The organism is Desulfopila sp. IMCC35006, from assembly GCF_005116645.1.
Classification (GTDB): domain Bacteria; phylum Desulfobacterota; class Desulfobulbia; order Desulfobulbales; family Desulfocapsaceae; genus Desulforhopalus_A.
Genome location: NZ_SWCM01000011.1, coordinates 173,015 through 217,601, shown reverse-complemented (window position 1 = coordinate 217,601; position 44,587 = coordinate 173,015). Strand labels below are relative to the sequence as shown.

The 44,587-nt window shown below is 49.9% G+C and carries 49 protein-coding genes (1 of these 49 only partly in view); 26 read left to right on the top strand and 23 right to left on the bottom strand.

Annotated features, from left to right (window positions below; translation table 11 throughout):
• The 3 genes from FCL47_RS17995 to FCL47_RS17985 form a co-directional block, all read left to right on the top strand.
• On the top strand, positions 1-475 hold a 475-nt coding region (locus FCL47_RS17995; RefSeq protein ID WP_136814963.1), incomplete at its 5' end, for an HDOD domain-containing protein.
• A gap of 627 nt (positions 476-1,102) precedes the next feature.
• Entirely contained in the window at positions 1,103-1,375 is a 273-nt protein-coding gene (locus tag FCL47_RS17990; RefSeq protein WP_136814961.1) for a BrnT family toxin, read from the top strand.
• Positions 1,335-1,637 (top strand): BrnA antitoxin family protein, encoded by a 303-nt coding sequence (locus FCL47_RS17985; protein WP_136814960.1) that lies wholly within the window; start codon positions 1,335-1,337, stop codon positions 1,635-1,637. The genes FCL47_RS17990 and FCL47_RS17985 overlap by 41 nt, the downstream gene beginning before the upstream one ends.
• A gap of 394 nt (positions 1,638-2,031) precedes the next feature.
• Here FCL47_RS17985 and FCL47_RS24440 read toward each other — a convergent pair whose 3' ends face one another.
• Positions 2,032-2,253 (bottom strand): hypothetical protein, encoded by a 222-nt coding sequence (locus FCL47_RS24440; protein WP_153306378.1) that lies wholly within the window; start codon positions 2,251-2,253, stop codon positions 2,032-2,034.
• A 515-nt stretch (positions 2,254-2,768) separates the two neighbouring features.
• Between FCL47_RS24440 and FCL47_RS17975 the strand changes: the two genes are divergently transcribed.
• From FCL47_RS17975 to FCL47_RS17955, 5 genes are all read left to right on the top strand, one after another.
• A complete protein-coding gene (locus tag FCL47_RS17975) occupies positions 2,769-3,908 on the top strand; it encodes a Fic family protein (RefSeq protein WP_136814958.1) in 1,140 nt (379 codons plus the stop codon).
• A 376-nt stretch (positions 3,909-4,284) separates the two neighbouring features.
• Complete coding sequence (locus FCL47_RS17970; protein ID WP_136814955.1) at positions 4,285-4,563, top strand: type II toxin-antitoxin system RelE/ParE family toxin; 279 nt, start codon at positions 4,285-4,287, stop codon at positions 4,561-4,563.
• 8 nt (positions 4,564-4,571) lie between these two features.
• A complete protein-coding gene (locus tag FCL47_RS17965; RefSeq protein ID WP_136814953.1) occupies positions 4,572-4,898 on the top strand; it encodes a HigA family addiction module antitoxin in 327 nt (108 codons plus the stop codon).
• Between the two features lie 331 nt (positions 4,899-5,229).
• The gene (locus tag FCL47_RS17960; protein ID WP_205747359.1) at positions 5,230-5,595 is read left to right on the top strand and encodes a helix-turn-helix transcriptional regulator; all 366 of its coding nucleotides are present in this window, start codon (positions 5,230-5,232) and stop codon (positions 5,593-5,595) included.
• Entirely contained in the window at positions 5,588-6,019 is a 432-nt protein-coding gene (locus FCL47_RS17955) for an SRPBCC domain-containing protein (RefSeq protein ID WP_136814951.1), read from the top strand. The genes FCL47_RS17960 and FCL47_RS17955 overlap by 8 nt, the downstream gene beginning before the upstream one ends.
• Before the next feature lie 301 nt (positions 6,020-6,320).
• Here FCL47_RS17955 and FCL47_RS24435 read toward each other — a convergent pair whose 3' ends face one another.
• Positions 6,321-6,479: a hypothetical protein gene (locus tag FCL47_RS24435; protein WP_153306377.1), complete on the bottom strand. Its 159-nt coding sequence runs from the start codon at positions 6,477-6,479 to the stop codon at positions 6,321-6,323.
• A 230-nt stretch (positions 6,480-6,709) separates the two neighbouring features.
• Between FCL47_RS24435 and FCL47_RS17950 the strand changes: the two genes are divergently transcribed.
• The 11 genes from FCL47_RS17950 (at position 6,710) to FCL47_RS17900 (ending at position 13,359) form a co-directional block, all read left to right on the top strand.
• Complete coding sequence (locus FCL47_RS17950) at positions 6,710-7,972, top strand: RNA polymerase sigma factor (protein ID WP_205747358.1); 1,263 nt, start codon at positions 6,710-6,712, stop codon at positions 7,970-7,972.
• A gap of 124 nt (positions 7,973-8,096) precedes the next feature.
• Positions 8,097-8,447, top strand: a complete 351-nt coding sequence (locus FCL47_RS17945) for a YciI family protein (RefSeq protein WP_136814950.1) — start codon at positions 8,097-8,099, stop codon at positions 8,445-8,447.
• Between the two features lie 12 nt (positions 8,448-8,459).
• Positions 8,460-8,822 (top strand): DUF1428 domain-containing protein, encoded by a 363-nt coding sequence (locus FCL47_RS17940; protein ID WP_136814948.1) that lies wholly within the window; start codon positions 8,460-8,462, stop codon positions 8,820-8,822.
• Between the two features lie 51 nt (positions 8,823-8,873).
• Complete coding sequence (locus FCL47_RS17935; protein WP_136814946.1) at positions 8,874-9,248, top strand: hypothetical protein; 375 nt, start codon at positions 8,874-8,876, stop codon at positions 9,246-9,248.
• A gap of 131 nt (positions 9,249-9,379) precedes the next feature.
• Entirely contained in the window at positions 9,380-9,865 is a 486-nt protein-coding gene (locus FCL47_RS17930; protein WP_136814944.1) for a VOC family protein, read from the top strand.
• Between the two features lie 104 nt (positions 9,866-9,969).
• Complete coding sequence (locus FCL47_RS17925) at positions 9,970-10,377, top strand: VOC family protein (protein ID WP_136814942.1); 408 nt, start codon at positions 9,970-9,972, stop codon at positions 10,375-10,377.
• A gap of 123 nt (positions 10,378-10,500) precedes the next feature.
• Positions 10,501-11,109 carry a dihydrofolate reductase family protein gene (locus tag FCL47_RS17920; protein WP_136814941.1) on the top strand — a complete coding sequence of 203 codons (609 nt, stop codon included), beginning with the start codon at positions 10,501-10,503 and terminating at the stop codon, positions 11,107-11,109.
• Positions 11,110-11,186: 77 nt separating this feature from the next.
• Positions 11,187-11,792, top strand: a complete 606-nt coding sequence (locus tag FCL47_RS17915) for a Tn3 family transposase (protein ID WP_167496550.1) — start codon at positions 11,187-11,189, stop codon at positions 11,790-11,792.
• An 83-nt stretch (positions 11,793-11,875) separates the two neighbouring features.
• Positions 11,876-12,217, top strand: a complete 342-nt coding sequence (locus tag FCL47_RS25715) for a YciI family protein (protein ID WP_136814937.1) — start codon at positions 11,876-11,878, stop codon at positions 12,215-12,217.
• Positions 12,218-12,270: 53 nt separating this feature from the next.
• The gene (locus FCL47_RS17905) at positions 12,271-12,501 is read left to right on the top strand and encodes a hypothetical protein (RefSeq protein ID WP_136814935.1); all 231 of its coding nucleotides are present in this window, start codon (positions 12,271-12,273) and stop codon (positions 12,499-12,501) included.
• 33 nt (positions 12,502-12,534) lie between these two features.
• Positions 12,535-13,359 (top strand): shikimate 5-dehydrogenase, encoded by an 825-nt coding sequence (locus FCL47_RS17900; protein WP_136814934.1) that lies wholly within the window; start codon positions 12,535-12,537, stop codon positions 13,357-13,359.
• 229 nt (positions 13,360-13,588) lie between these two features.
• Here FCL47_RS17900 and FCL47_RS17895 read toward each other — a convergent pair whose 3' ends face one another.
• Both FCL47_RS17895 and ptsP read right to left on the bottom strand, forming a co-directional pair.
• The gene (locus FCL47_RS17895; protein WP_136814932.1) at positions 13,589-15,367 is read right to left on the bottom strand and encodes a PTS fructose-like transporter subunit IIB; all 1,779 of its coding nucleotides are present in this window, start codon (positions 15,365-15,367) and stop codon (positions 13,589-13,591) included.
• A 158-nt stretch (positions 15,368-15,525) separates the two neighbouring features.
• On the bottom strand, positions 15,526-18,009 hold the full coding sequence (ptsP, locus tag FCL47_RS17890; protein ID WP_136814930.1) for a phosphoenolpyruvate--protein phosphotransferase: 2,484 nt from the start codon (positions 18,007-18,009) through the stop codon (positions 15,526-15,528).
• 585 nt (positions 18,010-18,594) lie between these two features.
• Here ptsP and FCL47_RS17885 point away from each other — a divergent pair.
• Positions 18,595-19,596 carry a LacI family DNA-binding transcriptional regulator gene (locus FCL47_RS17885; protein WP_136814928.1) on the top strand — a complete coding sequence of 334 codons (1,002 nt, stop codon included), beginning with the start codon at positions 18,595-18,597 and terminating at the stop codon, positions 19,594-19,596.
• A 265-nt stretch (positions 19,597-19,861) separates the two neighbouring features.
• Here FCL47_RS17885 and queF read toward each other — a convergent pair whose 3' ends face one another.
• Genes queF through FCL47_RS17865 form a run of 4 tightly spaced genes read right to left on the bottom strand, consistent with a single transcriptional unit; the run spans position 19,862 to position 22,382 of the window.
• A complete protein-coding gene (gene queF, locus FCL47_RS17880) occupies positions 19,862-20,680 on the bottom strand; it encodes an NADPH-dependent 7-cyano-7-deazaguanine reductase QueF (RefSeq protein WP_136814926.1) in 819 nt (272 codons plus the stop codon).
• A gap of 15 nt (positions 20,681-20,695) precedes the next feature.
• On the bottom strand, positions 20,696-21,355 hold the full coding sequence (gene queC / locus FCL47_RS17875) for a 7-cyano-7-deazaguanine synthase QueC (protein WP_136814925.1): 660 nt from the start codon (positions 21,353-21,355) through the stop codon (positions 20,696-20,698).
• A gap of 3 nt (positions 21,356-21,358) precedes the next feature.
• Positions 21,359-21,985, bottom strand: a complete 627-nt coding sequence (locus FCL47_RS17870; protein ID WP_240744289.1) for a 7-carboxy-7-deazaguanine synthase QueE — start codon at positions 21,983-21,985, stop codon at positions 21,359-21,361.
• Positions 21,978-22,382 carry a 6-carboxytetrahydropterin synthase gene (locus tag FCL47_RS17865; RefSeq protein ID WP_136814923.1) on the bottom strand — a complete coding sequence of 135 codons (405 nt, stop codon included), beginning with the start codon at positions 22,380-22,382 and terminating at the stop codon, positions 21,978-21,980. Before FCL47_RS17865 ends, FCL47_RS17870 begins: the two co-directional genes overlap by 8 nt.
• A gap of 349 nt (positions 22,383-22,731) precedes the next feature.
• Between FCL47_RS17865 and FCL47_RS17860 the strand changes: the two genes are divergently transcribed.
• The gene (locus FCL47_RS17860; protein WP_136814921.1) at positions 22,732-22,935 is read left to right on the top strand and encodes a hypothetical protein; all 204 of its coding nucleotides are present in this window, start codon (positions 22,732-22,734) and stop codon (positions 22,933-22,935) included.
• Positions 22,936-23,043: 108 nt separating this feature from the next.
• On the opposite strand, the gene FCL47_RS17855 is transcribed toward FCL47_RS17860, so the two are convergent.
• The 8 genes from FCL47_RS17855 to FCL47_RS17820 all read right to left on the bottom strand — a co-directional run bounded on the left by FCL47_RS17855 (position 23,044) and on the right by FCL47_RS17820 (position 30,859).
• Positions 23,044-23,349 carry a hypothetical protein gene (locus FCL47_RS17855; RefSeq protein ID WP_136814919.1) on the bottom strand — a complete coding sequence of 102 codons (306 nt, stop codon included), beginning with the start codon at positions 23,347-23,349 and terminating at the stop codon, positions 23,044-23,046.
• A gap of 198 nt (positions 23,350-23,547) precedes the next feature.
• Positions 23,548-24,258 carry a two-component system response regulator BtsR gene (gene btsR / locus FCL47_RS17850; protein ID WP_136814917.1) on the bottom strand — a complete coding sequence of 237 codons (711 nt, stop codon included), beginning with the start codon at positions 24,256-24,258 and terminating at the stop codon, positions 23,548-23,550.
• Positions 24,255-25,952, bottom strand: coding sequence for a sensor histidine kinase (locus FCL47_RS17845; RefSeq protein WP_205747357.1), 1,698 nt, complete (start codon positions 25,950-25,952; stop codon positions 24,255-24,257). The genes btsR and FCL47_RS17845 overlap by 4 nt, the downstream gene beginning before the upstream one ends.
• Before the next feature lie 195 nt (positions 25,953-26,147).
• Positions 26,148-27,479 (bottom strand): TRAP transporter large permease subunit, encoded by a 1,332-nt coding sequence (locus FCL47_RS17840; RefSeq protein ID WP_136814916.1) that lies wholly within the window; start codon positions 27,477-27,479, stop codon positions 26,148-26,150.
• Positions 27,476-27,979 (bottom strand): TRAP transporter small permease subunit, encoded by a 504-nt coding sequence (locus FCL47_RS17835; RefSeq protein ID WP_136814914.1) that lies wholly within the window; start codon positions 27,977-27,979, stop codon positions 27,476-27,478. The genes FCL47_RS17840 and FCL47_RS17835 overlap by 4 nt, the downstream gene beginning before the upstream one ends.
• Positions 27,980-28,074: 95 nt before the next feature.
• Positions 28,075-29,148, bottom strand: coding sequence for a TRAP transporter substrate-binding protein (locus FCL47_RS17830; RefSeq protein WP_136814912.1), 1,074 nt, complete (start codon positions 29,146-29,148; stop codon positions 28,075-28,077).
• Positions 29,149-29,348: 200 nt separating this feature from the next.
• On the bottom strand, positions 29,349-30,380 hold the full coding sequence (gene fbaA / locus FCL47_RS17825) for a class II fructose-bisphosphate aldolase (RefSeq protein WP_136814910.1): 1,032 nt from the start codon (positions 30,378-30,380) through the stop codon (positions 29,349-29,351).
• Positions 30,381-30,559: 179 nt separating this feature from the next.
• Positions 30,560-30,859 (bottom strand): DUF6172 family protein, encoded by a 300-nt coding sequence (locus FCL47_RS17820; protein WP_136814908.1) that lies wholly within the window; start codon positions 30,857-30,859, stop codon positions 30,560-30,562.
• A gap of 267 nt (positions 30,860-31,126) precedes the next feature.
• On the opposite strand from FCL47_RS17820, the gene FCL47_RS17815 reads away from it, so the two are divergent.
• The 5 genes from FCL47_RS17815 to FCL47_RS17795 all read left to right on the top strand — a co-directional run bounded on the left by FCL47_RS17815 (position 31,127) and on the right by FCL47_RS17795 (position 35,530).
• A complete protein-coding gene (locus FCL47_RS17815) occupies positions 31,127-31,735 on the top strand; it encodes an FmdE family protein (protein WP_136814907.1) in 609 nt (202 codons plus the stop codon).
• 90 nt (positions 31,736-31,825) lie between these two features.
• Complete coding sequence (locus FCL47_RS17810; RefSeq protein ID WP_136814905.1) at positions 31,826-32,296, top strand: HPP family protein; 471 nt, start codon at positions 31,826-31,828, stop codon at positions 32,294-32,296.
• Positions 32,297-32,308: 12 nt separating this feature from the next.
• Positions 32,309-33,202, top strand: coding sequence for a CBS domain-containing protein (locus tag FCL47_RS17805; protein ID WP_136814903.1), 894 nt, complete (start codon positions 32,309-32,311; stop codon positions 33,200-33,202).
• A gap of 128 nt (positions 33,203-33,330) precedes the next feature.
• Positions 33,331-34,749: a nodulation protein NfeD gene (locus FCL47_RS17800; protein ID WP_136814901.1), complete on the top strand. Its 1,419-nt coding sequence runs from the start codon at positions 33,331-33,333 to the stop codon at positions 34,747-34,749.
• A gap of 1 nt (position 34,750) precedes the next feature.
• A complete protein-coding gene (locus tag FCL47_RS17795; RefSeq protein WP_136814899.1) occupies positions 34,751-35,530 on the top strand; it encodes a slipin family protein in 780 nt (259 codons plus the stop codon).
• Positions 35,531-35,559: 29 nt separating this feature from the next.
• Here FCL47_RS17795 and FCL47_RS17790 read toward each other — a convergent pair whose 3' ends face one another.
• The 7 genes from FCL47_RS17790 to FCL47_RS17760 all read right to left on the bottom strand — a co-directional run.
• A complete protein-coding gene (locus tag FCL47_RS17790) occupies positions 35,560-38,382 on the bottom strand; it encodes a caspase family protein (RefSeq protein ID WP_136814898.1) in 2,823 nt (940 codons plus the stop codon).
• A gap of 71 nt (positions 38,383-38,453) precedes the next feature.
• Positions 38,454-39,269 (bottom strand): caspase family protein, encoded by an 816-nt coding sequence (locus FCL47_RS17785; protein ID WP_136814896.1) that lies wholly within the window; start codon positions 39,267-39,269, stop codon positions 38,454-38,456.
• 59 nt (positions 39,270-39,328) lie between these two features.
• Positions 39,329-41,050, bottom strand: a complete 1,722-nt coding sequence (locus FCL47_RS17780) for a PASTA domain-containing protein (RefSeq protein ID WP_136814894.1) — start codon at positions 41,048-41,050, stop codon at positions 39,329-39,331.
• Positions 41,047-43,488 (bottom strand): CHAT domain-containing protein, encoded by a 2,442-nt coding sequence (locus FCL47_RS17775; protein ID WP_136814893.1) that lies wholly within the window; start codon positions 43,486-43,488, stop codon positions 41,047-41,049. Before FCL47_RS17775 ends, FCL47_RS17780 begins: the two co-directional genes overlap by 4 nt.
• 9 nt (positions 43,489-43,497) lie before the next feature.
• Complete coding sequence (locus FCL47_RS17770; protein ID WP_136814891.1) at positions 43,498-43,833, bottom strand: hypothetical protein; 336 nt, start codon at positions 43,831-43,833, stop codon at positions 43,498-43,500.
• Positions 43,830-44,066: a hypothetical protein gene (locus tag FCL47_RS17765; RefSeq protein ID WP_136814890.1), complete on the bottom strand. Its 237-nt coding sequence runs from the start codon at positions 44,064-44,066 to the stop codon at positions 43,830-43,832. Before FCL47_RS17765 ends, FCL47_RS17770 begins: the two co-directional genes overlap by 4 nt.
• Positions 44,067-44,194: 128 nt before the next feature.
• Positions 44,195-44,587 carry the end of a hypothetical protein gene (locus tag FCL47_RS17760; RefSeq protein ID WP_136814888.1) on the bottom strand. It continues 8,163 nt past the right edge of the window, so the window shows 393 of its 8,556 coding nt (coding positions 8,164-8,556); the start codon falls outside the window, past its right edge; its stop codon occupies positions 44,195-44,197.

The window sequence follows — 44,587 nt, the reverse complement described above, 5'->3', positions numbered from 1 at the left end:
GGGATGTGCTCTCGGAGTGCAGTGGCTCTCAAAGCGATGCAAACTGGATGAATTTAAAAGCCACGCATTTTTTGCCGGACTCTTTCATGACGTGGGTAAACTGTTTGTCCTGATGGTGGCTGATCAGATGAAACAAAAGGATAAGAATCTGTCCATTACCAACGAATTAATCATGGAAGCGATGAACCTTTTGCACACAGAACAGGGATACAGCCTCATGAAGCAGTGGAATCTACCCGAAGAATACTGTGTCATTGCAAAAGACCACCACAAAATTGACTTTGACGGAAAGAATCTTCTTCTTCTGCTCGTTCGTCTCAGCAATATGGCTTGCCTCAAACTTGGTATCGGCTTGGCGATAGACCCCACTTTAGAATTGTCAGCAAACGAAGAGGCTCACCTACTCAACCTTTCTGAAATCGATCTTGCCGAACTGGAGATTTTCCTTGAAGATACTGCTATCCTGTCCGGTTGATTAGTCAAATCGCCGCTTTTAGCATTAACCCTAAATTCCCGTGTTATTGTAACGAGTAGAGACGAATGATACTGAATTGTAGTACAAATTATTTGCCCTTTTGCTTTTCTTAGTTAAATAAACTCACATATTCAGTTATATAGACAAAAGATGCGTTATTGTTTTGTCTTGGGTAATTGTCGAATACTACTCCACCTTACCTCGTTACAGCCACATGCAATGTAATGAGCTAAAAATTCAAACAATTGAAGACATTATATTAGCTATCATATATTTACCTCTATCATCTTCACATTATTTCGGGAACTCAGGATTAACGGCGCGTAAAAAAAAGTGACCTCACTGCTTTCCGCCTTAGGGTATTGTACACCTACGATCACCTCTGAACCTGAGGAAGGTTAAAAAGTAGAGCTTCTCCATGAAATTGGTTGAAAACTGAAAAGTTGCTCCATTTAACATCTTTACACTAAAACTGGTTATATTTGCTTGCCGTTCAATCGGCAGCGCTGCTGTTTGTGATTTGGTGTTATTATACCGAATCCATAGAAATTTCCTGGTGCTTCTCAAACTCCACCGTCACTTCATCAGTGATATTGGCTTTAATGTTTTTTGTTACTACAATAATCCATGGAAATAGAATTCGACCAGGACAAGCGCAATAAAACATTGCAGGAACGTGGCCTTGACTTTGCAAGAGCTGGCGAAATCTTTGCTTCGGTCACTGTCACCATTGAGTATATCCGCAGGGATTATGGCGAGACGAGATATATCTCCATCGGTCTGCTTGATCTTCGGGCGGTGGTTCTGGTCTGGCCACCGCGTGGCAAAGCCCGCCGCGTTATTTCAATGAGGTACGCAAATGACCGCGAAAAAGAAAAATATTCCAAGCATCTGGAGTGATCCAGACGACGCCCCGGAGCTGACCGACGAGGATTTTGCCCGCGGCGTATGGGCGATCGGCGAAAAAGTCGTTTCTCGTGATGCAGCACAGAAAACGATCAAAAAGGCCCTGCGTGGCCGACCACCAGGAACAGGGCAGAAGAAATCGACTACCGTCAGGTTTGACAACGACATTCTCGATGCCTTCAAATCCACTGGCAAAGGTTGGCAGAGCCGTATGAATTCCGCTCTTCGCGACTGGTTGAAGGAACATCGACCGTAATGCAACCTGAAGATTTCTTGTTGCATCCCGTCCATCGATAACGCCCGGTGACGCTCGAACTCGACCACCGACTTTTCACTCACCCAGTAAGCGTTACCAACACCTTTATACATCATGTCGTATACTTCAGTGAGGGCACATTGCTCATAAACCACATCCATAGGACGTGCACCATGAAAGTACCACAAGCAGTCGATTTTCATCTGCAGTATCACCAGGCCAATTCGAAAAAAAAAATATCATCAAGACATGTGAATTTGTCCTGCACCGGTTCACGGATCGTTTCGGCACACATGATCTCGCCAGCATATCCCAAGAGGAAGTTTTAGAGTTTCTTCTTTCTTTGACGAAAAATAACAAGCAGGCCACCAAACGGAATCGGTACTCAGTTCTTTCATCTTTCTACAACTTCATAATCAACACCGGACTCCCGGCACTTACCAATCCCTGCAACGGTTCTATCATCAGAAAGATCTTCAAACGCCCAAAGGCTATTCAATGGAATATTATCGATAAAGAGAAAGTTGATGAGATTATCTTTCGAACCACAAACACAAGAAATCGACTCATGCTGGAATTGATGGCGAGAGGCGACATGCCGCAACCTATGCATCAAGGTCTGGAACTCCCACAGAAATCATCAGCAAGGTTATTCTACGACATTCTGACCTGTCAACTACGCAGCGGTATCTTGGAAAAGTAAATGACACCGAGGCCATTCGGTGGATTGAGACGCTTCATGGATAGAAGTACATCTACGGGCGAGTAGCTTTTTCTCCCTCGTTTAAAGCAATAGTGAACTTCCCAGGTTGGAGTGCCGTTGAACTTGTGAGAGTCTTTGGATATCTTTGGGTTGCGGTTGCTCCATTTCTGAACAATTCCTCGGAATTATGCGTCTCTACCCTCTCAGGAACATCTCAACGTAGCCTCTTGATTTACCTCTTAACATTGGCAACACGAACCGTAGTCTTCGGATTCACGAAATAGTGTTGTCAAAAACGTCACGTTGTTCTCCTGAATGGAGACCATTTGCGGCGTTTAATGCCGATATTCGCCGCATTATTTACGGTTTTTGGTGGCCATTGCGGCAATTAGTCGCTATAATCACCGCATGTGATACGGAGATTATGCATGTGGATTTATGAAAAGAAAGAATGGCCAAACTTCATCTGGGACGACAAAGCCCTTGCGTCATTGCTCGTCGAGGCTCGTCACCGGCAGGGTCGCTTACTGGGCAAAATGGAGACGTTAGGTTTCCCGATCCAGCAGGAGGCTAACCTGAATATCCTCACAACTGATGTTGTGACATCGTCGGCAATAGAGGGCGAAAGACTGGATACTGATGAAGTCCGATCTTCTATTGCTCGAAGATTAGGCATTCCTTTACCAAAAGACAAGCCTGTCGGTCGCGATGTTGATGGCATTGTTGAGATGATGCTGGATGCGACGCAAAATTTCGATCAGGTTTTGACTGCGGAACGCTTGTTTGACTGGCATGCGGCTTTGTTTCCGACAGGCCGAAGCGGTATGCACCGCATTACCGTTGGTGCTTGGCGACCAGCGGAAGCGGGCCCGATGCAAGTTGTGTCTGGCCCAATAGGGCATGAAACGGTACATTATGAAGCGCCCGAAGCATCCAGGCTTGATGCGGAAATGCAGAAGTTTTTCTCATGGTTTGGAACCGAGTTGAAGCTTGACCCTGTGCTTAAAGCGGGTATTGCCCATCTATGGTTTGTCACTATTCACCCATTCGAAGATGGGAATGGGCGGATTGCACGTGCAATTGCAGACATGGCTCTGGCAAGGGCAGATGGGACGTCCAATCGCTTCTATTCTATGTCCAGACAGATTGAGCAAGAACGTAAAGCATATTACGCGCAGCTCGAGAGACAGCAAAAAGGCAGTGTGGATATTACATCTTGGCTGTCCTGGTTTTTAAATTGCTTTTTGCGCGCTGTTATTAACGCAGAAGAGACACTGTCCTCGGTTCTCTTTAAAGCGGAACTGTGGAACCGGATTAATCCTGATCCAGTGAATGAGCGACAGCGCCTAATCATTAACCGCATGCTCGACAATTTTAAGGGACACATGACCACATCGAAATATGCCAAGTTTGTCAAATGCTCATCCGACACTGCACTCAGGGATGTGCGGGAACTCGTCGCCCGCCACATTCTGATTCAAAATCCGGGCGGGGGACGAAGTACAAGTTACCGCCTAATTGCAGCAGAAGAACTGGAGCAACTTGGTGATGGGATGGCAAGAAAGTAACGCCAGAGACGATTAGAGCACGTAATGTCCATAATTTCGCTAGCTGTTTAATAGAGATTCTCTAATTACGAGAATTCCATGTTCAGGAAACAGGGACAATATAAGGTCTACGCATTTTCAACAGATTCTTTGGTAAGGTTCACTCCACAGTTGCTCCATTTCTGAACAATTCCAGGGAAGTATGCAGGTCAACATACAGGAGTTACCTTAAGCTGAAATTCCTGACTTTCCCTATGGTTGGCAACACGAACCTTGATCTTTGCAATAATGATCTGGTCGTTTTCAAACAAGCACTTTTGGTTTCAGGAAAACGATTGTCGGGGGATTACAGGTTAAATGTATTGACGCGTTACGTCACACGTAATATCATGAAATCATGATAGCATCCTTCAACTGCAAAGATACAGAGAAACTGTTTAACGATTACGGTGTCAAAAGATTTCACCAAATCGAAAGAAAGGCTCGTATCAAGTTGGAAGTTTTGAATGCCGCTGTATCGCTTGACAGCCTGCGTGTTCCTCCGGGAAATCGATTAGAAGCCCTGAAAGGAGATCGAAAGTGGCAATATTCTATACGCATCAACAATCAGTGGCGAATCTGCTTTGTATGGATTGATGGAAATGCACAGAATGTCGAGATAGTAGATTATCATTGAGGTAAAAAATGGACGAGAAATTAGCTCCCATATCCCCTGGCGAGATCCTGTTCGAAGAGTTCCTAGAGCCTATGGAGATTTCACAGGCTCAATTAGCAAGAGATCTCAATGTGCCCCCGAACCGCATAAATCAGATTGTTCGTGGAAAAAGAGAGATAACAGCTGACACTGCCTTGAGGCTTGGACAATATTTTGGAATTGAACCAGAGTTTTGGCTCAATCTTCAGCTTCGGTACAACATGAAAGTAGCACAAGACAAAGTAGGGATGCAGATAAAGAAAGAAGTCAAGCCTTATCAGGCAACTAAAGGCAGTAGTTTCCACTCCTCAGTATAACCATGCCTATAGTCTCTTTGGCAATCTTTACTTTGCAGTTACTCCATTTCTTATCAATTCTCTAGATTTAGCCTGTTCTACCCTGTCAGGAAGAAGGTTGACATTAAAATTTTTTTGTACACTTAGCCCTGCCATTAGCAACATACAGATAAAGCAATTTTTGCTGCACTGCTTTTTCGCCATTTATAACCCGAGCACATCTGCACTTGTCGAGTCTGTTGCCCTAATAATTTTTCTCCAGGAAAAAAAACATAAACTCCCCTCGTTTTTGCTTTCTCAAGATTTTTTCTATAAATAAATATTCAACCATACGGTTGACGAACAGAGATGCTTGATTATATTCAACTGTATGGTTGAATATAATAACGATAACGATCTTTCTGAAATATTGAAAGCTGTGAGCGATACAACACGTCGCTCTCTCTTAACGCAACTCTGCCAGCAAGGCACAAGTCGTGTCACGGATCTGGCGGAGAGTTATGATATGTCGCTTAATGGAATATCCAAGCACATAAAAGTGTTGGAAAAGACTGGACTAGTTGTCCGCAAAACCATCGGCAGAACCCATTGGATTGAGCCTAAAATTGAACGAGTCAGATTGGTTGAAAACTGGTTTAAAGAGCTTAAATCGATTTGGGAATTGCGTTTGGAAAAACTTGATGAAATCTTGAAAGACGGAGGTAATCAAAATGGCTGATCTCAAAGTGAATATAGAGAAGGTTATCAGTGCACCAATCGAGGTTGTATTCGATGCGTGGTTAAACCCAAAAATTTTGCCGAAGTTTATGATGGGAATGCCTGATATGCCTGAGACCGTTGTGGAAGAACTCGATGTGCATGAAGGTGGCAGTTTTACTTTTATCATGGATTGTCAAGGTGAAAAACTACCGCATTCAGGGAAGTATATAAAAATTAGTCGCCCAGACGAGCTTGTTTTTACGTGGGTGTCTCAAAACTCAGTTGTTGAAAACAGCACGGTGAAGTTACATTTCACAAGGATAGATGGAAACAAGACGAAAATTTCGCTATCTCACGTTAGGTTTATTGATGAAGAATCCCGATCAGGACACGAGGGAGGCTGGGGATGTATCTTGGATAAACTGAATGAAGTCATAGGATAAACCCATACCTGTGCATTGATCCCAGCGCTGATACAATGAATTACTCCATTGTATCAGCTACCCTACCGACTACTCGGGTTGGGATTGCCACGGTCTACCCAGCGAACTGGATGATTTGTGGCACACGCTTGCCTGATCAACGGCAATTATCTTTCTTCTTTGGTGGTGAGAGCGTATCTCATGAATAGTCTAAAGTTAGGAGGTGTACTCACCGATCGCAGATTACCAAGATACATCTCTTCCCCTGGAAAATGGAAACTTTGAAGTGTTTCGAGAATAGGGCTAAAGAATTTTCCAAACATCACCTGAAAAAGCCAACGAGATACTCCCCGTTTTTCATTATCAGCCAATTCTGCGCTGTGTTTCCGCTGGAAACGTGGAATCCCAGTTTCTCATAAAAAGATTTTGAGACATCAAGATCTTTGACAGCTAAACTTACTAAAAATACTTCCAGTGCCATAAGACTATCCAGAGATGTTATTCGTTAAAACCTTAAGGAATACTTCAGGATGAGTTGAAGAGCACTGCCCTGTAGTCGCTTGCCTCTCCCTGTGTGCGGATATACTATAACCGAGTAGCCGGATAATTTTTTTAATCTTACCACCATTGCTGTCGGTCCACTTTTCGCCAAAGACAACAACAGGGAAATTGCACCGATCAGCATCTCAACTCGCCGGAGGATCGTCACTCATGAGCGATATCCCTCTAGAAAGAGTGCATAAGACGGTTGATGATATATACCGTGGCGAATCTCGGCGGGTGCTGGCAACATTGATCCGCCTGCTAGGTGATTTCGAACTCGCCGAACAGGCTTTGCACGATGCGTTCATTGCGGCACTGCAGCAATGGCCGCGGGATGGCATTCCCGCCAAACCTCGCTCGTGGCTGATATCAACCGGCCGTTTCAGAGCCATTGATCATATACGACGACGTTCCCGCTTCAATGATTCGCTGACAACGCTTGCCGAACAGCTGGAATCTGACGTTTCTCAAGAAGAAATTCACAATGACCAAGAAATACAAGATGATATGCTGCGGCTGCTTTTTACCTGCTGCCACCCGGCACTCCCCCCGGACGGACAGGTCGCGCTGACACTCCGAGAGGTGTGCGGGCTGACGACAGAAGCTATCGCCCATGCCTTTCTCATCTCACCCACTACCATCGCCCAACGCATCGTGCGGGCAAAGGCCAAGATCCGGGACGCGAACATTCCCTACGAGGTACCGTCCAGGTACCAACTTTCGGAACGGCTGGACAGCGTCCTGCGGATAATCTATTTAGTCTTCAATGAGGGATATTTTGCATCATCCGGCGGCTCTTTGACCCGGCCAGATCTCTCGGCTGAGGCCATCCGCCTTGGCAGATTGCTGACTCAATTGGTGCCCGACCCCGAAGTACTTGGCCTGCTGGCCCTGATGGTACTCCACGAGTCGCGCCGTGCAGCACGCACCACCCGGGAAGGCGAAGTCGTCCCGCTGGAAGACCAGAACCGGCGGCTATGGAACCGGGGTCAGATCGCCGAAGGGTCAGCATTGGTTCAACAAGCCTTATCGATGGGAAGAGCCGGCCCCTATACGCTGCAGGCAGCCATCATTGCAGTCCATGCCGATGCACAGAGCGCCGATCAAACAGACTGGGAAGAGATCGTCGGCCTGTATGATGTGCTGCTGCAGGTGCAACAATCCTCCATCGTTGAACTCAACCGTGCCGTGGCGGTAGCTATGCGCGACGGTCCGGCGGCGGGTATATGCCTCATCGACACTCTCCTGCAGCAAGGTGAATTAATAGATTACCCGCTCGCACATACAGCACAGGCGGAACTGTATCGGCGACTCGGGCAGGCAGCAGCGGCCCGGGCTGGCTACGAACGAGCCCTCGGGCTCACCCAACAAGAACCCGAGCGACGCCTGCTCAAACGACGACTGGCAGAATTACCGGACAAGAAAACGTAAGAGAATCCATCCTGAAACGAGACATCTCAAAAAAAACACCCCGCCGGAGAAAATGGTGTCGATTTTCCGAGCTGCCAAACGACTATCTATTAAAAGAGCAAATAAGCACACACAGGAGGAAAAAATGAAATATCTCTGTCTGGTCTACTGCAATGAAGAAAAACTCCATAGCCTGCCCGAGAGTCCCGAAGATGCCGAATGTTTGGCCTGTGCCGAGATGCTCAGCAATGACGGATACATGCTTGGCGGAGAAGCTCTGGAACCAGTTCGGACCGCCACCACCGTACGTGTCCGCAACAGCAAGCTGTCCATCACCGACGGCCCTTTCGCCGAAACCAAGGAGCAGTTGGCCGGGTTTTACCTGATCGAGGCCAGGGACCTGAATGAGGCCATTCAGGTCGCGTCCAAAATCCCACCAGCACGGGTGGGCAGTATAGAGGTTCGTCCCGTCAGGGAATTAACACCGCACGCTTAAAGGAGAATTGTCATGGAAAAATATATAGATGGGTTTGTTATCCCGGTACCAGAAGACAAGCTCGATGAATACCGTCGCATTGCCGAAATAGCAGGTGCGATATGGAAGGAGCATGGGGCGCTCGAGTATCGGGAGTGCATCGGTGACGACCTGAATGTGAAAGACATGGTCTCCTTTCCAAGTGCAGCGAAAGCGGAACCCGGAGAGACGGTTGTCTTCGCCTGGATCGTCTACGAATCACGGGAACACCGTGATAAGGTCAACGCCGCAGTCATGAAGGACCCGCGCCTCGCCGACATGATGGAGCCGGGCTCCCAGCCTTTTGACTGTAAACGCATGGTCTATGGCGGATTTAAAACGCTCGTAGAGATATGAATCTCAGGTTTGGATAAATGCTCTAGCATCAGGAATCTTGGAGGAATGTACATGACGAAGCAAGCGACATTCACTGCTGGCCGCAACATCGCAATGAAGGTTCCGCCTCATGTATACGAGGCAACCGTTCAGTTCTATCGAGATGTGCTCAGCCTTAAAGAAATAACGAAACACGCTCCTTCTGTAGGCTTCGATTTCGGCTCAAACAACCTCTGGATAGATCGCGTTCCGGGTATCAGCCACGCTGAAATTTGGTTTGAGGTAGTCACCAATGACATTGCAGCAGCTTCAGAGCATCTCAAAGCGGCTGGCGTTGTTCGCTGTGACGAAATAGAGCCTTTGCCGCAAGGCTTTCAAGCGTTCTGGATATCAAGTCCAGCCTCAATCATTCACCTTGTTTGCAAGGACACTGAGTCATGGGCGTAAGAGTATCTAACATGCGCAAGCAGGCGAAGCAGCAAAGCTGCGCCGCTAATGCAAGGCGTTAGACAGCCAATAACCGACGCGTTGACGCCGCGCGAGGATGGCCTAACCTCAAATCTCAATAGAGTAGCAACATGAAAAAGATCGCCAAGAACACAATTTGCCTCTGGTATGACAAAGACGCCGAAAACGCTGCACGCTTTTACGCTGCGACCTTTCACGACTCTTCAGTCGATGCTGTGCATCGCGCACCGGGGGACTTTCCGTCCGGGAAGAAAGGAGATGTGTTGACGGTCCAGTTTACCGTGTTGGGTATACCGTGCCTCGGAATCAACGGTGGACCCACGTTCAAACAGACTGAAGCATTCTCGTTCCAGATTGCCACCGAAGATCAAGCCGAGACGGATCGCTATTGGAACGCCATCGTCAGCAATGGCGGCCAAGAGAGTGCCTGCGGCTGGTGCAAGGACAAATGGGGATTGTCTTGGCAGATCACGCCGCTGGCCCTGACGGAAGCGATCACCGATCCGGATCCCGCTGCCGCTAAGCGCGCGTTCGATGCGATGATGACGATGCACAAGATCGACATAGCAACGATCGAGACAGCACGCCGTGGCTGAAAAGCCGGTGCAACAACAAACAGTTGCAGCCAAAGCTGCTTCGCGGCGCGTCTAAATATGCTCGTTAGGCGTTATTACTATCAACTCACCAAAGGAAAAACATCATGAAAAGCAATCCCGTTGTCTGGTTTGAAATTTATGTAGAAAATATGGCGCGCGCCAAAGCGTTCTACGAAGCCACACTAGAAGTTAAGCTGGAATTAATGCCTGCTCCGACCGAGGAGATATCTGAAGAAAAGAATATGGAAATGTGGAGCTTTCCTATGGATAAAGATGCCGCCATGACCACACCTGGCGCAAATGGAATGCTGGTAAAAATGGATGGCTACAATCCTGGCGGTGGCGGTACATTAGTCTATTTTGGCTGTGAAGATTGTGCGGTAGTCGCCGCCCGTGCCGCCAAAAACGGTGGCAGTATATTCAGCGAAAAAATGTCTATCGGCGAATATGGGTTTATTGCACTGGTGCACGATACGGAAGGCAATACGATCGGCCTACACTCCATGCAGTAAGCTTTAAACTTCTAGCATTTGTCTATATGCCTAAACACTTCGCTCAAGTGGGACAGTCGCTATCGCGCCCGTCCCTTAGCGACAAGGCAGGCCAACATTAATTAAGCTTAATGAGTTGAAAATATGAGAAAAATTATTGTCGTATTATTTATAACCCTCGACGGCGTGATCCAAGCGCCTGGAGGCCCCGAAGAAGATACTACGGAAGGTTTCAAGTACGGCGGTTGGGTGGGTCCCTACATGGACGAATTTTCGGGCAAGGTGATGAGACAGCAGATGTCGTTAGAACGATCTGAGCTGCTTCTAGGTCGGAAGACTTACGAAATCTTCGCAGGGTACTGGCCGCACCACTCTGTTGATTGGCCCGGCATCAACGAAGTAAAAAAGTATGTTGCGTCTCACGACTCATCGCTCAAGCTTGATTGGGAGAATTCTGTGCTTCTTTCTGGCAACGTTGCCGAAAAGGTGAAGAAACTTAAAAGTGATGGCGGCCCCAACCTGCACGTTTGGGGTAGCTGCAACTTGATACAGACGCTCTTGAAGCACGATTTGGTTGATGAATTGTGGCTCAAAATTTTCCCTATAACGCTCGGCCCAGGCAAACGACTATTTGCCGAAGGTACGATTCCGGCAACTTTAAAATTAATCGACAGCACAATAACGCCACTCGGCGTTATTGTTGCTAATTACAAACGTTCCGGTGAAGTGAAGACAATGTCGCTTGGGGCTTAAATCTTTGTATCTATGCAGCGAATCAACAAACCGCCTAACAACGCCATAAAAGAGGATATCCACCATGAAAATTAATATTGAAACCACCGTTGACGCTCCTGTCGAGCAAGTCTGGAGTGCTTAAATACATCAATGATAAACTGATCAGGGAGCATTGGGATGATCTCCTGCGGCTTGTTGCGACGATCAAACTCAAGAAGACTACGGCCTTAGATATATTCCGACGATTGAATTCCTATTCAAAACAACACAGCTTATACCAAACTCTCAAGGCATTCGGTCAGATCATCAAATCATTTTTCATCTTGCGTTACATAGACGATTTAGAACTCAGGCAAGCCATCGAAAAGCAGCTTAACAAGGTAGAGCTGGCCAACAAGTTTACTCGTGCCGTGGCTGTCGGCAGCCTATATGAGTTCACCCAGGCTGAGAAAGAGGATCAGGAGATTGCTGAGTCCTGTAATCGTTTGATCAAGAATTGCATAATCTGCTGGAATTATTTGTATCTCTCACAAACGCCGGTGAAAACAAAAGATGCACAGAGCCGGGAAAACCTTATTCGATTCATTGAAACCCATTCTCCAGTTGCCTGGACACACGTCAACCTGCTTGGTAGATATGATTTCTCTGATGAAAAACTTAGAAATTCTATAGGAGTTCTTCTCCTGAGATCAGCGGCATAAAATATATGGAAAAACAACAGGCAGAAAACTGACAAAACTTAGGTAATCCAGATGCTGACAAAAATTCTTAGAGGAAGAAGATCATGGCAAAGTATCTAATCTCATTTCCCAGTGCTGCAATGAATGTACCCGACAGTGAGTGGGAGGCGGTGGGTCGAGACGCTCATGCCGTAATACGCGAGGCGAAGGAAGCGGGCTTCTACGTTTTCGGCGGTGGTATTGATGAAACAGTACCGCCCGTTCTAGTTTCGGCTAATGGCTCAGTCGCTGAGGGAGGCTACCCGTGGGCGCCTCCGCTCACTGGTGGATTCACTGTACTTGAGCTGCCTTCAAATAAGGAGGCCATCGCATGGGCCGCACGTTTCGCGAAAGCGTGTCGCTGTGATCAGGAGCTTCGAGTATTCGGGTTTGATCCAGAGTCGTGAGGTCGGAGTGTTGCTGTACATTCTGCTAGGTAAAAATTTTAAGAGATCAGATTTTGAAGGATATTGGTGAAAAGGCGAAAAGTAGCACCATACAACTTAGGACTTGGCATAAAAACGGCACATTCAAAGTGGCAACATTAATCTCAAAACTTGAACTGGAAGCTGTTCCCATCAAAAACTTCTTTCAGTTAATAAGAATGGAAGTGAGATGCGGAGCTACTATTGACGACAACTTCAATCCGTCGTTGATTTTACCCGCGGAATTCAGTTTAATTATCGTTTGACCAACTTTTATCTCGCAAGTACAATCTCTCGTTATGGAATTATACATCAATAAAGACACCCAACTCTGCATGTCTTTATCCGGTCGGCCAGGTAACACAGGGACTCGCTTCCATAACTATCTCTACCGGGAGTTGGGCCTTAATTACGTCTACAAGGCTTTTAGTACGAAAGACCTACCAGGAGTGATCACTGGTATCCGTGCACTCGGGATTCGTGGTTGCGCAGTATCCATGCCTTTCAAGGAGGACTGTATGATGCTGCTCGACGAGATTGATCCCTCGGCTGCTGACATTCAATCGGTCAACACCATCGTCAACACGGACGGCTCTTTAAAGGGTTACAATACAGATTATATCGCTGTCTATTCGCTTTTGAAGTCACACGCAATTACCCCGAAGTTGGAGTTTGCCCTGCGTGGCAGTGGTGGCATGGCCAAGGCCGTTGCCTGTGCCTTGTACAATGCGGGCTTCACCCGGGGGACGATCCTCGCACGCAATGAGAAAGCGGGGACAGCTCTGGCTGCCCATTATGGTTACAATTGGAAACCGGATTTGGCGACAGACGATACACCCGGACTTTTGATTAACGTGACACCAATCGGTATGGCGGGTGGTTCGGAGGCCGAGGTTCTTCCATTTACCGAAGCGGAGGTTCGCGTAGCCAAATGTGTTTTCGATGTTGTGGCACTTCCGCCGGAGACTCCGCTCATTCGTATCGCCCGATCCCTGGGTAAACCAGTCATCAGCGGCGCAGAAGTGATGACACTCCAGGCTGTCGAACAATTCGTGCTTTACACCGGACGGCGTCCGGAACCAGAATCGGTTGAGCGTGCCGCAAAGTTTGCTCGGCAGGCTTGAGGCCGGATTTTTTTGTGCTACATATTTTACTTTGATTACATACAGATTGGAAATACCTTAAAATCAAACTGCTGCAGGGCTCTTGCAAAGGAGTATGAAGTGGTATGAAAAAAGTGTCCATTTTTTCCATACCACTTCATACTCCTCCTAAAACAAGACTCCACATTCCTTGCCAAACGGTCATTTCTCAGCTGTATGCGTTCTTGAGAAATGCCAGTCATCAACTCACTTATACTGAGTCCGATTCCGTGAGCGGTTTTTTAAGAACGAAAAGCATTCCGGTAGCAGCTATGGTGCCAGCAGCAATCGCAATAATGTAATTCAATAAATGAGTAACTGCATTGGGAATCAGCAGAACAAATATTCCACCATGGGGAACAAGCAGATCGACGCCAGAGACCATGGAGATTGCGCCAGTAATGGCCGCTCCCACCATGATTGAGGGGATTACCCGAAACGGGTCACGGGCAGCAAAAGGGATTGCCCCCTCAGTGATAAACGATATTCCCAGTACATAGGCGGCTTTGCTGGCTTCGCGTTCGTCGGTGGTAAAACGGCTTTTGAATAGCGTTGCTGCCAAAGCCAACCCCAGTGGCGGTACCATTCCAGCAGCCATAACCGCCGCCATCGGCATATAGATTTTACTGGCAAGCAGTCCAACTGCGAAGGTGTAGGCAGCTTTATTCACAGGGCCTCCCATATCAAAGGCCATCATGGCACCGAGCAGAAGTCCGAGCATCAAGGCGCTTCCCTGTTGCATGCCTGACAGCCAGGTTTCAAGGGCTGTTAGAGCGATCTTCACTGGAGGGCCGACAAGATAGATCATGAGTAAGCCAATAACCAGGGTGGAGAGAACCGGCAGGATGAGTACCGGCTTAAGGCCCTGGAGGTTATCAGGCAGGTTGATCTTGTCATTGAGGAACTTGGTTAAATAGCCGGCCATAAAACCGGCAAGGATGCCACCTAAAAATCCTGCTCCAAGGGTTGAAGCCAACATACCGCCCACCAGACCGGGGGTGATGCCTGGCCGGTCGGCGATCGAGTAAGCAATAAAACCCGCTAATACAGGAACAAAGAGAGTAAACGCCGTCGCTCCGCCAATCTGCATCAGGGCCCAGCCAAGGCTGCCGTCTTCGTTCCCGGCATAAATACCCCCAAAAGCAAAGGCCAGGGCGATAAGTAAACCACCTGCAACAACCATCGGCAACATATAGGAAACCCCGGTCATCAGGTGCTTGTATGGACCAGTTCGGGTTGTTGAACGTGCTTTCTTCAGTTCCTTGACTTTTCCGATCAGGTCAGCCTTGTCCGGTTCCGGCAGAGCTAAAGCCGCTTCGATTACACCGACCCCGCTGTGCAATGCATCTTTGGTGGAGGTTTCATGAAGACGCTTCCCTGCAAAGCGACTGGTGTCCACATAGGCATCTGCTGCAATAATTACTGCATCCGCCTGCGCAATATCTTCGGGAGTGAGGACACTTTTGGCCCCCACCGAGCCCTGGGTTTCAACCTTAATTTCATAACCCAGCTCCCTGGCACCCTTACGGAGAGCCTCTGCAGCCATAAAGGTATGGGCAATCCCGGTGGGACAGGAAGTTATCCCTACCAGTTTTTTAACACCCACAGGAGTTGCTGCAGCTGCGGCTGACACCTTCTCTTTTGCAGGAGTTTTTTCTTTTACCTCTGCTATCTCAGCCACCTCTGCTATCTCAGCCAATGCATCTTCGATAACCGCCTTGGTTTTACGGATCGCCTCACTGGTGGTAACGGCAATCATTGGTTTACCGACAAAGCGTTTCACATCGACATGTATGTCTGAACTGATAATAACCACATCAGCTGCGATAATGTCTGCGTTTGTCAGGGCACTTTTCACTCCTTCCGCCCCTTGGGTTTCGACTTTTATTTCATGGCCCATAACCGAAGCCGTTTTTTTCAAGGCTTCAGCGGCCATTACGGTATGAGCTATGCCGGTGGGACATCCTGTAACTGCGATTATTTTTGCCATTTTGTTCTCCTTTTTTAGTGCCTTAAAGATTCTTTTCGTTCAAAAATAACAAGAAAAACAATCTGCATAAAACACCTACCCCCTCAGGGGGGGACTGGACTGCGTACCCCTTGTGGGATGTTACTCTGCGATTTGAGTAGTTTTTAATCCACCCTCGATTATGCTATGGACAGCCGTCTGACTTCAGCAGCGTTACGACAGGCCAAGGCTCGCTGGGCCATTGATTTTGCACCGGCTTGCGACAACTTCCGTAACTGAGCTTTTACTGCGGCAACGCTTGGTATACTCACACTCAGCTCTTTGACGCCCAGGCCGGTTAAAATCGCCGCACCCTGCGGATCGGCAGCTATGCCGCCACACACGCCCACCCAGATTCCCGCCTCCTCTGCTGCGGATACGGTAAGGTTAATCATGCGAAGAACCGCCGGGTGCAGGGCATCTGCTTGTCGAGCGAGCAGAGGATGGAGCCGGTCCATGGCCAGGGTGTATTGCGTCAAATCGTTAGTTCCAATGGAAAAGAAATCGACTTCAGCGGCCAATTCCCTTGCAAGCATTACAGCTGAGGGAACCTCAATCATCACCCCAAAAGGCAGTTCAGCAACACCAAGTTCCCTTCGTACTCCCTCGGCCATATCTTTGGCGGCATTGAGATCCTCCAGGGTGGAGATCATTGGAAACATGATTTTAATCGGCCCGTGCTCTGCGGCGCGGTAAATGGCACGAAGCTGGGGGCGAAAAAGCTCAGGTTTTGCCAGACAGAGACGAATACCACGTATTCCCATAAATGAGGCATCTTCGGGTGGCAGCTGTAGATAGGGCAGATTTTTGTCCCCACCAACATCCAGGGTACGAATAATGAGGGGCAGACCACCCAGGGCCTTGGTCATCTGGCTGTAGGCCTGGTATTGCTCTTCCTCTGTTGGCGCTTCAGATCGATCAAGAAAGAGAAATTCCGTTCGCATAAGCCCAACACCTTCCGCCCCGCCGTTTACGGCCTGTTCTGCTTCCGATGCAGTTGCGATATTGGCAACAACTTCCATCCGATGCCCGTCGGTCATTATGGCCGGCTCAAATCGGGTCTGATGTTCACTGTTTCGCTGGTCTGCCAACATGGCTTGAATGTTCTGCGCTGCCTTAATGTCCGATTCATGGGGGTGGATGTAGAGATTACCGGTGGTGCCGTCGAGTATTACCTCTGTACCGTTTTCCTGGTTGAGAAGAGCAGGACCAGCTCCGACGATGGCAGGAATACCCAAAGAACGGGCAATGATTGCCGTGTGGGAAGTTGGCCCTCCGGCTGTCGTACAAAAACCCAATATTTTCCGAGGATCGAGATTGACTGTATCTGATGGCATTAAGTCTTCTGCCACTAATATAACGGGAGTTTCAGCGGTGAAGGGAGTATCTTCCACCACCTCGGCCAAGTGGCGAAGCACTCTGCTGCCCACGTCGTTTATGTCTGTTGCACGACCACGCAAAACCGGATCATCCAGCTGTGCCATATCCTCGACGCGCTCCCCAATAACCTTCTGCCAGGACCAGCCGGCGCTGTGTCCTTTTTTAATAAGAGCATGTGTCTCAGCAATCATTTCTTCATCATTGAGGAACTCGATATGTGCTTTAAAGATGGCCGCCTTACCAGCTCCGGATTGTGCTTTAACTTCCCGGTGGATCTGTTCCAGCTCACTCTGGGCAGTAGCAATTGCTTCGTGCAGCAGATTTTCTTCAATGGCTGGATACTTTGCGGTGGAGGCCACCACAATTTTGCTTTTCTTAAAGTGCCAGAGCGGACCAATGGCCAAGCCCGATGAGGCGCTCAATCCCTGGATAGTAATGGTTGGCTCCGAAGGAGACCAACCATGGTCGGCTGCATCCAGTTGTACTTCGTCGGCTGCTTCCGTTTCATCTTCAAGACCGGCAAGAACCGCAGCTTCTATAGCTTTCAGGGCCTCGTCCTCATCTTCTCCACTTACCATGATACGAAGCGAAGCATTTTCACCGGCGCCAAGTTTTAAGAGCGAAACAAGACTCTTGCCGTCGGCGACGCTCTCTTTATGGCGAACATGGACGGATGCCTTGAACTGCTTGGCCAACTCGACAAAGGCAGTTGCCGGCCGGGCATGCAGGCCATGGGCTCCTTGTATTTTCACTTCGACAGATTTTTCAAAATCCTGAAGAGTCGGACCTCTCTCGGCAGGCGGCTGAGAACCCTCTCTCCTACCGCTCAAACAGGAATAAATATCTTCGGCATCATCCGTTGACGAGAGTTTCTGGATGAGCTTTTCATTATCTAAGATATGGGTCAGGTTGGTCAGAATTTCGATATGTTCATCAGAGCGTGCGGCAATCCCCACTATCAGGAAGACAATCTCACCTGGATTCCACTCCACCCCGGCAGGGATCTGCATAACAGCAATACCGGTACGGATAATGGACTCGCGATCCTTGGGCAGCCCATGAGGGATTGCAATTCCATTGCCCAGAAAGGTATTGGCCACCTTCTCTCTATTCAGCATGCTTTCGATGTAGGCAGGCTTTATATTGCCACTTTCCACCAGCATTTCACCCACCTTGCGAATGGCTTCGATTTTATCCCCCGCCTCGACATGCAATTGAACGTTATTGCTTTCCAGCTTCATCATGATTGGCCTCCTTTAGTCAATAACTTCGGATGAACATTATCTCGTGCATACTGTAATCGTTTACATAATAAATTGTCAATTGTTTTTGCTGTTAATCAAGCCACACAGGAGTATTTCGCCGAATAAACAATACTATATATCTGTATTTAAATGATATATTTTTTTAACGTGCTTTTTGACGACAAGGATTATTTTTAACAAACTCCGGCTTCACCACATATAAAAGTAATCGTTTACATATCGCTGTAGTCATTATAGCAGATAATACCAAAAATCAAGAAATATAGCACAGATTCCTGCGGAAACAAATGTGTGTCCCTGTTTGCGCAGACAGTCATTCTCGACATGAATTTAATGTTATTGCTACAGTATCTAACAGTCCATAATTCTGTGAAATATCTGGTCGCAAACTGAGGTTCGCCCAGAAATAAGAAAATTATAGCATCCCCATACGAGCCGACAAGGCACCACAATTAAACTCCGAGACCGACGCCGAAAAGAATAAATATTTGACTACACTCAGGTAAACGTTTACATTGCAACCGTAAGATCAAAATCCAACCCAAAAAAGAGAGTGATATTTAGATGGTTAAAATTAAAGACGTTGCTGAAGCAGCCGGTGTATCAACTGCTACTGTGTCACGGGTCTTAGCGAACAAGCCCCACGTAAGGCCCGAAGTTCAAAAGCACGTAATGGAAATAGTTAAAAAACTGAATTATCGGCCAAATCGTGTTGCGCAAAACCTGAGATCAAATACATCAAAAATCATAGCCTTAGTCGTGTCTGATATAGAAAACCCGTTTTTTCAACGGGTCAGTCGGGCTGTTGACGATGCAGCCTACGAGCAGGGTTATATTGTGATGCTCTGTAATACAGATGAGAATTCGACAAAAGAAGAGTCATGCCTGAACCTTCTCCGGGACGAAAATGTTGCCGGGGTCATTTTATCTCCGACCCAGCGAACTATCGAAAAATTTTCAGAAATATCAGCTCTTGACATGCCCACGGTTATAATTGACCGACATGCAAAAAATCTGGATGTCGACAATGTCCTCATTGATAATGTGCAATCAGCCTATGCCATTACAAGCCACCTGATCGGGCACGGTTACCAACGAATAGGAGGCGTTTTCGGTGGAGACAGCATCACTGGCAGCCAGCGGCACGAAGGTTTTATTCAAGCCTTGAAAGCTCACAACATTAAGCCTGCTGCCGAACTGATAAAATACGCCAACCCCAGAGAAGAAGATGGTTTTAATACGACCCTGAAATTGCTGGAGATGCCGGACCGGCCGGACGCCATCCTTACCAGCAACAGTCTGTTGGCCGCAGGCGTGCTGCTGGCGATTCGTGAAAAAAAACTGAAAATACCAGGTGATATCGCTTTCGCCAGCTTTGACGATACTACCTGTGCACAGTTGCTTGAACCGGCAATTACAGTTATTGAGCAACCCACATATGAGATTGGTCGTACTGCCACGGAGCTTCTCATCAAGAGAATTCAGGACCCGACGCGTTCAAATCGTGAGGTTGTTCTTAAAACAAAACTCATTATTCGTCAGTCTTGTGGTTGTCAAAAATCATAACCATATGATAATCATCAGTCTGCATACCTACATCTAATCTGACATTGTTCTCGATATTTCTTGACTATTCTCCAGGTATAATATCGAGAAAAAGGTGGTGAAATGGCAACGTCAAAGTCGCCCCATTGCCAAATTCCAAGAAAAAAGATCGCCTCACTTTCCTCATCGGCGGCGTGAGTTTCTCCGCGTCCGTCATTAATACGTCAGAAAAGAGTACACGAACAAATGAAGGAGTGTTTTCTGATTCTGGAAATCCGAGCTCGAGCTACTGCCTGGCACATCTGATATTATTACCTGCAGCACAATCATTGGGCGTTGACCGGAAAGGATTTATATCTATCCCGCCCCGCCGGGTAAAGCGTGCGTAGACCGAAAGCTTTTCAGGCATGCAACGTTCCATCAGGTCCACAAAGATTTCTTCCACACAATTTTCATGAAAACCTGTGTGCTCCCGCAACGAAATGACATAGCGCAAAAGTCCGCTTCGCTGAATCTGTCTTCCGGTATAATTGATAATCAGTGTTGCCCAGTCGGGCTGGCCGGTGACTGGGCAGTTTGTCCGTAGGAGATTGGAATACAGTTGTTCTTCCACCCGGTGGGATCCATGAAAAAGAAAGTCGGGATTGCGGGTATAGCTGTCGGTGTTGAGATCCAGGTCGTCAATACAGAACCCTTCCGGCTCAACAAAGCGTTGTCGGCGGAAATCGTCAGGCAGCAGCAAAGAAACTGTGACAGCCCCCCGGGAAACTTTTTCCAGGTCTTGCTGCATTACCTCCACGACCTTATCCGGCGAGGTAAAGTGCGTTAGATTGAAGGAGTTGCAATAGAGTTTAAGCGATTTGGACTCAATAATGTTGAGGGAATCGAGCGAAAAACGAATCTCAGCCATGGCGACCCGCGGTTTTCCCCCGGTTTCCAGCCATGATATCTCGTAGGCGTTCCAGATGTCGACACCGGTAAAAGGAAGTCTGTCTTTAATACCGATTTTTTCTCGATTGAGTCTTCTCGCCACAGGAAAAAGAAGTTCCGGATTGTATGTGGAAATATAGGTTACTTCTTTTCCCAAGGGGATATTTTTGTCCATAGCCTTCCCCGGTGATCAGTTGCGGTAAACGGTGGGGTCCATTCCCTGGTTTTTTCTGAGGGCGTATTTTCGCTCATTACAGGCGCCACATGTGCCGCAGTGTATATCTTCTCCTTTATAACATGTCCAGGTGGCCAGGAAATCGACGTCCAACCTCCGGCCCAGATCGCCGATATCCCTTTTGTCCAGCATGGAATAGGGGAACTCGATAACTACTTTTGCATCTGTGCCGAGTTTTACCGCCTCGGCAAAGGCCAGGTTGAACTCCGGCCGGCAATCGGGATAGATAAAATGATCCCCAGCGTGGGAACCGAGGAGAACTTTCGCGGCACCGATGGACTCTGCGTATCCGGCGGCAATTGAGAGCATAATCCCGTTTCGGAAAGGAACCACCGTGCTTTTCATCGTCGGTTCATCATAGGCACCATTGGGGATGTCCTCCCCGGATGCAAGAAGAGTCGAGGAAAAGAGTGCATTGATAAATGGCAGGTGAATAATTTTATGATCCACCCCAAGCCTTGCACAGGTTGACTTTGCCAGCGGCAGTTCACACCCGTTATGTTTTGACCCGTAATCAAAACTCACCGCCGCAACTTTTGGGTATCGGCTGATACTATCGATAAGCAGCACCGTGGAGTCCAGTCCACCGGAGAGAACGACAAGACAGTCAAACATTTTTCAAACTCCATTTTTATTGTCAAAGGCGAGGATGTGGAGCCGGGGGGAGAAGGTAAAGCCTCGCTCTACACAGTAGCGCCAGATGGTCTCAAAGTTTTTCAACTGGGCCTCCCGGGTAGCCCCCTGAGGCATTATCCACACCTTTTCGGCCGGGATTTTCCATGCCGCCACAAAATCGTCAACCATCTGAAAGTCATTTTCAACGACAAATTTGAAGGCGTCAACTACCGAACAGTTTGTACCGGCAAAATGCCACATGGCATCAAGGTACTTGGGAGAACAGACGATGAACCCCTTGGACTGTTCTGGCAGACTTACTTTGCCGCTGGTTTCATATTGAACAAAACAGCCTTTGTCCACCAGGGTTTCCTCCAGACATTGCAATCCCGTTGACCATTGGAGAAACGGTTCGCCGCCGGTGATAACGACAAAATTACAGCCATGGCCAATAATCTGCTCAACCAGATCATCCACTTCCATCATTGTACCCGGCTGCCAGGCAAAAGCAGTATCGCACCAGGGGCACAACGGGGGAAGACAGCGGCTTAACCTGACAAAAACAGCAGGTTTTCCGGCAAACGGCCCCTCCCCCTGCAAGGAAGAGAACAGCTCTGTCACCTCAAGCATTGGCGGTTACCGTTGCCCAGGATGTCGGTGTCTCATAGAGGACGACCGCACAGAGGGCAATCTTTTGCGACTCAAGTCTTTTGTCAAGAATCGTAAAGATATGCCCGGCCATAATCTCGGCGGTCGGCGGGGTAATCTGGTATTCAGGCAACTCGTTGAGCATGGTGTGATCATATCTGTCGATCACAAGTTCGCGGACGATGTCTTTCAGCTGTGAAAAATGGATGATCATACCACTTTCATCGATGGATCCGGAAACGGTGATACGCAGAAGATAGGTATGGCCATGGATTTTGCAGCATTTGCCGAAAATCTTCTGGTTTTGTTCTGGTGAAAGGTCTTTTCGATAAAGCCTGTGGGCTGCATCAAAGGTAAATTCTTTGGTAATGGAAATCATAACCACCTGCATCGTAAAAGTGAGGGATAATTTATAAGGCGGGATGCCACTCGTCCGCCAATCGCCATACTCCTCTACACAAAGAATGGCAAATAAACAACAATAATTTCTGCAACAGTTGTTTCTCTGCCACAGGGAATACACTGTTTCACCAGTACATCGGCTTACCTGTTTGGTGAAAATCTTGCTTTTACAGATAGGATGACTTAGCTTTTACTGGGTGTAAAAAACTTTTTCCTGTGAAAAACTTCCTTTTTCTTACTTTCAGATACCTTCAATCTGTGCTGAATATCGCGTGGTGAGTATTCCGCACAGCCACCCAAACAACCAGCTACCAAGGAGGATGGAAATGGATTTCGATCACACTTATGCGGATTATCTCAGTGATAAAGAGGTCAAGGCCATCACTGAACTGGAACAAAAAATTGGCAAAAGACTCCTGGCCTACTACACTCCACCGGCCGCATCCAATCTGGATGAAGCAACACTGGCCGAAATTCAACAGCTGGAGAAAAAGCTTTGCGTCAGGCTTGTCGCCTACGAAACACATTAATATTTCAATGCCTGGCCCCCCTCTCGAATTCGGTGCTGAAAATTCGTGAGGGGGTACATCTCAATGATGTTTTAAACATATTCAGAAGTTGATCCTGGCACTTTTATGCTATTCCATCATCTTCTTGCCAGTCTTCACTGGAGTGTTCATTTGCTCTTTTTTATGCTTTTTCATGGCATCTGCCTGCTGCTGTTTCATACCGCTTTTCATCTCCTTATCCATGTCCGAATCCATCGTCGTTTCCATCTTTTTCGTGGTCATTTTCATGGGAGCATCATCATTCATCATCGGTGCCAGGACCTTGTCGTTTTGCCCGCCGGTCATGGAGCTGTTAGCTGCAAAAGTAGTTCCCTGAAGAAAAAAGAAAACCATGCCAAAAGTCATAACCAACGATACCAATTTTGCCATTTTCATTGCCCTTCCTCCGCAAAATTTTGCTTTTCTTGATCAAGAGGCCAATTCCTCTTCCCTGCAACAGTAGCTACTCGATGTAAAGGGCGAATAAAGGCAATGTCAAGATTTGGTAAAGACGAAGAATAACGGGGTGAGAAGGGTCTGGGAAAAAAATGTGCTCCACCGAGGAAATCGGAAACCTCGCAGCGGAGAAAGGTATCAGATAAACAGTTTTTTCTTGATGAGCTTCAGATAGCGCCTGCTTACCGGAATTTCCTGACCTATGCGGGTGACTATCCTGCCAAGGCCACCATCAAGGAGAATAATTTCTTTGATATAATCCATATTTATCAGGAACTGTTTATGACAGCGCAGGAGTCGACTTCTTTCTTCCAGAACCTTGAGAGTCACTTCGGTGAAATATTCGCCATCCATCGTTGTTACATGAACGCCGGCGACAGTGGTCGTAATGTACACAACCTCACTCAGACAAACCAATCGTATCCGGTTGCCGAGAATACAGGGGATACGGCCAATCTCCTCCGTTTCATAGACGGGTCTTCTGTTTTCGACAATTGTCTGCTGTAACTTGGCAACGGTCCTTTTCAACCTTTCACCATCCACAGGTTTCAGCAGATAGTCGAGGGTCTTTTCTTCAAAGGCTTTGAGGGAGTACTGGTCGTAGGCGGTGACAAAGACGACATGGGGCATGATCTCCCGGTTGACCATATTGAGCATTTCAAAGCCGTTGATGACCGGCATCTGGATGTCCAGAAACAGCACCTCGGGGCGAAGCTTGTTGACCAGCTTCAGACCATCGATACCGTTGCCGCAGGAGCCGACCACCTCAACAGCACCGGTTTCAGCCAGCAGTGTGGCTATTTCTGTCCGGGCATGGATCTCGTCATCGACAATCAGCGCACGAATCATGTTTCTTTACATCCTCCCTCCGGCACCGTTATGGAGATTATGGTTTTTACCTGCGGGATACAGTATATCTCCAGGCCGTGCTTCTCGCCGCAAAGATTTTTAATCCGTTTTTCGACTATACTCATCCCCACCCCTTTCCGGCTGCTTTGCGCAAAATTGCCGGCGTTGTCCTCGACACTGATACGGACCAGACCTGATTCTCGACCAACCGACAGGCGAATCACTCCCTGCCCCAGCATATTGGAGATACCGTGCTTGATGGCGTTTTCGACGATCGGCTGCAGGGTAAAAACCGGCAAATTCAGAGCGAGCAGTTCGGAATCGATATCCATCTCCAGCTGTAAACGGTCCTCAAATCTGGCTTTTTCAATGACCAGATAGGAATGGACATGATTAAGCTCCTCTTCAAGCGTCGCAAGACTTCTGGTATGCTTGAGATTTTTACGAAAAAAATTAGCAAGATGCAAGAGCAGATCTCTGGCCCGGTCACTGTCCTTACGGGTAATGGCAATAATGGTGTTAAGCGCGTTGAATAAAAAATGCGGACTTATCTGCGCCTGGGCAATCTTCAACTCTGCCGTGGTGACAAGCGTTTTCTGCTCAATATAGCGGGCGTAGAGAATCTGATCGGAAAGCAGCTTGGTAATGCCTTCGCCTAATGTTTTATTGGTTACCAGAAAAAGTTTATTTTGCGGTTCGAAGAGATTGATGGTCCCGATCAACTCATTATCAACACGCAGAGGTACACAGAGCACGGAACCGAGCGGGCATTCTCTGGAGAGGTTGCAGCGCCATTTCTTCTCACCGCCGTCAGCGTAGACAATCCGGTTTTCACTGATAGCTTTTCTGGTCTGGGACGAACTGATTTTCTGGCCAACCACGTGATGGTCACTCCCCTCGCCGACGAAGGCCAGGACCTTCTCCCGATCGGTAATTCCCACCGCCCCGACGCCGGTCTGCTCCCGAATAACCAGGGCGACTTCCCGTGCAGTTGTCATATTAAAGCCAAGGCTGAGAATCGACACGGTCTTTTCCGCCATCTTCAGCGCCTTGGCAGAGAAAAACACGCTCAAGTCGTCATACATTTTTCGCTGATCACGGATAATACTGACAAAGATGGCCGCTCCGGTACTGTTGGCCAGGATCATGGGCAGGGCAATTATCCGGACCAGTGCCAGGGCCTGATCAAACGGTTTCGACAACAACAGGATAATGATCATCTGGACTATCTCGGCTACCAGGGTGGTAAAAAAGGCAACCGCGGGACTGAGCAGTCGGTGTTGCTGATAATGGCGCACCAGATAAACATGCACCAGACCGCCCATAATACCTTCCACCGTGGTCGAGATACCGCAGGAGGCGGCAGTGAATCCACCGAGAAAAAAGCGATGCAGGCCTGCGGTAAGCCCCACTGCACCACCAAGAAACGGCCCGCCTATAATTCCGGCCAGGGTGGCACCGATTGCCCGGGTGTTGGCTATAGCGTCATTTATCGGTAAACCGAAGTAGGTACCGAGAATGGAAAAAGACGAAAAAATGAAGTAGAGCAGCAGTTGCGTCCGGGGATGCAGGGTGTGCAGATGAAAGGAACGAAAAAAAGGCGACTTGGTAAAGAGATAGGCGATAACCAGAAAAACCGACATCTGCTGCAACAGGGCAAAAACATTATGCAGCGAAAATGTCAGCAGATCCATACAATACCCGATTATTACAACGCATTACATAATATCAGACCCCGGCCCGCCAAGTTTACAAAATGACGGCACGAAATCCATGGGATCCAGAACGCCTCATTTCAGGATGGCTCAGTAAATATTTCACATAAGATCTCCCCGCTCGGGTGAAAACAGCAGCCGCGAGCGGAGTCTGTATCCGTCAGCGATCGTCTCTCAGGACAAACCATAGAGATGGGGAAACACGACAATGGAAGCCAGAACCATCATCTGAATGATGATAAACGGCACCACGCCACGGTAAATATCAATGGTCTGAACCTCCGGAGGGCAGACCCCTTTCAGGTAAAAGAGTGAAAAGCCAAAAGGAGGGGTCAGAAAAGAAGTTTGCAGATTCATCGCGATCAAAATAGCAAACCACATCGGATTTAAACCGATAGCATGCGATATCGGCAGCAGAATCGGCACGACGATATAGGAAATCTCTATAAAGTCGATAAAAAAGCCGAGCAGCATGATGGCGGCCATGGAGAGAATGATGAAGCCCCATTTTTCGCCGGGCAGCCCCATCATAAATTCTTCGACAATAAGATCGGCGCCGGTATAGATAAAGACCATGGAAAAAGCGGTAGCCCCGATAAGAATGGCAAACACCATCGCGGTGATCTGCGCGGTCTGCAATGACGAATCGAGAACAATCTGCCAGGTCAGTTTACGATACATGGCGGCGAGAACCATCGCCCCCAGGGCACCCACTGCCGCAGATTCAGTCGGGGTAGCAATGCCGATGAAAATCGAGCCAAGGACCAAAATTATCAGCGTCAGTGGCGGTAAAATCGCCAGCAAAGCGCGCCCGATCGACCCCTTCTTGTCCTCTTCCGCAACAACAATCTCCGGCGCCACTTTCTTATCGATTAAGGCGATAATGACGATATAGACGATATAGCAGCCAACCAGGACCAGACCCGGCACTAAAGCCGCCTTAAACAGATCGCCCACCGGCAGCTGAAAGACATCCCCCAGAATGATCAGTACGATTGACGGCGGGATGATCTGCCCGAGGGTGCCAGCCGCGCAGATGGTGCCGGTGGCCAGTTTTTTCGAATAGCCGTATTTCAGCATAACCGGCAGAGAGATGACACCCATCGCCACGACAGATGCCCCGACCACTCCGGTTGAGGCAGCCAGCAATGTGCCCACCAGCACGGTGCTGATAGCCAGGCCACCGCGGACCTTGCCAAACAGAATGCCCATTGACTCGAGCAGCCTTTCCGCCAGTTCCGATTTCTGCAGGATGATGCCCATCAGAATAAAGAGCGGTACAGCCATCAGGATGGTGTTGGTCATAATAGAGTAAATCCGGAACGGCATCATGGAAAACATGCTGAAAAATTCTTCGGCAACCATGACGAATGCCGGGTTGGGCATCAGCTCGATATAGGCCGCAATCGCTCCAAAAAAGAGCGCCACGGCCCCGAAGGTGAAGGCCACAGGATACCCGACACTAAGGAGGACCAGAGCCGCGAAAAACATTATTATACCGGTCATTTTCCGCTCCTGATCTGCTTAATATTTTTCAAGATGTACCCAACTGCACTAAAGAGAAGAAAGCCGAAGGCTATAGGGATCATGCTCTTGACGACCCAGCGGTACGGCAACCCCCCAGGATCTTCGGAAATCTCCTGAATGGAGTAGGAATCGCCGACAAAATCGAACGAACCAAACAGAATAAGGAGACTGAGCGGCACCAGAAAAAGGACCGTACCACAGATATTGATCAGCGCTTTCGTCTTCTGACTCATCAAATCATAGAGAAAATCGACTCGAACATGCGCTTCATGCTGCAAGGCAACGCCCACGCCAAAGAGGATAACAACCGAAAAAAGATGCCATTCCATTTCCTGCATGCCGACGGAACTTGCATGAAAGAGATAGCGCATCATCACATCGAAGGCGACGTTCAGGACCAGCAGAAGCAGGACGACAGCCAGGAAAATACCAACGCCATCGACGGTACGGGCGATAATTTTTTCAATTTTTTCGAGCATAGTAATCGATCACAGTAATATGTTTTCCCTGTCCAGCCAGTTCCTACCAACCGGCCAGGACAGGGATCCTTTAGAAAATCATTTTACTCACAAACCTATTCTGCCAGTTCCTGCAAGGTTTTTATATAATTATATTCACCGATAGTAGTCCAGGCTCTGGCTTTTTTGGTGTATGCCCGCTGGGATTCCAGTACTTCTTTAAAACTCGGATCCTTGGCCGCATATTCATCGTTGATTTCGTCGGAGGCCTTCTTCATCGCTTTGAGTACTTCTTTAGGGAAGGTTTTCACCTGGATATTCGGAAACTCCGTCTTCATCTGGGCCCAGGCATCGATACTGCCGGCATAGTTATCGATGAACATGTCGGCGGTTACCGCTTTCATGGCGGTTACGAGCATGGTCTGATATTCCGGGGGCAGCTTGTTAAAATCTTTTTTATTGACAAGAAACTGCAGCTCGGTTGCCGGTTCATGCCAGCCGGTATAATAGTATGGGGCAATCTTATGAAAACCCATCTTGATATCCATGGCCGGACCGACCCACTCAAGCGCATCGATGGTGCCGCGATCAAGAGAAGTATACAATTCTCCAGGCGGGATATTCGTGACGTTGACGCCCAGTTTTGCAAAAACTTCCCCGGCCAGCCCTGGAATACGCATCTTCAGCCCTTTCAGGTCGTCCAGTGATTTGATCTCTTTTCTGAACCAACCGCCCATCTGCACCCCGGTATTCCCACCGGGAAAAGACAGGACATCAAATTTAGCGTAGGTTTTCTCCATCAGCTCCATCCCGCCGCCTTTATAAAACCAGGCATTCTGTTCATCGGCGTTCATCCCGAATGGCACGGTGCAGTAGAAGACGGTCGTAATATCTTTGCCTTTCCAATAATAGGAAGCACTGTGACCCATCTGGTATTGCCCGCCCTTGGTCATATCGAGAATTCCCAGTGCGGCCTTATGCTTTTCCGCCCCCTCCACTTTAATGGTGAAGTTGCCGCCACTCATTTCCTCGACCATTTTGGCGAGATTAATGGGTGCAGTGGCAAAGGGAGTGAGGGTCGAAGACCATGACATGGCGAGTTTCCATCGTACCTTTTTGGCAGCCAAAGCCGGTGAAGCGAGCAGAGCGAGTGCAATCATCGCGATCGAAATGCGGTAAACCAGTTTCATTGCTTCCTCCTGTTGTTGAGTTATACCTATCCTCCCCATTGAGGATAGGTATACGATAACTAACAAAGAGGAGCAAACAAAGCTTCTGCCCGGTAAGCGGTTGTATATTGAATTTTCCGGTTAATCAGGATTGTCTGCGGCGTGGAGAGAAGAAAAAAAGAGCCCTCAGCCACCCTGTTTCTGATTCATGCACCATCGGATTATATGTTTCTGCCCAGGGAAGTACCGGTGGACCGCAGCGCATCGCAGGCCTGCATGATACGGTCGGCCATATTGCGTTCCGCCTTCTTGCCGTAAGATCGCGGATCATAGACTTTTTTGTTGCCGACCTCTCCTTCTATCTTCAGCATCCCATCATAATTTTTCAATACATGATCAACAATGGGCCGCGAATAGGCGTACTGCGTATCAGTATCGACATTCATTTTTATGACGCCGTACTGAAGAGATTCGTGGATATCCTGCAGTTCCGAGCCCGATCCGCCATGAAAAACCAGATCGAGGCGGCTGTCTTCCCCGAGTGCTCTGGCGACCGCGGCCTGCCCGTCCTGCAGAATGGACGGTTTGAGCTTGACATTGCCCGGTTTATAGACGCCGTGCACATTGCCAAAGGTCGCCGCCAGCAGAAAGCGCCCCATGGAACCTATTTCTCTGGCCGCAAGGACCATATCTTCCGGCGTGGTGTAGAGTTTTTCCGCCGCCACACCGGAGGTATCATGGCCGTCTTCCTCCCCTCCGACAACACCGGTCTCAATTTCCAGAATAAGCTCGTTGGCGACACAGGCGGCCATAATCCGTTTGGACTGGGCGATATTTTCCTGCATCGGCAGAGCCGAGCCATCGTACATATGCGAACTGAAAAGGTTCGGCTGACCGGCAGCACGGCGTTTTCTGGTCTCTTCCACCAGCGGCAGCAGAAAACTTTCGACATATTCAGGGTGACAATGATCGGTGTGCAGAGCAATATTCACGTCATACTCCTCCGCCATCAAATGGGTGTAGACGGCAAGACCAATAGCACCCTTGACCATTGAACCGATTCCCAGACCCGATGCAAATTTGGCGCCGCCGGTCGAAACCTGAATGATGCCGTCTGAGTTCGCCTCTTTAAATGCAAGCAGAGCCGCGTTGATAGTCTCACTGGACGAAATATTAATCGCCGGATAGGCAAACTTGTTCTGTTTGGCGTTATCGAGCATGTGACAGTACTGTGTATAATTGACGACAGGCATTGTTTCCCCCCTTCTGCAGTTTATGCGTACCTTACAGAGTATTTTCTTGTTTTTTTTTGCAATGAAACACTCGTAAGGTACATATACCCGACAAGCGAATATTAAAAAGAATCCCGGCTTATTTTCCGTTTACCGGGACTACATAACAGGATGAATCATCTGAACTCTTGCCAGCGCACTCATTCATCCATTTTCGTTTTTTTGGTTCTGTAGCCTGGTTGCGCGAGGATTTCCAGATAAAAAGACTCCAGCTGTTGCCGTTCAACCTGATCGATACATTTACCGATTTCCGCGAGATGAATGGGCTCTGCAGTTTCTTCAGTATCACCAAACTTGCAGGCAAAATCCCAGAAATCAACACCTTCCGGCAGCGCCTTATTCCGTTCTCTTTTTACGTATTTTTTCACATCATGCCGTACCGCCTCTACAAGTCTGGCATATTTAATTTTGGGATGGGTCAGTTTAAAAGTTTTCTTCATGTTTGTCCTTGATGGCGTCGTAAAAAATCTTCATCCGCACCATTGCCTTCAGCACAATGCGGCTTCTCAGGTAGCGGCGATTAAAAAGCTCATTAACAGTACGTACTCAAGATGCAAATATCAAATAAGGGCGCGAAAATAAATCCTGCATTTACCGTGGGGCAACATAATATCAACGCACCATCCCGGCAAAAAAATATTTTGCTCGCACCAGCACCCACATTATCATACATTACATAGAAGATCGTAAAGCAAAAAGGAGGAGTCATGTATATTCCCGAATCGATTCAAGCAAACGAAGATTATCAGGCATGCATCACATTTCATGGCCATACCTGCATGGGCGTCACCATCGGTTACCAGGCAGCAAAACTGGCGATGAAACTACTGGGAGAAATGCGCGCCGTCGATGAAGAGCTCATCGTCATTGTCGAAAATGATGCCTGCTGCTGCGATGCTATCCAGGTTCTGACTGGCTGTACCTTTGGCAAAGGCAATTTTTTTTACCGTGACCATGGCAAGATGGCCTTCACTTTTGGCAGCAGAACATCCGGCCAGGGGGTACGACTGCTTTTAAAGCCGACCATTTTTCAGATTCCGGAGCGGGAAAAAGTGTTAGCGGAAAAGATCGGTGCGCACCAGGCCACTGTCGCAGAGAAACAGGAATACCAGCAGATCTATGAAGCACGCGGCGAAGAATTTTTTTCCGGCGGCCCCGAAGCTTTTTTCGATGTTGAGCATATCGAAGACATGAATCTGCCCCCCAAGGCCCCGCGGGTGCCGTCTCTTGCCTGTTACGTATGCGGGGAAATGGTCATGCAGACCAAGCTGACCGAGGTGGAGGGTCATCTGGTGTGCCGAGGGTGCCTGGCCTGAGCAGGCAGCGCACTTTAACGCGTATTGGCATGAACAGCCGCAAACTGATCTCATAAATCTGCTTACATTTTTTTTTTAAGGAGGGAGGCGATGCAAACCACGGCAGCCAGTATTATGACCGCAGACTTTCCGAGCCTCCGCCCGGAAACGCCGCTCACCGAGGCAATTCGCGTCTTTCGGGAGTCATCCCGGCAGCCCGGCCGGCGGTTGTTTGGGATAATCGTCACCGACAACGACCAGCGTTTAGTCGGAATGCTGTCGATGTACGATATCCTGCTCTATGTGCGGCCCAAACACATCCAGGTCTGGGGTACCATGGAAGATATTGATGTTGCCGGCTTGATCGATGCCGCAGGGAGCCGGCTCAAATCGATCCAGGTGGGCGATATCATGACCCCCGATGTCATTACGGTTGGTCCTCAGGTTGATGTGTTGATGGTTCTGGATATCATGATAAAAAAACATGTCCGCAGGCTCCCGGTGGTGGAGAATCAGCGCATCATCGGGATGGTCTATATTTCTGATTTGTTCAATCATTTGCTGGAGCGAATCGGCGACTGACCCGGAGAGACTATGGCACAGCAGAACACCCTTCGCAATCTCAGCGTCAGCCGGGCCATGCGGCGGCAAATCACCTGTCTTGATCAAAAGAAAACTATTGGTCACGGCATCAACATCATAATTAAATATAAGATCAATGCCCTTCTTACCGTCGATGCCGCCCAGCAGCCCGTGGGCGTGGTGTCGAAGACCGATATAATGGGTGCCTATTACGCCGGTTTGCCGATTGATTCGCCCCTCGAACATATCATGGTATCGCCGCCTCTTTTCTGCAAAGCCGGAGACTCCCTTGAAACGGCCCTGGAGCAAATGCGCAGCAACAAGGTATACCGCCTGTATGTCGCCGATGACCGGTCAGGGGATCTCATTGGCGCTCTGGCCTACCCTGATATTGTCGGGCTTCTTTACCAGTATTGCCGCCAGTGTGAATACAGTAATTTAAATCGCGGCAGCCAGACCCATAAAAAGGATACCATTGACCGCTTTAAGGTAAGAGAGATTATGAGCAGTGGCATCAAAAGCCTTTCCCTGCATGAAACACTCAATGGTGTCATGGAGGCTCTTTCCGCCTACAGGTTTGGCGCCATGCTGCTCACCGATGAAGATGAGCTGCCGCGTGGAGTAATTTCCAAAACCGATCTGGCGCTGGCCTATAAACGTGGCGTCAGTCCCGATGCGACGGCAGAGAAGATCATGAGTGTGCCTGTGCATACCTGCGACGCCGACTCCTTGCTCGAAGATGCGATAAAGAAAATGATTGTCGAAGATGTTCATCGAGTGTTCGTCGCCGACAGCAACACCAATACCCTGACCGGCGTTTTGTCCCTCTCCGATGCCGCCCGCGGCCGCTCAGGTTCATGCCATGGCTGCGTTTCCAGCCGCATAAAGGTCGAAGACCACGAATAATTGCCCTAGCCGCCGGCATAACTGACACACCACGAAACAGTGGTTATTATTTGTACACCGCAGTGGGAATTGCGTTTGTTTATCCTGTGAGACCGAACAGGATCCTGCACATATCGGGGAGGTCTCTGATGTTTGCCTTACGTTGCAAAGTAATCCGCGAAGTCTTCAACCAAACTGCACGGACACTCCGGGTTGTCGGTGCGATGCTTATCTTGTCTGCCCTCCTCGCGCTCACCCCTTGTCTCATTTCCCGGGTATCTGCTGCCGAAACACCCCGGGCCGTAGTCCTGGAAATTCAGGGGCCGATCAATCCTGCGGTCAGCGATTACCTGAAACGGGGCATGGCCCGAGCAATCACTGCAAAGGCAAGCCTGATAATCCTGCGGATGGACACCCCGGGAGGACTTGATCACTCCATGCGGGATATCATTCAGTTGATTCTCGCCTCTGCCATTCCCGTGGTCAGTTATGTCGCACCGGAAGGGGCCAGAGCCGCCAGTGCCGGAACGTATATTTTATATGCCAGCCACGTTGCGGCGATGTCGCCGGCAACCAATCTCGGGGCCGCCACCCCCATCTCCATCGGCGGACTGCCCGGAACGGCCAGCCCTGCAGAAAAAAAGGGAAAAAAAGATCCAGAGACACTGGCCACAGATGACGCGTCAACCCTCAAGCGAAAAGTGATCAATGACGCCTCAGCCTATATCAAGGCCCTTGCCGAGCGCCAGGGACGCAACGCCGACTGGGCTGTCCAGGCGGTTCGGGAAGCAGTCAGCCTGTCCGCGGAAGAGGCATTGAAACTTCAGGTCATTGACTTCGTCGCAGCAGACCTGAAGGATCTGCTGCGGCAGCTGGATGGTCACCGGCTGATGCTCGATTCCGGCCCTCATGTCATAAGCACCAAAAATATGACCGTCACCAGAATTCCACCCAGCTGGCGATACGAGCTGCTGGCGGTAATAGGCGATCCGAATATCGCCTATTTTCTTCTGCTGCTTGGTTTTTTCGGCCTCCTGTATGAATTTTCCAATCCCGGGGTCTTCCTGCCGGGGGTCGCCGGTGCCATCTCTTTACTGCTGGCCTTTTACGCCTTCCAGATTTTGCCGATCAACTACAGCGGCCTGGCCCTGATCATACTCGGCCTGGCATTTCTGATCAGCGAGGCCTTCATTCCAAGCTTCGGCTCACTTGGCATCGGCGGCATAGTGGCCATGGCCATCGGCTCTCTCATCCTGATAGATGATGAAAGCCTGCGGATTTCCCTCCCTGTAATCATTACGACAACCGCTGTTTCTGCGGGTCTCATCCTGCTGCTGGTGGGACGGGTCCTGGCCATAAAAAAGAAAAAAGTCCGAACCGGTGAGGAGGCGCTTATCGGAATGGTCGGCGAAGCTGCCGCCGATTTCTCGGAAGAGGGACGAATCTGGCTCCTGGGGGAATCGTGGCTGGCAAAAAGCACCGGCAATATCGCCAAGGGGGAGAAGGTGAAGGTTACTTCTCGAAAGGGATTAAAACTGACTGTGGAAAGCCTGAAGGAGGAGCAATAACATGATATATCCTTATATGGAGTACGTGGTACCGGTAGCAATTATTGTCGTTTTGATTGCGCTGTCCTTTAAGATAGTCGCTGAATATGAAAGGCTGGTGGTGCTTTTTCTCGGCCGCTTTCAGACGGTAAAAATGCCGGGCCTGAGAATCATTGTTCCCGGTATCCAGAGGGCTTTTCGTGTCGATCTCCGGGTGGTCACCATGGATGTCCCGCCCCAGGACGTTATCTCAAAGGACAACGTCACCGTGCGGGTCAACGCAGTCCTCTACTTCCGGGTGGTCGATCCGGAACGGGCAATCATTCAGGTGGAGAAATACCTCGATGCCACCAACCAGCTGGCACAGACGACCCTGCGCTCGGTGCTCGGCCAGCATGAGCTTGACGAAATGCTTTCCGAACGTGAAAAATTGAACGAAAACATCCAGGAAATCATCGATAAGCGGGCCGATGCCTGGGGAATCAAGGTTATCAATGTGGAGATCAAACACATCGACTTAAATGATACGATGATACGGGCCATTGCCAAACAGGCCGAAGCGGAACGGGAAAGACGGGCCAAGATCATCCACGCGGAAGGTGAATACCAGGCCTCGGAAAAACTGCTCTCGGCGGCCCATGTCATCTCGCAGAACCCCCAGGCCCTGCAGCTTCGCTACCTGCAGACCCTGAGTGATATTTCGGCAAACGAGGGCACCACCATTGTCTTCCCCTTCCCCGTGGAAATGCTGAGCTCCATGACCGTAAAAGGCGGGCCGCCTGAACAGCAGCAGGAAAAATGAGCTTAACACTGCTCGGCAACCGAGTCACCTCAGAAAACTAACGGTTTAAGCAGAGATAAGGTGTTCATGTACGGCGCGCAATCCAGCTCAGGATTTTGTCGCGGCACAGGACCAAATTCCTTGATTACCCGATTTTGAAAATCTTCATTCGTAATTCCTTCAATCCCCTGGCGGAGAACTTTAGTCGCTCTGACGGTGAATTCGCCATGCCCGGCAGACTCATAAGCGACTTCGTAATCCCGGCAGGCAGAGAAAAGAACATTTTTCAGATTTTCCGGCCTTCGGCCAGGTGCACTGCGGGAGCTGCCGAGACGCTCCCGATACGCCCGGTGTTTGGCCTGCATTTCCGGAGTTGCCGGCAGGAAACGGGCCCTCAGGTCGCGTTCACCTGTCAGTGGCTTGCTGCCCATAAAGGCCCTGGTGATCGATCCTGAGTGGCAGCAGTCGATAAAACAGGTCACGTTGACACCCGGGGGTATGTCTGCAAAAATATCGGCGATATCGTCGTCGATGACAAAAGCTCCTTCGGCAATATCATAGGGGCAGAGCGCCTCATCTTTCGGACCGTTCGTGCCATCCACTTCATCGCCGTCAAGATCGTCGACCTCGGTACCGTGACCGGCAAACTGGAAAACCACAACGTCTCCTGCTGTGCTGCTTTCTATTAATTTTTTCAATTCGGCAAGGATGGAATTGCGCGTGGCTGCTGCATTTTTAAGTGAAGACACCTGAAATCCCAAGTCACCCAGGGTGGCTCCCCATGCATCGGCATCCGCCACACAGCCATTAAGAGGCGCGGTGGGATAGTCGTCAATACCGACACAAAGAGCCTGGCGCCTGCCGGCAGGTGCAGGAATATCAGCAGGTTCAGGAGTTGGTGCTGGATCAGCAGGGGTTGGTGGAGCCGGCACCGAAGGTGGTGGGCAAGGCTGCACGGGCGGCCGGAATAAATATTCAAATTCCGGTGGCAGCAGAACAGGTTTATCCCAGAGATCCGGTAAGCCGCGTTCCAGGGCTTCTTCCGGGAAATCGACGATATCGTCGCTGTCGAGAATGCGCCGGGCAACACTGTTCATGGTTGGACGGTCATTGTCGAACCCGCCATGCGTTCTTGAGGTGCTGGCACTGCTGCCTGTCGTTGCCTGGGAAACCGACCAGACGATCTCCGCTTTCTGTGATGGCGTTCCCTTCAAGCCAAAAAGGTTTGCGGTATCGACATCCTTTCTTAAGGATTCTTCCAGCCCGAGGATTGGCGTTTTCCGATTGCTCTCCAGCGCATAGTAAATCAAATAAAGAAGGGACTTTTGATAGATTTTGGCGACCGAATCGTCCTTCTCCCAGTCTTTTTTCATGGTAAACATGGTCAGGTGCCGGACGTCGTTGCCGATATGAGCGAGAAGCCGCTCTTTGAATGCATCTACCCGAATGGCCGGAGCCAGAAAATGAAGGCTGGCAAAGGCAGGGACGCCCTCGGCTATGGCTCTGGGGAGAAACCAGGAATGAAAAATCGACCCCGCACTGTGGCCCACCGCGTGCAATTCTATGTCGTTTGGATGATTGCCACAGAATGCCGCCAGTTTTTTCGCGGTATAGGTCGCCCCGCCACTCTCATCCGAGGCAAGACGGCCACTTTCTTTCATGGCCGACCAGATCTTCGCGCCGCCAAGAGCACGGGCAAGCGCCTCTATCGCCGGATCGGTTGTATAATCCCAGAAATCCCTCGTCAGCCCCCTTTCCGCCGCCATCGACCTGGCACCGGAGAGAATTTGCTTGATCGCATCGAAAAATCCGGTCTCCCATACAAAATGAATGGGGTAGATATTGTTCTTCTTCCACCACTCCACCTGCAGATGGGCAATCCAAAGTCCGTCGCTTTCGGCAACGAGACCTCCGTGCGCATAGAGGAGAAGTTTCAGCGGACGGCCGTTGGCCCTGGCTTTGGCCAGCGCATTCGCCAGATACTCATCAAAGATTGCATCAACATCTTCCGGGGTGGTTTGAAAAATTCCCTCCCTGGAAAATCTGCCTTGATTAAGATTGATGACATGAGGACGCAATGCGTCCAGCTCCTCGGGAGAAAGCTTCTTGCCACTGCCGCCTCCGCGGGTCGCGCCGGCCCCAGGCGCAGGAACGGTGGTACCTTCCATCCCGGTGATCATGCGAATCTGCCGAAATGTCATCTCCGATTCATCCGGCTCGGCATCAGCAGGGTCGCTGCTCCCACGTGCAAGGGTGCGGGACCAGGTGTGCAGAATTTCCGCCAGCCGCCCGTTTGCATCAAATCCCCCCATCGATCTCTTATTGTCCGCTTCCGCAGCCTGAGCAACAAGGGCAGACCGTGCATCCTGGACTTCCGCCAGAAAATCCTGATAGACGATGGCATTGCCCGGACAGGTTTTCTGGTCAGTCATAAAATTATGAAAACGCAGGCTTTCCAGCGGCAGGCCAAACTTCTCCTGGACACTGGCGATAACACCGAGAACCGCCGCGCGCTGTGCGCCGGCAAACGGGTCGCAGCCACGGTCAAAGTCACCGATAATTTCGAACATGAATGGTCCCGAAATCCGGGTACCATTATAGCCTCGCGCACTCACCGGCTGCGCATTCCAGTCCCGCCCCGTCCAGATCGTTCCGTCAGGAGCTATTGAGATATGCTGCGCGATGTCACTCCAGCCATTTTCCTGCGTATGATAGCGCCACATGCCCTCAATAGACTTCACCCCCTGGTACTGGCTGTGGTTCGGACGCCAGGTGTGATGCATGTGGACGGCATCGATTTTCCGGGTAAAACGAAAACGATTGAGCAGATTAATAAATTCCTCCAGCGTCAACGGATAGAAAGGCTTTGCCATGTCGCTTCTCCTTTTTTTCGATTATATATGGTGCAAGAACTCTGCCTGACCATTGCAGCCGGCACGGATCATCACGTAAAAATCAGCCTTTTCTTATGCGCCGCACTCCCTTCCAGCTGCGGATGCTGGGGATAGCCGGCATCATCCAGCAAATAAGAAAGGCGGGTATGCAACTGCTGATAGGTAAGCTGATAGTTGGCCTCCCTGATAGCCTGCAGGGCATAGTAGGTCATCGCCCCATGGTAGGTGCCGCCAATCAGTGCATCATAGGAATATTCCCTGTCATTACTTCCGCTGAGGAGCACTTCCTTCATCTTCGATTCGGGATATCGAGATTTTCTCTTCTGCCGGGCCCGCCATGGGTTTTCCAGCAGACGATCCCCCCTCAGGGCAGGATTGAGAAATCGGGCACGACGGTCATCGGGAGTCCTGAGCCCCGGTATGCAGTCGGACAATGCCGCGCGGGTCACCGTCCCGGAATGACACGAGTCTGAAATCACCGTGAGACTGACCCCTTGCTTTAAGGGTGCGAAGATTTCCCGTAATTCATCATCGATAATCAGATTATCGGCGCAATCATAGGGGCAAAGAGCCTCATCGTATTTTTCCTCATCGCCGCTTGTATCGGCCACATACGTCCCATGCGATGAATTGGTAAAGACCAGTACGTCACCCGCCTTTGATCCGGCGAGCAAATCCTTCAATCCGTCTACCACGTTTGCCTTCGTGGCTTCTGCATCCAGAAGCAACCGAACATCGTTGCCGGCAAAGCCAAAATTATTCACCAGCAGCTCGGCCCAGGATCGCGCATCGTTAACGCAGCCATTCAGATCACTGCCATCATAGGGATAATCATTGATACCAACGCAAAGTGCTTTTTTCATCATCACCGGTCCTCCTTATAAATCTGCCCCTTACCCCATGTGGAGAAAGGCCATAGTATTGTCTATTGTATCGTGCCGATAGTAAACGTGACAGTATTGCCGCAGGCAGCGGTTGCATTGCCCTGAGGAGTCTGCTGCGTTACCACTTGAGGGCCACTGAGACGCATGCGTACCCTGGGGACCAACCTTGCCTTCTCTATCCTTGACACCGCTGCACTTTCCGTCAGTCCCATAATATCTGGCACAGTACATACGGTATGCATTAAAGCCGGGGATATAACCACTCCAGTCGGGGCAATCTGAGGAATGGTGGGAGTACGCGAAGGTGGCGCCACAACAACCGGTCTTTGCGAAATGTCCAGACGTACCGTGCTACCCGGCTGCACAAGAGTCCCTGCCGAAGGAGACTGTGAAATTACCGTGTCCACCGCCATATCCGCGCGGACATATCTCCGCGGATTGCCGGAGCCCAGCCCGACTTCTCTTAACAGCGCCAACGCTCTTGCATAGGGCATCCCTACCAGGGATGGCACCTGCACCCCGGTCTCGGCAATGGTAAGAGACACGGCACTGTCTTTCTTCACTCTGAGACCAGGTTGCGGATTCTGACCGATAACGGTGCCAGCGCTGATGTTCGGAACACGTTGCCGCTTCTCGGAACCGACTTTAAGCCCTGCCCTACTCAGCAGCATACGAGCCTGATCTATTTGATAATTCTCCAGATTTGGCACCACTACGGATTCAGCCTCAACGACAATATTGATCACACTGTTCACTGCTACCTTTGCAAATGGTGGAGGATCCTGCCTGATAACTCTGCCCGGCTCAGTACTTCCGGTAATTTCCGGTCGTATCTCACCTGAAACCAGCCTCAGATTACGGATGCGTTCCAAGGCAACATTCTGTGCAAGCCCCGTAAGCTGCGGCACCACCCGCTCCTCTGCCCGGTAGACAAGAACCACCCCCTGGCCTTTACCTACCCGTGCCCCCGCCTCCGGTTTCTGAGAAATAACCGTGCCTAGAGGTTGATTTCCTTCAATACTTCCCACCTCTTTCCCTACAGTAACGCCTGCGGCGCGCAGCTTCGTCTGTGCCAACTCGAGTGGCAGCCCGGTCACATCCGGCAGCAATCTTAATTTTTCTTTCTCCCCGGCGTTTTGCTCCACCCTGTTTACCCAGCGGATAATCTCGTTGGCCCGGTCACTTTCCAAGACGGATTTCCGGGGAGCAGCTCCCGGCGAGACCGTCGCCTCTTCCAGGCGTGAAAGTCGCAGTGGCGCAAACTGCGCTGTCTTTGATTCCATCCGTACCACCCCGGAAATGACGGCAACTGTAAACGCATCGCCGGGTCCGCGGCTCACCAGAAACTCGGTGCCTTCAGTGCTGGCCGAGCTATATTCCGTATCGATTCGCAAGGAATCTTTTGCCTTTACAAAGACACGCCCAATCACTTCCCCTGTGCTTTTCAGCAGATTAATAATATGATTCGGGTTCACCAACTGGATGTGCGTCTCGGGAGCCAATATCAACTGGCTGCCGCCGAGAAGCCAGACAATGGCCGTCACCCCTGGAAGGGTTACAACTTCATCCCCCTTATTGATCTCCGTGGCAACTCCTGCCGTTGTCGATTCCCCCTGGCGAATCAACATCACCGCTGATCGTCCCTCGCCGGTTACCGGGAGTTCGTTTATCAGGATATGCCTTATTTTTCCAGGGGCACACCCCCCCACCATGACCGAAAGACTCAACAGCAGCAGGCAATACAACCAACGGTCTCGTTTCATGTCAGAATCCTCCTGTCTATTTTTCCAGTAACCAGATAGGAAACCGCAAATGCTCCGATGGGATACAGGATATTTACCAGCAGGTGATATGCCGCATAGAGATACAGAACACAGCAAAACGTCAGGAACACAACACACGTCGAAGCAATAACTCTTTTATACCGAGGGGCTGCAGACATACTGCCGCGTATGGAGCTGCCGAGAAAACCAAGAAGCGCCATGACCATAAACTGCCAGCCGCCGCTCAGTCGCTGCACGGAAATATTGTGCAACAGCGAATTCACGGCTTCAGCATGATATTCCACCCCATATCTCTTCTCCCGCAACCATCCCCGTCTTTCGGAAAAAACATCGTCATGCTCTCCCCCGACCAGCACCAGCTTGCCGCCAACATAAGGCACCAGCTCCGATACCGGCATACCGAGCACCATCTCATAACGCAGGCGTTGATGAGGGTCGCGCAGCGCACCTGTCGAAACCGGAGCAAAAACGAGGTTACCCACCAGATCACCGTCTGCTATCAGTGCGCACCACTGCTTGCCTTTGGCGCGAATCACCTCGGCAAACTGCAGCGAGGAAGAGTGGCCGTCAGCGGAGGTAAAATGCACATGCCTCTTTTCCATATCCCGCTCCGGGTTAAAATCTATCTTCAGTCCTTTAAAAGCCGCATACGCTACCAGCGAAAAAGCGAAGTCGGTCGTCAATACGCTGTCGCCCTGTTTGACAACAACCAGGGGAACTGACTGGGTGATCCGGAGTTTCTGCCCGATACAGGTGTTTCCCAGGCCTTGCGGGATCGCTCTTTGTATTTCGGCGGCAATTTTGACTCGATTCTGCTCGTCCAGCTTCTGCACGCCGACAACAACCTGCGTCTCTCTTGCTTTCGCCTTTTCTATCGCCGCAGCAAAAAGATTATCCTGGGCTGTCTGCTCTTCAAACACCATATCAAAGGCCACTGTCTTTGCTCCTGCCTCGGCAAGTTTCCCCAGCAGATCAGGGTGCTGCTGGCCTCGCCAGCTCTTTTCAACTTTTTGATCGGTGGTGACAATGACGATATTCTCGTTGAAAGGCGTGTCGGCAACCCACTCTCCCAACCGCATTGAATACATCTCGGTCAGGGTATCGAGATTGAGCAGGTCAAAGGCGCCTACCCAGGAGAACAGAAACAGGACACAGGCAACGATCGCGCCGCAGATCTGGCCGTATCGGCGCAGGGTCTCCAGGCGAGCCAGACGGCTCATCGCCTCTCGATCTTCCGGATTTCCGGTGAGTACGCTGTTATTCTGATAGGTGTCATACACCGCTTTGATCCGGTGCAGCTCCGACTTTGCCCAGGGTATATGGGGGACAAATTTTTTCTGTTGCGGCGTAAATAAAATTCCTTCCCGCGCGCGAAGATAAAGAACAGGCGTGCAGTAGTCCCGCGCATCATCTACCTCGGCGGACAGCCTGTTGCGGGCCTGCACCATCGCCACATCAACTCTCCCGGTATCCCAGCCCCGGAACAGTTTACGATAGAATTCTCTCGCAAATACGATGGCAGACCGGTCATCAATGGCGTATTTCATCGCGACTACCGCAGGAATTCCCCGCGTAACCAAGCCCGGAGCAATACCCGAAAGAGAACGGGTGGAAGAGATAGATGCTCCATGACAACTATTGAGTACGGCCAGTTTCATCGTCGGGTGGTTCTGGAACAAAGAGACAAAACGGCTCTCATCAACATAGTCCGCGGCTCCCTCTTCTGTATTGAACAGAAGGCAACCGCGATCATCTCTAAATCCCCCGTGGCCGATAAAATGCAGGCAATTATATTTCCGGTCGTTCAGCTCATCGCTGAGTTGTTCCAGGGTGACATTTCCTTCCAGAAACCTGATGTGCACCTGTTTTTTTACATCGTGCAGAGCCTGGTCGAGCTGCTCTTTTTCCGCGGCAGAATTGAGTTCGGGATACGGCGATACGCTGGCTGGGATAACCACCAGCATACGAATGGGAAACGGGACGGAAAGCTCCGGTATCGGGATGGCAATTTCCAGATAACGGACCAGCGGACTGCTCATGGAACTGCCCATGAAACATTTCTGTGCCGGAAAATACATGGCCTCCCACGGGAGGGCAGCAATTTCCGGCGGCCCGATTCGCAGCCGGACCCGAAGCCCTGTGTCCCTGCTTGCCCGGGCATGCCCGAAACTTTGCTGAAAGATGGTTTCGATTTCGCCGGTAAAGAGCAGCGTATACAACCGGGTGCCGAAACGGACCAGTTCCTCCATGTCCGTTTGACGATCTTCCAGGCGGATCAGGGCCTCGTGAACAGCAGTATGGTCTGGATCGAGCAGGAGAATGCCCCTGGCCTCGCCGAAATTTTCTGATTGCGCTCTGACCGGGTATCCGCGGGTGTTGGCTTCGTCGATGGCGATGTCGAAATTATGATAGAGCATAGGATGGCTCTACTTTTCTTTCCGCTTCAAAACAAACTTGAGGCCACCTCCCACTTCAAGCTTGGTACCGCTGCCCAGAAGACATACTTTCCCTTCTGCGGTTATTTGCGCGGATATTTCGACGTTATCAACCTGAAACGCACCAACACTGAAGCTGTCGGTTTCGAGTATTTCCGAGATCTGCCGGAAAAAAGTGCCCATATTGTTCCGCAGCGCAGCAACACTCACCGCACGGACTGCCTGCTCCGCTTTTTCACCACCCAACCCCCGTTCATGACGCACCGCATCGGTTTTGCCACTCAACGTTCCGCCAATCAGTATTGTTTCATTGGTATTGCCATTCATGACCCCTCCTGCTTTGCCGCCCGATCCGGTTGCTTCCGATCGCGCAAAACGAGTCTGACCACCAGACTGATGACCAGATCGATGAGATACCACGTGGCAAGGAAAGCCAGGCATTCCAAGGTGAAACTATGAAACTTGTAGAACAGCTCAGCTATGAGCATTGCAATACCAGCGGCAGGAACTTGCTCGACAAAAAATTCTCGGACAGACATGGATTTGATAAATTTATGCATGGGATTCTCCTTCCTGGCTGTTTTAAAAAACAGAAATATCGCTCCGCTAATTATCTTTTTTCCTCTCCCCCAATCTCTTGTGGTCCGGTCCCCCACTTCAACCTGAGATCCGCTTTCTGCCCTGCTGTCTACAGATCGAGCAGATATTTCAAGGCATCACTCAAATCCCTGTTGGTAGGACGAAGGGGCGGTTCGTTGTCGAGGCGAAGCGCGGCAATATCGGCCATGGAGTCCGGGGCCTCGCTATCCTGGGTATGATCGGCGGCCATTTCTTGCCAGGCCGCAAACGTTGGGATCCAGCCCAGTCCGGTGGCAACCTGCGCACCATCAGGCCTGACCGGTTGACCGTCGGCGGCAGGGGCTGGCGGAGGCTCCGGGCTGCCGTCGACAGTTTGGGCCGCCGCCCCCGACCCAAAGAGTGTCTGCCACTCGGCCATATGCCGTTCACTGAGATTCCAGCGACGAAAAACCTGGCTGACCGGATGAATAGCGGCACTGCCCGTCACTCCCTGGGCCTGGAC

Coding starts and splice junctions, on each gene's coding strand:
- FCL47_RS17870 (WP_240744289.1), bottom strand. CDS start 21,985: ATGCTTGAGGTGACAGAGCTGTTCTCTTCCTTGCAGGGGGAGGGGCCG.
- FCL47_RS17925 (WP_136814942.1), top strand. CDS start 9,970: ATGAAAAGCAATCCCGTTGTCTGGTTTGAAATTTATGTAGAAAATATG.
- FCL47_RS17895 (WP_136814932.1), bottom strand. CDS start 15,367: ATGGCAAAAATAATCGCAGTTACAGGATGTCCCACCGGCATAGCTCAT.
- FCL47_RS17955 (WP_136814951.1), top strand. CDS start 5,588: ATGGCTGATCTCAAAGTGAATATAGAGAAGGTTATCAGTGCACCAATC.
- FCL47_RS17835 (WP_136814914.1), bottom strand. CDS start 27,979: ATGCTCGAAAAAATTGAAAAAATTATCGCCCGTACCGTCGATGGCGTT.
- FCL47_RS17840 (WP_136814916.1), bottom strand. CDS start 27,479: ATGACCGGTATAATAATGTTTTTCGCGGCTCTGGTCCTCCTTAGTGTC.
- FCL47_RS17795 (WP_136814899.1), top strand. CDS start 34,751: ATGATATATCCTTATATGGAGTACGTGGTACCGGTAGCAATTATTGTC.
- FCL47_RS17930 (WP_136814944.1), top strand. CDS start 9,380: ATGAAAAAGATCGCCAAGAACACAATTTGCCTCTGGTATGACAAAGAC.
- FCL47_RS17765 (WP_136814890.1), bottom strand. CDS start 44,066: ATGCATAAATTTATCAAATCCATGTCTGTCCGAGAATTTTTTGTCGAG.
- FCL47_RS17855 (WP_136814919.1), bottom strand. CDS start 23,349: ATGAAAATGGCAAAATTGGTATCGTTGGTTATGACTTTTGGCATGGTT.
- FCL47_RS17975 (WP_136814958.1), top strand. CDS start 2,769: ATGTGGATTTATGAAAAGAAAGAATGGCCAAACTTCATCTGGGACGAC.
- FCL47_RS17815 (WP_136814907.1), top strand. CDS start 31,127: ATGTATATTCCCGAATCGATTCAAGCAAACGAAGATTATCAGGCATGC.
- FCL47_RS17970 (WP_136814955.1), top strand. CDS start 4,285: ATGATAGCATCCTTCAACTGCAAAGATACAGAGAAACTGTTTAACGAT.
- FCL47_RS17780 (WP_136814894.1), bottom strand. CDS start 41,050: ATGAAACGAGACCGTTGGTTGTATTGCCTGCTGCTGTTGAGTCTTTCG.
- FCL47_RS17965 (WP_136814953.1), top strand. CDS start 4,572: ATGGACGAGAAATTAGCTCCCATATCCCCTGGCGAGATCCTGTTCGAA.
- FCL47_RS17790 (WP_136814898.1), bottom strand. CDS start 38,382: ATGGCAAAGCCTTTCTATCCGTTGACGCTGGAGGAATTTATTAATCTG.
- FCL47_RS17920 (WP_136814941.1), top strand. CDS start 10,501: ATGAGAAAAATTATTGTCGTATTATTTATAACCCTCGACGGCGTGATC.
- fbaA (WP_136814910.1), bottom strand. CDS start 30,380: ATGCCTGTCGTCAATTATACACAGTACTGTCACATGCTCGATAACGCC.
- FCL47_RS17940 (WP_136814948.1), top strand. CDS start 8,460: ATGGAAAAATATATAGATGGGTTTGTTATCCCGGTACCAGAAGACAAG.
- FCL47_RS24435 (WP_153306377.1), bottom strand. CDS start 6,479: ATGGCACTGGAAGTATTTTTAGTAAGTTTAGCTGTCAAAGATCTTGAT.
- FCL47_RS17950 (WP_205747358.1), top strand. CDS start 6,710: ATGAGCGATATCCCTCTAGAAAGAGTGCATAAGACGGTTGATGATATA.
- FCL47_RS17885 (WP_136814928.1), top strand. CDS start 18,595: ATGGTTAAAATTAAAGACGTTGCTGAAGCAGCCGGTGTATCAACTGCT.
- FCL47_RS17785 (WP_136814896.1), bottom strand. CDS start 39,269: ATGATGAAAAAAGCACTTTGCGTTGGTATCAATGATTATCCCTATGAT.
- FCL47_RS17860 (WP_136814921.1), top strand. CDS start 22,732: ATGGATTTCGATCACACTTATGCGGATTATCTCAGTGATAAAGAGGTC.
- FCL47_RS17945 (WP_136814950.1), top strand. CDS start 8,097: ATGAAATATCTCTGTCTGGTCTACTGCAATGAAGAAAAACTCCATAGC.
- FCL47_RS17990 (WP_136814961.1), top strand. CDS start 1,103: ATGGAAATAGAATTCGACCAGGACAAGCGCAATAAAACATTGCAGGAA.
- FCL47_RS17830 (WP_136814912.1), bottom strand. CDS start 29,148: ATGAAACTGGTTTACCGCATTTCGATCGCGATGATTGCACTCGCTCTG.
- btsR (WP_136814917.1), bottom strand. CDS start 24,258: ATGATTCGTGCGCTGATTGTCGATGACGAGATCCATGCCCGGACAGAA.
- FCL47_RS17935 (WP_136814946.1), top strand. CDS start 8,874: ATGACGAAGCAAGCGACATTCACTGCTGGCCGCAACATCGCAATGAAG.
- FCL47_RS17800 (WP_136814901.1), top strand. CDS start 33,331: ATGTTTGCCTTACGTTGCAAAGTAATCCGCGAAGTCTTCAACCAAACT.
- FCL47_RS17845 (WP_205747357.1), bottom strand. CDS start 25,952: ATGGATCTGCTGACATTTTCGCTGCATAATGTTTTTGCCCTGTTGCAG.
- FCL47_RS17820 (WP_136814908.1), bottom strand. CDS start 30,859: ATGAAGAAAACTTTTAAACTGACCCATCCCAAAATTAAATATGCCAGA.
- queC (WP_136814925.1), bottom strand. CDS start 21,355: ATGTTTGACTGTCTTGTCGTTCTCTCCGGTGGACTGGACTCCACGGTG.
- FCL47_RS17805 (WP_136814903.1), top strand. CDS start 32,309: ATGGCACAGCAGAACACCCTTCGCAATCTCAGCGTCAGCCGGGCCATG.
- queF (WP_136814926.1), bottom strand. CDS start 20,680: ATGGACAAAAATATCCCCTTGGGAAAAGAAGTAACCTATATTTCCACA.
- FCL47_RS17810 (WP_136814905.1), top strand. CDS start 31,826: ATGCAAACCACGGCAGCCAGTATTATGACCGCAGACTTTCCGAGCCTC.
- FCL47_RS17865 (WP_136814923.1), bottom strand. CDS start 22,382: ATGATTTCCATTACCAAAGAATTTACCTTTGATGCAGCCCACAGGCTT.
- FCL47_RS17775 (WP_136814893.1), bottom strand. CDS start 43,488: ATGCTCTATCATAATTTCGACATCGCCATCGACGAAGCCAACACCCGC.
- FCL47_RS17770 (WP_136814891.1), bottom strand. CDS start 43,833: ATGAATGGCAATACCAATGAAACAATACTGATTGGCGGAACGTTGAGT.
- FCL47_RS17900 (WP_136814934.1), top strand. CDS start 12,535: ATGGAATTATACATCAATAAAGACACCCAACTCTGCATGTCTTTATCC.
- ptsP (WP_136814930.1), bottom strand. CDS start 18,009: ATGATGAAGCTGGAAAGCAATAACGTTCAATTGCATGTCGAGGCGGGG.
- FCL47_RS25715 (WP_136814937.1), top strand. CDS start 11,876: ATGGCAAAGTATCTAATCTCATTTCCCAGTGCTGCAATGAATGTACCC.
- FCL47_RS17985 (WP_136814960.1), top strand. CDS start 1,335: ATGACCGCGAAAAAGAAAAATATTCCAAGCATCTGGAGTGATCCAGAC.